The 57,671-nt window shown below is 58.2% G+C and carries 54 protein-coding genes, 2 tRNA genes and 1 pseudogene (1 of these 57 running past the window's edge); 17 read left to right on the top strand and 40 right to left on the bottom strand.

Going from position 1 to position 57,671, the window contains the following annotated elements:
* The 21 genes from lpxK to CLG94_RS06725 form a co-directional block, all read right to left on the bottom strand.
* Window positions 1-283: the start of a tetraacyldisaccharide 4'-kinase gene (gene lpxK / locus CLG94_RS06830; RefSeq protein WP_107562119.1), read on the bottom strand. The gene continues 842 nt to the left of window position 1, outside the view; only the first 283 of its 1,125 coding nucleotides appear in the window; it begins with the start codon at window positions 281-283; its stop codon lies off the left edge, out of view.
* Window positions 280-1,566 carry a 3-deoxy-D-manno-octulosonic acid transferase gene (locus tag CLG94_RS06825; RefSeq protein ID WP_107562118.1) on the bottom strand — a complete coding sequence of 429 codons (1,287 nt, stop codon included), beginning with the start codon at window positions 1,564-1,566 and terminating at the stop codon, window positions 280-282. The genes lpxK and CLG94_RS06825 overlap by 4 nt, the downstream gene beginning before the upstream one ends.
* A 16-nt stretch (window positions 1,567-1,582) precedes the next feature.
* Window positions 1,583-2,278, bottom strand: coding sequence for a lysophospholipid acyltransferase family protein (locus CLG94_RS06820; RefSeq protein ID WP_107562117.1), 696 nt, complete (start codon window positions 2,276-2,278; stop codon window positions 1,583-1,585).
* Window positions 2,278-3,450: a lipid-A-disaccharide synthase gene (lpxB, locus tag CLG94_RS06815; RefSeq protein WP_107562116.1), complete on the bottom strand. Its 1,173-nt coding sequence runs from the start codon at window positions 3,448-3,450 to the stop codon at window positions 2,278-2,280. The genes CLG94_RS06820 and lpxB overlap by 1 nt, the downstream gene beginning before the upstream one ends.
* A 5-nt stretch (window positions 3,451-3,455) precedes the next feature.
* Window positions 3,456-4,400 (bottom strand): Gfo/Idh/MocA family protein, encoded by a 945-nt coding sequence (locus tag CLG94_RS06810; RefSeq protein WP_107562115.1) that lies wholly within the window; start codon window positions 4,398-4,400, stop codon window positions 3,456-3,458.
* Between the two features lie 128 nt (window positions 4,401-4,528).
* A complete protein-coding gene (locus CLG94_RS06805) occupies window positions 4,529-5,413 on the bottom strand; it encodes an LpxI family protein (protein WP_107562114.1) in 885 nt (294 codons plus the stop codon).
* Between the two features lie 51 nt (window positions 5,414-5,464).
* Window positions 5,465-6,241, bottom strand: coding sequence for an acyl-ACP--UDP-N-acetylglucosamine O-acyltransferase (gene lpxA, locus CLG94_RS06800; protein WP_107562113.1), 777 nt, complete (start codon window positions 6,239-6,241; stop codon window positions 5,465-5,467).
* Complete coding sequence (gene fabZ, locus CLG94_RS06795) at window positions 6,238-6,720, bottom strand: 3-hydroxyacyl-ACP dehydratase FabZ (protein ID WP_107562112.1); 483 nt, start codon at window positions 6,718-6,720, stop codon at window positions 6,238-6,240. The genes lpxA and fabZ overlap by 4 nt, the downstream gene beginning before the upstream one ends.
* Window positions 6,717-7,796, bottom strand: coding sequence for a UDP-3-O-(3-hydroxymyristoyl)glucosamine N-acyltransferase (gene lpxD / locus CLG94_RS06790; protein ID WP_107562111.1), 1,080 nt, complete (start codon window positions 7,794-7,796; stop codon window positions 6,717-6,719). Before lpxD ends, fabZ begins: the two co-directional genes overlap by 4 nt.
* Window positions 7,797-7,804: 8 nt before the next feature.
* Entirely contained in the window at window positions 7,805-8,353 is a 549-nt protein-coding gene (locus CLG94_RS06785) for an OmpH/Skp family outer membrane protein (protein WP_161954067.1), read from the bottom strand.
* 21 nt (window positions 8,354-8,374) lie between these two features.
* Window positions 8,375-10,651, bottom strand: a complete 2,277-nt coding sequence (gene bamA, locus CLG94_RS06780; RefSeq protein ID WP_107562109.1) for an outer membrane protein assembly factor BamA — start codon at window positions 10,649-10,651, stop codon at window positions 8,375-8,377.
* Between the two features lie 145 nt (window positions 10,652-10,796).
* On the bottom strand, window positions 10,797-13,229 hold the full coding sequence (locus CLG94_RS06775; RefSeq protein WP_107562108.1) for an ATP-dependent Clp protease ATP-binding subunit: 2,433 nt from the start codon (window positions 13,227-13,229) through the stop codon (window positions 10,797-10,799).
* Window positions 13,230-13,335: 106 nt separating this feature from the next.
* Window positions 13,336-14,055 carry an ABC transporter ATP-binding protein gene (locus tag CLG94_RS06770; RefSeq protein ID WP_107562107.1) on the bottom strand — a complete coding sequence of 240 codons (720 nt, stop codon included), beginning with the start codon at window positions 14,053-14,055 and terminating at the stop codon, window positions 13,336-13,338.
* A complete protein-coding gene (locus CLG94_RS06765; protein ID WP_107562106.1) occupies window positions 14,048-15,298 on the bottom strand; it encodes a lipoprotein-releasing ABC transporter permease subunit in 1,251 nt (416 codons plus the stop codon). Before CLG94_RS06765 ends, CLG94_RS06770 begins: the two co-directional genes overlap by 8 nt.
* On the bottom strand, window positions 15,288-16,817 hold the full coding sequence (lysS, locus tag CLG94_RS06760) for a lysine--tRNA ligase (RefSeq protein WP_107562105.1): 1,530 nt from the start codon (window positions 16,815-16,817) through the stop codon (window positions 15,288-15,290). Before lysS ends, CLG94_RS06765 begins: the two co-directional genes overlap by 11 nt.
* Before the next feature lie 179 nt (window positions 16,818-16,996).
* Complete coding sequence (locus CLG94_RS06750) at window positions 16,997-17,653, bottom strand: SPOR domain-containing protein (RefSeq protein ID WP_107562104.1); 657 nt, start codon at window positions 17,651-17,653, stop codon at window positions 16,997-16,999.
* The gene (bioD, locus tag CLG94_RS06745; protein WP_107562103.1) at window positions 17,650-18,393 is read right to left on the bottom strand and encodes a dethiobiotin synthase; all 744 of its coding nucleotides are present in this window, start codon (window positions 18,391-18,393) and stop codon (window positions 17,650-17,652) included. Before bioD ends, CLG94_RS06750 begins: the two co-directional genes overlap by 4 nt.
* Before the next feature lie 113 nt (window positions 18,394-18,506).
* The gene (gene bioA, locus CLG94_RS06740) at window positions 18,507-19,850 is read right to left on the bottom strand and encodes an adenosylmethionine--8-amino-7-oxononanoate transaminase (protein ID WP_107562102.1); all 1,344 of its coding nucleotides are present in this window, start codon (window positions 19,848-19,850) and stop codon (window positions 18,507-18,509) included.
* A 136-nt stretch (window positions 19,851-19,986) separates the two neighbouring features.
* Window positions 19,987-21,033 (bottom strand): biotin synthase BioB, encoded by a 1,047-nt coding sequence (gene bioB, locus CLG94_RS06735; protein ID WP_161954066.1) that lies wholly within the window; start codon window positions 21,031-21,033, stop codon window positions 19,987-19,989.
* A gap of 17 nt (window positions 21,034-21,050) precedes the next feature.
* Complete coding sequence (locus CLG94_RS06730) at window positions 21,051-21,794, bottom strand: transposase (RefSeq protein ID WP_193450641.1); 744 nt, start codon at window positions 21,792-21,794, stop codon at window positions 21,051-21,053.
* 199 nt (window positions 21,795-21,993) lie between these two features.
* Window positions 21,994-22,070 (bottom strand) — tRNA-Val (locus tag CLG94_RS06725).
* A gap of 196 nt (window positions 22,071-22,266) precedes the next feature.
* Between CLG94_RS06725 and CLG94_RS06720 the strand changes: the two genes are divergently transcribed.
* The 4 genes from CLG94_RS06720 to CLG94_RS06705 are packed head-to-tail and all read left to right on the top strand — an operon-like array spanning window position 22,267 to window position 25,996.
* On the top strand, window positions 22,267-23,016 hold the full coding sequence (locus CLG94_RS06720) for an SDR family NAD(P)-dependent oxidoreductase (RefSeq protein ID WP_161954065.1): 750 nt from the start codon (window positions 22,267-22,269) through the stop codon (window positions 23,014-23,016).
* 20 nt (window positions 23,017-23,036) lie between these two features.
* On the top strand, window positions 23,037-24,383 hold the full coding sequence (locus CLG94_RS06715; RefSeq protein ID WP_107562099.1) for a DUF6513 domain-containing protein: 1,347 nt from the start codon (window positions 23,037-23,039) through the stop codon (window positions 24,381-24,383).
* A gap of 48 nt (window positions 24,384-24,431) precedes the next feature.
* The gene (locus CLG94_RS06710; RefSeq protein ID WP_107562098.1) at window positions 24,432-24,980 is read left to right on the top strand and encodes a DUF447 domain-containing protein; all 549 of its coding nucleotides are present in this window, start codon (window positions 24,432-24,434) and stop codon (window positions 24,978-24,980) included.
* Window positions 24,980-25,996, top strand: a complete 1,017-nt coding sequence (locus tag CLG94_RS06705; RefSeq protein ID WP_107562097.1) for a beta-ribofuranosylaminobenzene 5'-phosphate synthase family protein — start codon at window positions 24,980-24,982, stop codon at window positions 25,994-25,996. Before CLG94_RS06710 ends, CLG94_RS06705 begins: the two co-directional genes overlap by 1 nt.
* A gap of 181 nt (window positions 25,997-26,177) precedes the next feature.
* On the opposite strand, the gene CLG94_RS06700 is transcribed toward CLG94_RS06705, so the two are convergent.
* Window positions 26,178-26,876 carry a transaldolase gene (locus CLG94_RS06700; RefSeq protein WP_107562096.1) on the bottom strand — a complete coding sequence of 233 codons (699 nt, stop codon included), beginning with the start codon at window positions 26,874-26,876 and terminating at the stop codon, window positions 26,178-26,180.
* Window positions 26,877-27,107: 231 nt separating this feature from the next.
* Here CLG94_RS06700 and CLG94_RS06695 point away from each other — a divergent pair, with 231 nt between their 5' ends.
* Genes CLG94_RS06695 through CLG94_RS06685 form a run of 3 tightly spaced genes read left to right on the top strand, consistent with a single transcriptional unit; the run spans window position 27,108 to window position 30,117 of the window.
* Complete coding sequence (locus CLG94_RS06695) at window positions 27,108-27,779, top strand: MtnX-like HAD-IB family phosphatase (RefSeq protein WP_161954064.1); 672 nt, start codon at window positions 27,108-27,110, stop codon at window positions 27,777-27,779.
* Window positions 27,776-29,170, top strand: coding sequence for an aspartate aminotransferase family protein (locus CLG94_RS06690; RefSeq protein ID WP_107562094.1), 1,395 nt, complete (start codon window positions 27,776-27,778; stop codon window positions 29,168-29,170). Before CLG94_RS06695 ends, CLG94_RS06690 begins: the two co-directional genes overlap by 4 nt.
* On the top strand, window positions 29,167-30,117 hold the full coding sequence (locus tag CLG94_RS06685) for an alpha/beta hydrolase (RefSeq protein ID WP_107562093.1): 951 nt from the start codon (window positions 29,167-29,169) through the stop codon (window positions 30,115-30,117). Before CLG94_RS06690 ends, CLG94_RS06685 begins: the two co-directional genes overlap by 4 nt.
* 56 nt (window positions 30,118-30,173) lie before the next feature.
* Here CLG94_RS06685 and CLG94_RS06680 read toward each other — a convergent pair whose 3' ends face one another.
* From CLG94_RS06680 to CLG94_RS06625, 12 genes are all read right to left on the bottom strand, one after another.
* The gene (locus CLG94_RS06680) at window positions 30,174-31,052 is read right to left on the bottom strand and encodes a triphosphoribosyl-dephospho-CoA synthase (protein ID WP_161954063.1); all 879 of its coding nucleotides are present in this window, start codon (window positions 31,050-31,052) and stop codon (window positions 30,174-30,176) included.
* A gap of 59 nt (window positions 31,053-31,111) precedes the next feature.
* Window positions 31,112-31,981: an ATP-grasp domain-containing protein gene (locus CLG94_RS06675; protein WP_107562091.1), complete on the bottom strand. Its 870-nt coding sequence runs from the start codon at window positions 31,979-31,981 to the stop codon at window positions 31,112-31,114.
* A gap of 99 nt (window positions 31,982-32,080) precedes the next feature.
* Window positions 32,081-33,031, bottom strand: coding sequence for a methenyltetrahydromethanopterin cyclohydrolase (gene mch / locus CLG94_RS06670; RefSeq protein WP_107562090.1), 951 nt, complete (start codon window positions 33,029-33,031; stop codon window positions 32,081-32,083).
* A 13-nt stretch (window positions 33,032-33,044) separates the two neighbouring features.
* A complete protein-coding gene (locus CLG94_RS06665) occupies window positions 33,045-33,854 on the bottom strand; it encodes a formylmethanofuran dehydrogenase subunit C (protein WP_107562089.1) in 810 nt (269 codons plus the stop codon).
* A gap of 18 nt (window positions 33,855-33,872) precedes the next feature.
* Window positions 33,873-34,784 (bottom strand): formylmethanofuran--tetrahydromethanopterin N-formyltransferase, encoded by a 912-nt coding sequence (gene fhcD, locus CLG94_RS06660; protein ID WP_107562088.1) that lies wholly within the window; start codon window positions 34,782-34,784, stop codon window positions 33,873-33,875.
* A gap of 111 nt (window positions 34,785-34,895) precedes the next feature.
* Window positions 34,896-36,536, bottom strand: coding sequence for a formylmethanofuran dehydrogenase subunit A (locus CLG94_RS06655; RefSeq protein ID WP_107562087.1), 1,641 nt, complete (start codon window positions 36,534-36,536; stop codon window positions 34,896-34,898).
* A gap of 11 nt (window positions 36,537-36,547) precedes the next feature.
* On the bottom strand, window positions 36,548-37,888 hold the full coding sequence (locus CLG94_RS06650; protein ID WP_107562086.1) for a formylmethanofuran dehydrogenase subunit B: 1,341 nt from the start codon (window positions 37,886-37,888) through the stop codon (window positions 36,548-36,550).
* Window positions 37,881-38,219, bottom strand: coding sequence for a molybdopterin dinucleotide binding domain-containing protein (locus tag CLG94_RS06645; RefSeq protein WP_107562085.1), 339 nt, complete (start codon window positions 38,217-38,219; stop codon window positions 37,881-37,883). Before CLG94_RS06645 ends, CLG94_RS06650 begins: the two co-directional genes overlap by 8 nt.
* A 13-nt stretch (window positions 38,220-38,232) precedes the next feature.
* Window positions 38,233-39,117 (bottom strand): NAD(P)-dependent methylenetetrahydromethanopterin dehydrogenase, encoded by an 885-nt coding sequence (locus CLG94_RS06640; RefSeq protein ID WP_107562084.1) that lies wholly within the window; start codon window positions 39,115-39,117, stop codon window positions 38,233-38,235.
* A gap of 125 nt (window positions 39,118-39,242) precedes the next feature.
* Window positions 39,243-39,743 (bottom strand): formaldehyde-activating enzyme, encoded by a 501-nt coding sequence (gene fae, locus CLG94_RS06635; protein ID WP_107562083.1) that lies wholly within the window; start codon window positions 39,741-39,743, stop codon window positions 39,243-39,245.
* Window positions 39,744-40,259: 516 nt separating this feature from the next.
* Window positions 40,260-41,003 carry a lytic transglycosylase domain-containing protein gene (locus CLG94_RS06630; protein ID WP_239993153.1) on the bottom strand — a complete coding sequence of 248 codons (744 nt, stop codon included), beginning with the start codon at window positions 41,001-41,003 and terminating at the stop codon, window positions 40,260-40,262.
* A gap of 89 nt (window positions 41,004-41,092) precedes the next feature.
* Entirely contained in the window at window positions 41,093-41,830 is a 738-nt protein-coding gene (locus tag CLG94_RS06625) for a ZIP family metal transporter (RefSeq protein ID WP_107562081.1), read from the bottom strand.
* Between the two features lie 176 nt (window positions 41,831-42,006).
* On the opposite strand from CLG94_RS06625, the gene mazG reads away from it, so the two are divergent.
* The 8 genes and pseudogenes from mazG (at window position 42,007) to CLG94_RS06585 (ending at window position 47,526) form a co-directional block, all read left to right on the top strand.
* Complete coding sequence (mazG, locus tag CLG94_RS06620) at window positions 42,007-42,816, top strand: nucleoside triphosphate pyrophosphohydrolase (RefSeq protein WP_107562080.1); 810 nt, start codon at window positions 42,007-42,009, stop codon at window positions 42,814-42,816.
* Window positions 42,817-42,849: 33 nt separating this feature from the next.
* Complete coding sequence (locus tag CLG94_RS06615) at window positions 42,850-44,208, top strand: NfeD family protein (protein WP_107562079.1); 1,359 nt, start codon at window positions 42,850-42,852, stop codon at window positions 44,206-44,208.
* Entirely contained in the window at window positions 44,205-45,011 is an 807-nt protein-coding gene (locus CLG94_RS06610) for a slipin family protein (RefSeq protein WP_107562078.1), read from the top strand. Before CLG94_RS06615 ends, CLG94_RS06610 begins: the two co-directional genes overlap by 4 nt.
* A 116-nt stretch (window positions 45,012-45,127) precedes the next feature.
* Window positions 45,128-45,253: pseudogene (locus CLG94_RS06605) on the top strand (DUF427 domain-containing protein); the annotation flags it as partial.
* Between the two features lie 99 nt (window positions 45,254-45,352).
* On the top strand, window positions 45,353-45,823 hold the full coding sequence (gene msrA / locus CLG94_RS06600) for a peptide-methionine (S)-S-oxide reductase MsrA (protein ID WP_107562077.1): 471 nt from the start codon (window positions 45,353-45,355) through the stop codon (window positions 45,821-45,823).
* A gap of 90 nt (window positions 45,824-45,913) precedes the next feature.
* A complete protein-coding gene (pyrE, locus tag CLG94_RS06595; RefSeq protein WP_239993152.1) occupies window positions 45,914-46,471 on the top strand; it encodes an orotate phosphoribosyltransferase in 558 nt (185 codons plus the stop codon).
* Window positions 46,472-46,544: 73 nt separating this feature from the next.
* On the top strand, window positions 46,545-47,282 hold the full coding sequence (locus tag CLG94_RS06590; protein ID WP_107562075.1) for a complement resistance protein TraT: 738 nt from the start codon (window positions 46,545-46,547) through the stop codon (window positions 47,280-47,282).
* A 168-nt stretch (window positions 47,283-47,450) separates the two neighbouring features.
* Window positions 47,451-47,526: transfer RNA gene (locus tag CLG94_RS06585), tRNA-Ala, on the top strand.
* A gap of 211 nt (window positions 47,527-47,737) precedes the next feature.
* Here the strand turns inward: CLG94_RS06585 and CLG94_RS06580 are convergent.
* The 5 genes from CLG94_RS06580 to CLG94_RS06560 form a co-directional block, all read right to left on the bottom strand.
* Window positions 47,738-48,100, bottom strand: a complete 363-nt coding sequence (locus CLG94_RS06580) for a hypothetical protein (RefSeq protein ID WP_107562074.1) — start codon at window positions 48,098-48,100, stop codon at window positions 47,738-47,740.
* Window positions 48,101-48,221: 121 nt separating this feature from the next.
* Window positions 48,222-51,368 (bottom strand): efflux RND transporter permease subunit, encoded by a 3,147-nt coding sequence (locus tag CLG94_RS06575; protein WP_107562073.1) that lies wholly within the window; start codon window positions 51,366-51,368, stop codon window positions 48,222-48,224.
* Between the two features lie 378 nt (window positions 51,369-51,746).
* Window positions 51,747-53,012 carry an efflux RND transporter periplasmic adaptor subunit gene (locus tag CLG94_RS06570; protein WP_107562072.1) on the bottom strand — a complete coding sequence of 422 codons (1,266 nt, stop codon included), beginning with the start codon at window positions 53,010-53,012 and terminating at the stop codon, window positions 51,747-51,749.
* Window positions 53,002-54,303, bottom strand: coding sequence for a TolC family protein (locus tag CLG94_RS06565; RefSeq protein WP_107562071.1), 1,302 nt, complete (start codon window positions 54,301-54,303; stop codon window positions 53,002-53,004). Before CLG94_RS06565 ends, CLG94_RS06570 begins: the two co-directional genes overlap by 11 nt.
* Window positions 54,304-54,604: 301 nt before the next feature.
* Window positions 54,605-54,877: a hypothetical protein gene (locus CLG94_RS06560; RefSeq protein WP_107562070.1), complete on the bottom strand. Its 273-nt coding sequence runs from the start codon at window positions 54,875-54,877 to the stop codon at window positions 54,605-54,607.
* Between the two features lie 325 nt (window positions 54,878-55,202).
* On the opposite strand from CLG94_RS06560, the gene CLG94_RS06555 reads away from it, so the two are divergent.
* On the top strand, window positions 55,203-55,748 hold the full coding sequence (locus CLG94_RS06555; protein WP_107562069.1) for a flavin reductase family protein: 546 nt from the start codon (window positions 55,203-55,205) through the stop codon (window positions 55,746-55,748).
* 119 nt (window positions 55,749-55,867) lie between these two features.
* On the opposite strand, the gene CLG94_RS06550 is transcribed toward CLG94_RS06555, so the two are convergent.
* Complete coding sequence (locus CLG94_RS06550; RefSeq protein ID WP_161954062.1) at window positions 55,868-56,332, bottom strand: CBS domain-containing protein; 465 nt, start codon at window positions 56,330-56,332, stop codon at window positions 55,868-55,870.
* Window positions 56,333-57,090: 758 nt separating this feature from the next.
* Here CLG94_RS06550 and CLG94_RS13995 point away from each other — a divergent pair.
* On the top strand, window positions 57,091-57,671 hold a 581-nt coding region (locus CLG94_RS13995; protein WP_121592139.1), incomplete at its 3' end, for a Druantia anti-phage system protein DruA.

Below are 57,671 nucleotides of genomic sequence, written 5' to 3'. Positions count from 1 at the left end.
CCACCCGCTGGCCTTGCTCGCGCAGCCGAGCGGCCAACATCTCAACGAACGGGGTCTTCCCGCTTCCGCCAGCACTTACGTTTCCAACGCTCAGCACCGGGACTGGAAGTCGGCGAGTCCTGGCGAGACCAGACGCAAAGAGCGCAGCCCGAAGCGAGATTGCTGCCCCATACGCATACGAGACCGGACGCAAGCACGTCAGCCAGGCTTGAGCGGTCCATTGCTCCGAAGCCTCCGCCATGCAGTGTTGCGTCCAGGCCGAGAGCGCCTCTATGCCTTTCACAAAACGAACTTCTCCAGAAGGGCTACCGTCCGCTCACACGCGCCGTGATGGGCCGCCAAAGCTGCCATTGCAGCTTGCCCCATACTCTCCCTGGCGGCGGGATCACGCAGGAGTATGGCGAGCTGCCTGGTAAGGTCCGCCGCATCGCTTACCTGGATAGCCGCCCCCCATTCGATTAGGTATGCGCTCGCTTCAGCGAAGTTTTCCATATGGGGACCGAACAGAATCGGACGACCGTACAGGGCCGGCTCAAGCAGGTTGTGGCCACCTCTGGGTATGAGGCTCCCTCCAACAAAGCTGATACTCCCCACCGCATATAGTGTCGACAGCTCACCAACGGTGTCCACGAGGATCACTTCCTTTGCGTCGCCTCTTCCTTGAGCTAAGGCGCTCCGTCTCACTGCAGTCAGGCCATAGTCTGCAACCATCGTCTCTACCTGGGTGACGCGCTCGGGATGGCGTGGCGCCAGAATCAACAGAAGGTCCGGGAACTCACCGCGCAGGCGACCAAAGACCTGCAGCAATACCTCCTCCTCACCTGCATGAGTACTTCCTGCCACCAGGATCGGTATCTCGGCTTCGATGTGAAGTTCCCGACGCCACTGTTCGGCAAGCGATGAGGCGTCAGCGTGGGGGGCTGCATCGACCTTGAGATTGCCCACCACATGCACCCGCTCAGGACTGGCACCCAACGCAAGAATCCGCTTCGCGTCTGTGCCGGTTTGCATGCAAAAGAGATCAACGCGTTGAAGGACCCGGCGGATGAAGGGTCGGACGAGGCAGTAGCGTGAAAAAGAGCGCTCTGATATCCGACCATTGATGATGGCTACCGGAATCCTTGAGGCAGCACATTCGTAGAGAAAATTTGGCCAGATTTCTGTCTCTGTGAGGAGGATGAGGCGGGGTCTCACGGTAGCAATGGCCCGATGAACGATCATTGGGAGATCGATCGGGAAGTACACCACTGCCGCTGCCTGCGGAAACGTTCGTCTGGCAACCTCTCGTCCGGTTCCGGTTACTGTTGAGACCAGGAGCGGTAGCGTTGGCCGACGAGCGGTCCAGAGATTAGCCAGGACGGAGGCAGCGCCGACCTCCCCCACCGAGACGGCATGTATCCAGACAGGCTGAACGGCTTGAAGCCGTGAGAGCAGTGGTTTAGGGTAACAACCCAGACGCTCACGCCATCCCTCCCGGTAGTAGGGGCTTCGAAGGGCCCTCAAAATGATAGAGGGTGACCAGACAAGTAAAACGAGGGTCAGCAGGAGGGTGTAGACAGAATACATCCCGGCATACCGGTCGTCACAGATTCGCCCTGAAGTAATCGTCGGCCTTCATCGTGAGCAGGTCGAGGCGTTCTTCGAGGGCTTCCTGATACTTTGTCACCTCATCCTTAGTCGCCGTCGGAGGAACGTACATCGGTTCCCCCCAGATGTATACGGCACGGGAGAATGGGACCGGTACGAGGAAGGCGTCCCAGCTCTGGAGGATTCGGCGTCGCGACGCACTAAAGCTCACCGGCACAATAGGAGCCCCCGTCAGCTTCGCCACCTCGATGACGCCGGGCCTGACCTTTGCTCGCGGTCCCTTTGGGCCATCCGGGGTAACAACCAGGTTCAGCCTTCCTTTGATGGCGCGAATCATCTGCTTGAGAGCGCGCATGCCGCCACGTGTCGCTGAGCCTCGAATCACCTCGAACCCGAGAAGCGTTGCAATTCGGCTGAAATACTCCCCATCCCGATGCTGGCTGACAAGGAGCACTCCCGGCTTCCCGGGATAGACAAAGGGCATCATCAGGAGCCGGCCGTGCCAGAAGACCACGATGATTCGCTCCCCCTTTGCCCAGCAGCTTTCAGGATACGTACGGCCAACATGAACGATCCGCAGCAGCCGAAATAGGCATTGCATAACCCTCGCAGCAAGCCATGGAACGATACGCAGCACAAAACGACCTTCCCTGAGCACAGCGACCGCTCTGGAAAAGGGCGACTTCTCCATTACCCTCTCTGGACCGCCATCCCCTCCCCGGCGCCAGACTGCAAGCACTCAAGGATAACGTCTACCGTCCGACCTATAGCTCCCGGCGGCCCCAATCGATCACGTACCTGCTGGAAATCCTGCCGCATCTGGAGACGTTGCTCCGTCGACAGGAGCAACCGGCGCACTTCGTCAGCGATCCGCTCGGGCGTCGCGTGAAATTGAATCAGCTCAGGTACAACTCGTCTTCCCGCTACCAGATTTACCATGCCGATGTACGGAACCCTGATCAACGCGCGGCCCAGCAGCCACGAGAGAAATGCGAGGCGATACACGATCACCATGGGGGTACCGATAATGGCCGCCTCCAGGGTCGCAGTACCTGAAGCCACAAGGATCACGTCCGAGGCAGCCATGACCTCATAGGTTCGCCCCTGAACAACCCTCGCCGAGATAACCTCTTGATTCAAGTAGGATCTGATGAGGTCGAGGGGAAGACCGTCGGCCACGGCAATGATGACGCGAAGACCCGGCTGCTCTATCATCAGCTGCCTGATCGACCTGAGTAAGATAGGTAGATGTCGCATGATCTCACCCACGCGGCTGCCGGGCAAGAGCCCCAGCACTGGGGCCGTCCCCTCCAGTTCCAGGCGGCGCCTTGCCTCCTGCATTGATGGTGAAGACGTTAACTGATCCAGGAGCGGGTAACCGACATACACGGCTTCGATCCCCCTTTCGCGATAGAAACTCTCCTCAAAGGGAAAGATCACCAGGAGCCGTCGGACATACTTCGCGATCGACCGTATCCGGCCAGCACGCCAAGCCCACACCTGCGGACTGATGAAATAGACAACGGGGATGCCAAGTCGGAATGCCCGGCGGGCGAGCCTCAGGTTGAAGTCCGGAAAATCTACAAGGATCATCAGATCCGGGCGTCGCTCGCGTAAACACCGGATCATGCTCCGATATGCCCGCCAGATGGCGGGAAGCCTGGCAGCAACCTCGACGATGCCGACCACCGCCAGATCGCCAACATGTGCATGGAGGCGGACACCCGCTTGGCGCATCCGGTCTCCCCCGATTCCCTCTATAGTAAGGTGGGGGGCGCGCCGCAGGAGTTCTTGAACTACGCAAGCGGCATGCAAGTCTCCTGAGGGCTCCCCTGCGACGATCAGAATCCGGCCATCTCGCATCTGGCCTACAGTTTCTCCATAATCTGAGAGGCCACCTTCAGGGCGTCCCGGCCGTCCTCGCCTGAGACCAGCGGTCTCTTTCTAGTCCGGACGCACTCGATAAAGCTCTCGAGCTCGACGCGAAGCGGCTCTGCCTTATCGATAGGAATCTCTTCCTTGACGATCGTGGGAGGTGCTTCGGCATCTGAATCCGCCGCCGGGATGCGATGGTAGACAGCAATCTCTTGCTGAGAATAGTCAAGAGAGATGAAGGTGTCCCGCTGAAATATCCGCACCCGTCGGACTCGTTCGACGCTCACCCGGCTGGCGGTCAGGTTCGCGACACACCCCGACTCAAACTGGAGCCGTGCGTTGGCGATATCCACCTGATCGGAGATGACCGGGACACCGACGGCCGTTACTGCGACGACAGGCGACTTGATCAGGTTCAGCACGATGTCAATATCATGGATCATCAGGTCGAGAACAACATCAACATCCGTGTTGCGGTGGGCGAAAGGGCCAAGACGGTGGCATTCGATGAAACCAGGGCTCCTCACAATGCTCTCGAGCGCCTTGACCGCACCATTGAATCGCTCGATATGCCCAACCTGGAAGATTCGATCGTCAGCCTTGGCAATCCCAACCAGTTCGTCGGCCTGAGCGAGGGACTGCGCGATCGGTTTCTCCACCAGGACGTCTACCCCGCGCTCCAGGAACTCCTTGGTGATCGAGTAGTGCGCCAGGGTCGGCACCGCTACACTGACGGCATCCACCCTTCCCAGGAGCTCGCGGTAATCGCGACACAGTTGGATACGGTACCGCGTCCCCAACTCCTGCAGGCGGGTCTCGTCGATATCGACCACCCCGACCAGCTCAACGCCCGTCATCTCCGAATAGATTCTGGCGTGGTGCTGCCCCACGTAGCCAACACCCACCACACCGACTCGAATTGGATGCCCGTTCTTCATTCCGGATTCTTCCTTCCCATTGCATCGGCATGAGCGAACTCGCTCTTAGAGGCAGCGATCAGCCATCAGCAGTCAGCATTCAGCTCTGGGTCTTGGCGGATAGCTGACGGCTGATGGCCGTCCTGCTGCTAATCTGCCACCATCGCTAGCCCAAGTCGGTCGGCAGTCGCCACTACCTTTTCCCGATCTAGAATCAAGGTCTGATCGGCATCCAGGGCAAGCGCAGTCGCGCCCGCCTCTTCGAGCGCTACCACGGTCTCCGGTCCGATGACCGGAAGATCGAAGCGCATATCCTGGTCGGGACGCCCAACCTTGACGACCACCACTCCCCCATTCCCAAGTTTGCCGCCGCGGCGAATGGCGGCATCAGTTCCCTCGATCGCCTCCACTGCCAGGACAGTTCGGCGTTTGACCACGACAGTTTGGCCGATTCGCAACTGCGCGATGGCTCTGGCAAGCTCTCTTCCAAAGTCGATATCTTGCTGCTCTAAGGAACTTGGCGCCCGCGCCGTCAGCATCCCCTTCCGCAATACGATCGAAGAAAGGAACCGCCGACAATCATGCAGAGTGATCCCTTTCTGTTTCAACGCATCGCCTACACCCGCGAGGATCGTATCGCCGCGTCGGTCTTTGAGCTTCAGATAGAGCAGCAAGCCATCCAGATCGGTCTTTACGCGCGAGAAGAGGCGGTCGAGCGGGACTTTCCCAAGCATCACAGCATTCGTCACCTTCTCTTGCTTTAGCACCGCGATCAACCGGCCAAGCTGTCCGGCTCCCACCCAACAGATCGTATCTACTTCATTGGCCAGATCGGCAGAGGCAGCCTCTTCGATGGCCACCGCCACGACCTTGAACCCCTGCATGCGCGCTTCCCGCGCCGCTACGACCGGAAGCGGCCCTCCGCCGGCTATGATCCCGAGGCATTCCATCGACTTTACCGTTTCGAGTTGCGAGTTTCGGGTTTCGGGTTTGGCTCTCCAGTTCCAGGTGCTGAGTCGAAGGTTCCCTTGCACGTAAGATCTTCTTCAACACGAAACTCGGAACTCGAAACTCGACACATCGCGTTAGCGCGCGATCCCTCTCGTCGAGAGCTTGATGAAGTGAATCAGGTGATCGATCTCTGGACAGGAGCTCACCTCCGATGCAATCCTCTCCAGAGCCTGAGACGTATTAAGGTTGGAAAGGAAGAGTAACCGATAGGCTTGCTTGAGGTGAAGGATCGCCTCCTGACCAATACCATGGCGGCGAAGACCAACCGTATTCAAACCGAAGCACTTGGCCCGGTCCCCCTGCGCCTTGACGAAGGGTGGGATGTCCTGCGAAACTGCCGAGCAGGCGCCAACCATGGCGTATTGTCCGATACGGACGAACTGATGGATCCCTGCCTGCCCACCGATAACCGCTCGGTCTTCGATCTCGACGTGGCCGGCCAGTCCAGCTTGACTGGCGACTACCACGTCATCACGTAAGAGGCAATCGTGTGCAATATGCGCATAGGCCATGATGTAGTTCCTGCGCCCTAGTATCGTAGCGCCCCTGCCTTTCGAGGATCCGCGATGGACCGATGCGAACTCCCGGATGACTGTCTCGTCACCTATTATCAGCCGGGTCATCTCACTTCGATCCTGAAAGATTTGGGGCACGGCGCCAAGGACTACGTGAGAGAAAATCTGGCACCGTTCTCCGATCTCTGTAATCCCATCAATGAGGGTATGCGAACCGATGACGGTCCCGGACCCCACGGTGACATCAGGACCGATGACCGAAAAGGCGCCGACGCTACAGTCCGGTCCAAGCTTGGCCTCCGGTGCAACAACCGCTGACGGATGAATTTGTATCATTGTTCCCCCATCGCCACTGGAACGCCTGGAGGAAGGTTAGGGGATCCCCGGTCAACGACAATGCACGACAACTCAGCCTCCACAGCCAGCTTGCCATCCACCATGGCGCTAGCTCGCATTCGACAGGTGCGGCTCCTGAGTTGGATTAACTCGACCTCTAATCTCACCTGATCCCCGGGCAGCACAGGCCTGCGAAATCTGGCCCGGTCGATGCCGGCAAGATACAGGAGCTTCTTTTCGGCGCTCACGTTCAGCGTCCGCATCAACAGGATCCCTCCGACCTGCGCCATCGCCTCGATCACCAGTACTCCCGGCATAATCGGCTGCCCTGGAAAGTGACCCTGAAAGAATGCCTCGTTAATGGTCACATTCTTGAGCCCTACCACCCTCTTTCCCGGCTCGATCTCAAGAATCCTATCGACCAGGAGAAAGGGATACCGGTGGGGAAGCATATCCTGAATTTGTCGACTATCGATCACTGGGGTCCCCCATCAGACGCCGACTGAGAAGGCTGCGCCCCCTCCCTCCGTTCCGAAGCGGCGCCCTCTAACGATGCCAAGCGAGCCTCAATACGCTTAAGGGTACTCAGGATTTGGGGGAGCCGATTCACCGCGGCGACGCTGCGCTTGAATGCGAGATGCGGTACGGCGGGAGAACCCAGGAAGACACCCCCAGGCGGAAGGTTCTTACTAACTCCAGCCTGCGCTCCCACGGTCACATCGTCGCCGATCTCAACATGATCGACGACCCCGACCTGGCCGGCCAGCGTCACCCGATCTCCGATCTTCGTACTGCCGGAGATGCCGCTCAGGGCCACAATTACCGTATCCGCTCCTACGACAACATTGTGTGCGATCTGGACCAGATTGTCGATCTTGGTCCCACGCTTGATCCGCGTCGCCCCCATTGTCGCTCGGTCGATTGTAACGTTGGCACCGATCTCAACGTCATCCTCGAGAATCACCCGCCCCACCTGCGGGATCTTGATGCGGACCCCCTGTCCGTCCTTCAGATACCCGAAGCCATCGCTACCTATCACAGCCCCGCTATGAATGATCACACGATCGCCGATCTCGACGCCTTCCCGGACCATGACCTGCGGGTAAAACCAACAGTCGGCGCCAATGTGGCTGCCCCTGCCGATGTAGACCTGGGCGCCCACGATGCTTCTCGGGCCAATCGTCACATCTGTCTCGACGACCGAGAGCGGCCCGATCGCAACATCCTCTGCAAGACGCGCGCCCTCAGCCACGATGCTGGATGGATGGACGCCAGGCGTTGGACGGTCCGGGGTGTAGAAAAGACGGAGGGCTTGGACAAAAGCCAGATACGGATCGTTCGTCACCAACGCCGGCTTAGAGCAGGGCGGACTCCCCTCACGTACAATCACAGCAGAGGCCCTGGTCGCCTCCAGTGCCGGTAGGTCGCGTGCGTTCACCACAAGGACCAAGTCTCCCTCACCCGCCTCGTGCAGTGGAGCGAGACGCCGGACATCGACATCATCGTTGCCTACCAGCCGGCACCTCAGCTTTTCAGCCAGCTCCCTCAGTTGCATCGCCACAACTACTTTTTACTTCGGCGGGTGTTGTAGCGTTCCAGGATCTCTTTAGTGAGATCGGCCGTATCGTTACTATAGATCACACCGCTCTGCCCCTTCTCAACGATGAGGGTGAACCCTTTCTCTTTGCCATAGTCCCGGGTCACAACTGTGAGATCCTTGAGCAACTCGTTCACCATCTCGCTTTCCCGCTTGGCCAGGTCGCGATTGAAATCCTCTGTCACTCGCTTGAGATCACGAAGCTTGCGTCGAATCTCTTCCTCTCTGTCCTTCTTTGCAGCATCACTCAGGGCGGATGCCTGCTTCTGGAGATCCGCGTCCATCTGCTTGATCTCAGCCTCTTTAGCGCTGATATCTTTCTGTTTCTCGGTTGCCTCCGCCTTAACCGTAGTCATCGCCGCCTGCCCCTCTTTCGACTGCGAGATGACCATCTGAAAATCTACAAACCCGAGCTTCATCGGGGGATCCGCAGCCCAGCTCACGGATGCCATCAAGACCACCGCCGCAGCCCCCCAGAACTGCCACCATCGCTCACCACGATTCGATCGCGCCATACGTCTCATTTCCTCCTGGTGCTAAAACATCGATCCGACCGTCAAGTGCACGGCACTACTCGACTCCCCTTTCTGCTTGTCCAGGTTGATGCCCAACTCGACCCGCACCAGACCAAAGGGGGTGGCGACGCGAACTCCGCCCCCGGCAGTCGGTCGCAGATCTAACGAGATACTTTCCCCCTCGGTCCAGACATTACCCGCATCGAAAAAGAGCAAGCCCCTCAAACCCAATGGCTCATAGATGGGGAACATCACCTCGTTGTTGAAGTAGATGGCCTTGTTACCGCCGATCCGTTCTCCTGTTGCAGGATCGATAGGGCTCAGGTGGAAGGTCTTGAACCCCCGAACGGTGTTGGTGCCACCAAGGTAGATCAGTTCCTGGACCGGCAGGTTCTTCCCGCCGTATGGCTCCGCGACAATCAGGTTTCCGCGTACATGACCGACTATTTTCCAGATCAGTGGGTGGTAGTAGCCCATGTCGAGGTTTAAGCGATTGAACTTGTTTTCCCCACCCAGAAAGGACGCGGCAAGTTGATACGTTGCAGCCCCGTTGAAGCCTCTGGTCGGATCACGTGGGTTGTCCCTGAGATCCAACGAGAGACCAACAGAGACCCGTCCGGTCGTATTCGTCCCTTCCTGGTCCTTGATCTCTTCCGGGGCGTCATCGTTAACATCAAAGATCCGGTTCACCTCGTACCGGTACCCAAGGGTACCGAACAACTGCTTGTAGAGCCGCCGGCCAAAGGCCATCGAGCCGCCCTTGATATCCTGATTATAGCCGACCTGCTCGTTGAAGAGCAGGCGCTGGTTGAACACCGAGACGTCAAACGAGGTCTCAGTGTCTAGAATGTGGGGATCAAAGAAATTCAGGGCAAACCGACTGGCCCTGGAGCCAAGCTGTGCTGAGAGAGAGACCCGTTGTCCCAATCCGAGAAAGTTATCCTGGGTGATGGAGCCCGTACCCATCATCCCGTCAATCGAACTGAAGCCGCCTCCGAGACTGAAGGAGCCGGTCGGCTTCTCCTTCACCACGACATCGACGTCCACTCGATCCTCAGACGTGCCACGACGGGTCTCGACCTTGACATCCTCGAAGTAGCCAAGGTTGTTCAGATTCTGGCGACCGCGCGCCAGCAGGCGGCTATTGTACAAGTCGCCCTCGATCAGAGGGATCTGCCGTCGGATTACTTTGTCTCGGGTCTTTGTGTTGCCTGAGATCTCGATTCGCTCCAGGAAGGCCTGTTTCCCTTCACCGATTTCCAGGCCCACATCCACAATATGGTTCTCTCGATCGGTATTAATGGTCGGGGCGATATCCGCGAAGAGATAGCCACGCTCCGAATACCGGTCGGTGAGGGTCAACATGTCCCGCTGGAGCACCTCCCGGCTAAAAACGCCCTGCTTGGCGATCTGAAGCGGCTTCAATACCTCCTCGGTGGAAAAGACGGTGCTACCAGTCACCCGTACCTCTCCGACCCGGTACCGCGGGCCCTCTTCCACACGCATACTGATCTCGAGTGACTGCCTTGCCTCGACCACCCGGATCTCCGGCTCCCCCACTTTAATGTCAAGATAGCCATTATCCAGATAGAAGGCCTTGATCCGATCGAGATCGCGTTGCAACTCATCCCGTTTCAGCGTCCCAAAAAAGAAGAACAGGAACAGCTCCCTGGTGGCCATGCGCGCCTTGATCTCCTGCTCGCTTAACCCTTTGGCTCCATGGATTCGAATGGTAGAAATCTCAAACTTTCCCCCTTCATCGATCTGGAAGGTGACCGCGACATCACCCTCCGCAGTCTTGTCTACTTGCGGGAGAACCTTGGCCTGGTAATACCCATCCTCTTCATAAAACAACCGGACCTTGTCCGCATTCGCCGTCACGGCCTGCGGGCTGAATACCCCCCCCTCAGTCAGCGTGAGTTTCTCCTTGATCTTGTCAGTGGCAATCTGCTTGTTGCCTCGGATCTTCACTTCCCGGATGGTTGGCTTTTCAGTGAGAATGAAGGTGATCTTCAGGCCCCCTTCAAAGACTTCGGCATCCACAGCGACATCGTCGTAAAAGCCCAACCGATAGACCGTCTTAACATCCTCCCTGATCTTTTCCAGAGAGAACGCCTCTCCAACCCTGGTCTTGAGCTTGAACCGGATCGTGGCCTCGTCGATCTTTCGGCTTCCCTTGATATCGAGCTGTTTGACCTGTGCCTGTTCCTGGCCATAAGCTTCACCAAGCGTCAACGCCAAAAAGAAGACGAGAGAACTGGCGACAAGAACTTTTACGCTATTCGCGAAGGCGTACACCGATCGCTATCGCTCCTCGATTCTGGACGAGATACCTACACTCAAATGAAATCCAGTATTTATACTACCTTTGCCGCACAAGCACAAGGAGAAACTCACCAGGACGGACCGCAAGTGAAGAGATGTGGGGTGGAAAGAGGTGAGGCTATTTAGAGGCTTCGAGGAGGCTGACCTCTTCGAATGTCAAGGCGTCACCCTCGAGTTTAACCCTGAGGGTGCCTCCTTCTATAAATCGCCCCTTCAAGACCTCTTCGGCTAATGGATCCTCCACATAGCGCTGAATGGCACGGCGGAGGGGCCTGGCGCCAAGGGTTGGGTCAAAACCTCGGTTGATTAGAAAGTTTTTCGCGCTCTCGTCGACCACAAGCGAGATCTTGCGCTCCGCAAGCTGAAGCTGGAGACGAGCGAGCATCAGATCTATAATCTTACAGAGTTCGCTTTTGCTCAACTGGTGGAAGACAATCATCTCGTCGATCCGATTAAGCAGTTCCGGATTGAAGGCCCGTTTCAGCTCGCCCATGACGGTATCCTTCATCTTGTCGTATGTGACCGTCTCGTCACCGCCCTTGGCAAAGCCCATTGAAGCATGGAGACCGATCTGACGGGCGCCGATGTTGCTCGTCATGATCAATATGGTATTCTTGAAGTCAACAATGCGACCATAGCTGTCGGTAAGGCGACCATCCTCAAAGATCTGGAGGAGCAGATTAAATACATCCGGATGAGCTTTTTCTATCTCATCAAGGAGGACGACAGAGAATGGCCGACGCCGAACCTTCTCAGTGAGCTGGCCCGAATCGTCGTACCCGATATACCCCGGAGGGGCGCCGATAAGACGAGAGGTGGAGAAGCGCTCCATGTACTCCGACATATCGACGCGGATCAGCGCGTCCTCCGTTCCGAATAGGAATTCCGCCAGCGCTTTGGCTAGCTCGGTCTTCCCCACGCCGGTTGGTCCAAGGAAGATGAACGACCCGACGGGACGGCCCGGGTTCTTAATCCCGGCCCGCGAACGGCGAATCGCGCGACTCACGCTCTCGATGGCCTCGGTCTGCCCCACCACCCGCTTCTCAAGATCCTGCTCCATTCGGATCAGCTTGGAGGATTCCTCTTCCTCGATCTGGTACAGCGGAATGCCTGTCCACTTGGAGACGATATAGGCAACCTCCTCGGCCGTCACAACAGTCTCTTTCTTCGCCCTGGACTCCTTCCAGTGAGCCTTTTTCTCTTCTAGCTCGGTCCGGAGCTTGCGCTCCGAATCTCGGAGCCTGGCCGCAACCTCAAAGGCCTGGGTCCGGATAGCGTCTTCCTTCTGGGCTCGGAGGCGTTCGACTTCGTTCTCCATCTCGCGGAGATCCTGTGGCAGCATCAGGGTTTTCAGCCGCGCTCGTGAGCCGGCCTCGTCAATGACATCAATAGCCTTATCAGGCAAAAAGCGGTCGGCAATGTAGCGCTGGGACAGACGCGCAGCAGCCGTCACGGCCTCGTCAGTGATGACCGCGCAGTGATGCGCCTCATAGCGATCCTTAATCTCCCGGAGGATCAGAATCGTTTCCTCCACGCTCGGCGGCCCGACCTGGACTGCCTGAAACCGTCGCTCCAATGCTCGATCCTTCTCAATGTGGCGGCGAAACTCGTCGAGGGTGGTCGCACCGATGCACTGCAGCTCCCCGCGCGCAAGCGCCGGCTTCAACATACTGGCTGCGTCGATCGCGCCCTCTGCGGCGCCGGCGCCCACCAACGTGTGCAACTCATCGATGAACAGGATGATGCTCTGCGTCGTCTGAATCTCCCTGACGACGGCCTTCAGCCGCTCCTCGAATTGACCGCGATACTTCGTCCCGGCCACCATGCCGGCGAGGTCGAGTTGGACGACCCGCTTCCGAAGCAGGGTCTCCGGCACGTTACTGGCCACAATACGTTGCGCAAGCCCTTCCACGATGGCGGTCTTTCCCACGCCGGCCTCCCCGATCAGGACCGGATTGTTCTTTGTCCGGCGCGAGAGAATCTGGATGACCCGCTCGATCTCCGTCTCACGGCCGATGACGGGATCCAGCCGGTCTTGGCGCGCCATCGCGGTCAGGTCTACACCGAACTCATCCAGCGCAGGTGTCCTGGTCGACGACGTGGGCTTCGAGGCTTGCTCGCCCAGTAGCTCCTGGGCCTGCGCCTTCGCAGAGGCTACGCTGACGCCGAAGTCCCTCAGGACCAGGGAGGCGATCCCTTCGCCCTCGCGGATCAGTCCGAGCAGCAGATGCTCTGTCCCGATATAGTTGTGTCCAAGCGATCTCGCTTCAGAGATAGCATATTCCAGGACCTTCTTCGCCTGCGGGGTAAAGGGGATCTCGCCGGCGGGGCTGAATTCTGAGCCGGCTGAGACGATCTTCTCGATCTCTCCCTTCACCGCGGAGATATTCACGTTCAGCTTCTTGAGGATCGCGACCGCGAGTCCGTCGCCCTCGCGGATCAGTCCAAGCAACAGGTGCTCAGTACCGACGAAGTTGTGTCCGAGGCGGATCGCCTCCTCCCGGGCCAGGATAATCACCTTGCGGGCTCGCTCTGTAAATCGCTCGAACATCTCCTCGCTCCCCTCTCTTCAGTACCCTGGAACCACCAGCATTTTCAGTATAGCCGATCCTTTCAGAATTTCAAGCCCTCTCTGGGCCTGTCCCGCAAACTCTCGTTTACCCTGAGATCATCGAATGGTTGGCGGGGGCTTGACGGACGGGCTCCTCTACAATTCTACCATCCAATATTGTCACGATCCGATCCGATCGATGGGCTAACTTCTCATTGTGCGTCACCATGACAAAGGTGAGGCCACGTTCTCGATTCAGCCAATGGAGCAGCTCAAAGGTCGCATCTCCTGTCTTGGTATCCAGGTTTCCGGTCGGTTCGTCTGCGAGGATGATCTTGGGTCCGGCGCCAAGGGCCCTGGCGATAGCGACTCGTTGCTGCTCTCCGCCGGAAAGTTCAGAGGGACGATGCAAGAGTCTGGACTCGAGCCCCACATCCCTCAGCAGAGACGCGGCGATCTCCCGTGCCTGTGACCGCTTCCGGCGCGCCACTAAGAGCGGCATCATGACATTCTCCAGTGCGGTGAACTCTGGAAGTAGATGGTGGAACTGAAAGATAAAGCCGACAGTCCGGTTGCGAAAGTCGGCCAGTTGCCCATTGTCCATCTGCCCAAGACTGACATTCTCACAGAAAATCTCACCTTCGGTTGGGCGATCCAGGGCGCCTAGCAGATGCAGGAGCGTGCTCTTGCCGGCTCCTGAAGGTCCCACGATTGCAATGAATTCTCCCTTTTCAATACTGAGGTCAACACCCTTCAGAACCTCAACTGGTCCACCGTCGATCTGAAACGACTTGTAGACGCCATCTGCTCTGATAAACTCACTCATAGCGGATCGCGACGACTGGGTCAAGCTTGGCCGCCCGCCAGGAAGGATAGAGCGTCGCGAGAAAGCTCAGGACCAGCGTCGAGGAGGCGATCAAGACCATGTCGGTCCCTTTCATTAAGATCGGGAGGGAATCCAGCAGATAGACATCGCCCTGGAGACTGACGATTTTATAGGTCTCCTGCAGCTTACAGATAATGGCGCCCCCCGCAGTCCCCAACAGGGTACCGACAAGTCCAATCACCAATCCCTCCACCATGAAGATCGCCATGATGCTCCTGGAGGTAGCGCCAATCGACTTCAAGATGCCAATCTCCGCCCCCTTATCCATCACCTTCATGGTCAGGGTGCTCACGATGTTAAAGGCGGCCACCAGAACGATCATCGTCAGGATGATAAACATGGCGATCTTTTCCAGCTTCAGCGCAGCAAAGAGATTACGATGCAACTGCATCCAGTCCCGCGCGACGTACGGGAACCCAAGTCGTCGCTGAATCTCCGCCCCCACCTCCTTTGCCTTGTACAGATCGTCCACCTTTACCTCGATCCCTGTCACTGATTGTCCCATCTGGAAGAACTGCTGAGCCGTCGCAATAGTAATATAGGCGAGGGCGCTGTCGTATTCATACATTCCCATCTCGAAGATCCCGGCCACGGTAAAACCTCGCATGCGCGGCGCAAGCCCGAATGGGGTCAGTACATTTCCGAAGGGGGAAATAACATTCACCCGCCCGCCGAGACCCACTCCGAGATTCGTTGCCAGGGCGCGCCCGATGATGATCCCCTCGGGGTCAAGACGCCATCCGCTTCCCTCAGTTGGTCCTTTCAGGCGTACCGGATCGACCTCGGTAAAGCTCCTGGTCAGCGCCGTGACCTCCTGCGCGGAGTCGAGATCGATGCCACGAAGGACCGCCCCGCCCGCCCCTCGACCCGTGCTCAGCATCACCTGGTGGTAGGTGAAGGGAGAAACAGCCACCACGTGCGGAACATCGCGAACCCGCACAAGCGTCTGAGCCGGCTCCTCCACCCCTCGATCCCCATGACGTATGATCCAGAGGTGGGCATTGGTCCCGAGGATCTTACTTCGAAGGTCACGCTCAAACCCGCTCATCACCGCCAGAACGACAATGAGCGCCATAACGCCAAGGGCAACGCCACCGATAGAGATCAGCGTGATCAGGGAGATGAAAGCATGCCCTCGCCTCGCCTTCAGATACCGAAGCCCCACGAACAGTTCAAACGGCATCGGTACCGTCTTCCCTTCGACAGGACTCAGGACAGGGTTCGCCTTGGGCGGGTTTCAGAAGAGGAAAGAGGATGACATCACGAATGGAGGCGGAGTCGGTGAAGAGCATAGCCAGCCGATCGATACCGATCCCTTCACCAGCCGTCGGAGGCATCCCGTACTCCAATGCACGCAGATAATCCTCATCCAGGCCATGGGCCTCCAGATCGCCTTGATCCCGCTGCCGTAACTGGTCAAGAAAACGGGCGCGCTGCTCACGCGGATCATTCAGCTCAGAGTAGGCATTGGCGATCTCCATCCCGCCAACGAACAGCTCAAACCGCTGAACCGTCGTCGGATCCCCTTGTTTCGCTTTGGCCAAGGGGGAGAGTTCGGTGGGAAAATCGATGATGAACGTGGGCTGTAAGAGTTTCGGCTCCACCAGGGCGTCGAACAGCTCCGCCAGCACCTTCCCCCTGCCCCAACCCGGTGAGATGCCCACCCCATGGCGTCTGGCCGTCGCGCTCACGCCGTCTTCCGTTGCGAGGACCTCTGCATCAAGTCCAGCCAGCTCGACAAGGGCCTCCTCCAGCGTAAGCTTCGGCCATGGCGGAGCGAAGGATATCCGCTGCCCCTGATAGATCACCTCCTGGCCTCCCGTGATCTCCTTGGCCAGATGAGCAAACAGCTCTTCCGTCATCACCATCAAATCCCGGTAATCGGCATACGCCTGGTAGAACTCCAGCATTGTGAACTCAGGGTTATGCTGGGTGGAGATCCCCTCATTTCGAAAGCTCCTGTTGATCTCGAAGACCCGGTCGAACCCTCCCACTACGAGCCGCTTCAGATAGAGCTCGGGGGCAATTCTCAGATACAGCGTGAGGTCGAGGGCGTTGTGGTGTGTGACAAAGGGGCGCGCCATGGCGCCACCTGCCATCGCCTGCATCATGGGGGTCTCGACTTCCAGGAACCTCCTCGATTCAAGGAAGCGGCGGATCTCCGTGATCAAGCGGCTACGCGTCCTGAAGGCGTCCGCGACCTGGCGGTTCACGATGAGATCCAGATAGCGCTGACGGAAACGGGTCTCCACGTCAGTCAGTCCATGCCACTTTTCCGGCAGCGGTCGCAACGACTTCGACAGGAGCTGAACCGTCATGGCTCGCACCGTGAGCTCTCCTGTCCGCGTCCGGAAGAGCTGGCCTTCCACCCCCAGGTAGTCGCCAACATCCAGCTTCTTGCAGAGGTCGTATGCCTCGAGACCGACGGTATCCCGTACGATGTAGATCTGAATCCTCCCGGAACCGTCCTGGAGGTGAGCGAATGTCGCCTTCCCGTGACCCCGTACGGACATCAGGCGCCCGGCGATCGACACCTGAGGAGCCCCCGCGTCCCCCTCTTCAGAGAGACCCGCATACTCCCGGTGCAGATCGGCCGCGAGATGCGTGGCACTGAACCGGGCTGGATACGGGTCAACGCCGGCCGCTTCAAGCTCCGCCAGCTTCCGCATCCGCTCGCCTACTAACGAATGTTCTTCGCTCATCTAACCTCCTGTCGAATTGGTCCGATTATAGGAAGCGTGGGTGACAGGTGTCAAGGTACTTCAGGCCTTACTTCACTGCTTGCTGTTATGAGAATTGGCTGCCATCGTGATCTTGGAGGTGTTCAGCAAGCGAACGCCCCGGACTTCCGCGTCGGTGACCGAGACGTGCAGGCAGCGCCTCAGGGGCGGTCTTCAGAACCCATTATCAGGACCCGATGGCCCAGTGAAGCAAGCCGCTCCGCCGTCGTCTGGGCCTCGGCGCGGGAGGTGAAGTGCCCGACCCGGATTCGATAGTACGCCTCTCCACCTACCAGAGCTTTCACCATGCGAACACCTGAAATCTTCTGCTCTAGCTCCGCCTTCAGCGCGAGGGCGTTCGATTCTACTGTAAATGAGCTCACCTGCACCGAATACCTCCCAGGGCCCACGTCCCCCTGCGGCGTTTGGGTAAGTCGAACCCTGACCGGTACCACACCAGGACCCGTTACCTCCAGCAATGAGGCTGCAGCGTATGAGAGATCGATGATTCGCCCATCCACGAACGGCCCCCGATCGTTGATCCTCACGGTGAGGGACCGGTCATTGTTGAGATTGATTACCTCCACCCAACTGCCGAGCGGGATCTCGCGGTGAGCCGCCGATAGCTGATACATATCATAGACCTCGCCATTACTGGTACGCCGACCATGGTACGGACGACCGTACCAGGATGCCAGACCTCTCTCGCCCGACAGCTCTTCCCATGGCCGCGGTCCCTGCCTTGGGGTGGCGCAGGAGGTCAGCAACAAGGTCAGGAGCGACAGCATGAGTATCGCGGGTCTCAGCTTGATCATCATGTCTCACCCCGAGCGATGGTCTCCGGAAGAATCTGTCGAAGGGATCGCGCCAGAAGTCGCTGAAGGATGGGATGGCACCAGAGAGCCTGACCCTTCTTGCTGGAGAGATGCGGGATCTCTCCGAGAAGTGGTACGGGTAAGAGCCGGCGGAGAGCCGAAAGATTTGTCGTCCGAGCGGCTGAACGATCCACGTGAAAATGGTTCAGGAATACTCCTGCCACCGGGATGCGGACATGGAGCGCGGCCTCAACAGTAAGTCTGGCATGGTTTAGCGCGCCGAGCCTGGACCCGATCACGACGAGTAGGGGTAGCTGAAGTCTGACAGCGAGGTCGAGACACGATGTCTCTTCGGTGATGGGAGCCAGCAGGCCGCCGGCGCCTTCGACCAGGACCACCGAATGCCGATCGGCCAAACGAGTAAACCGCTCCTCCAGTCGCCCGACATCGATGTATCGCCCGGACCGCTCGGCCGCGACCATCGGAGCAAGGGGCTCATGAAAACGATATGGATTGATCAGATCGATGGCGTCCCGCGATCCTGCGGCCTCACGAAGTGTCAAGGCGTCCAGCGGTCGCAGCCTCCCAGCCTTGGTGGGGCAGCCGGTCTCGACCGGCTTCATCACCCCAACATCAATCCCCAGGATCCGCAGGGCATGGCTCAGCCCGGCCGTGATCAGCGTCTTCCCAACGCCGGTATCGGTCCCGGCGACAAACAGACCTGTGCGTCTCTCGGCTTTCATCGGCCAGAAAGTCCCCCCCACCTGTCCCCTCCCCCTCCGAGGGGGGAGGGTTGGGGAGGGGGTGCGGAAGGCAAGCTTTCATCCCCATGGGCGCGTCGCAGGCACATGGGATATTACTCCGTTGCAGCGGTGATAGAGTCGCCGACAATTCGAACCATCCTGACAATGTCCCTCTGAGAGATCGAGAGGGGCGGCATCAGGACGATGACATCGCCCAGCGGCCGGATGATCAGCCCCCGTCGTCGCGCCTCCAGGATCGTCCGAATCCCGGTCTTGGCCTCGTATGGGTATGGCTCCCCCCGGGCCGGGTCACGCATCATCTCAATCCCAACCATAAACCCCACCTGTCGGATGTCGCCCACGTGAGGCAGCGACCGGAGCGCCTCAAGTTCTCGACGGAGCAAGGCGATCTTGGGCTGCAGGCGCCTCAAGGTCTGCTCTCGCTGAAAACACTGGAGGTTCGCGAGGGCGGCGGCGCAGGCCAGCGGGTTGGCGGTGTAGCTATGCCCATGAAAGAAGGCCTTCTTCTCCTCATATGGGGCGCAGAAGCCGTCAAAGATCTGCTGTGTCGCCAGCGTCGCGGCCAGTGGCAAGTAGCCGCCGGTAAGCCCTTTCGCCAGGCAGAGTAGGTCGGGCGCCACCCCCTCCTGCTCACAGGCAAACATCGTCCCGGTTCGGCCAAAGCCGGTGGCGACCTCATCCAGGATCAGGAGAACGTCGTACTGCGAGCAGAGCGATCGCACGGCTTTGAGGAAGCCCGGCGGTGAGGGCAGCATCCCGGCCGCGGCCTGCATCAGCGGCTCTACGATCAGGCCGGCCACCTGATCGTGGTGTCGCTTCAGAAGAGACTCCAATCGTTTCAGCGGATCAAGCCGTCTGGAGCGATCCCACGGCGCCCGGTATGGCGACGGGACCCTCCAGATCGGAAAGAGGAGCGGCCGGTAGAGCTGGTGGAACAGATCGATGCCGCCGACGCTGACCGCGCCCAGTGTGTCCCCGTGATACGCCTCTTCCAAGGCGATGAACCTCCTCTTGCGGGCAAAAGCCCCGCCCCGCTGCTGCCAGTACTGAAACGCCATCTTAAGCGCGATCTCGACGGCGGTCGAGCCGTTGTCGGAGTAAAAGACCTTGGCGAGTCCCTGCGGGGTGATCCGGACGAGCGCCTTAGCCAGTTCAATGGCGAGCGGATGAGACAGGCCCAGGAAGGTGGTGTGGGCGATCTTGCCAAGTTGGGCGCGAATGGCTCGATCGATCGCCCCCTTACGGTGGCCGTGGACGGTCACCCAGAGCGAGGAGATCCCGTCCAGGTAACGGCGCCCGTCCACATCGATGAGGGTGCTTCCCTTGCCATGCTCGATGATCGGGTGGCACTCATGCAACCAGCTCTGCATCTGGGTGAACGGGTGCCACACGTATCGTTTGTCGTCCTGCCGGAGCCGATGACTGCGAGAGGCCATGGATTCGAAAACCCCCTCACCCGCACCCTCTCCCCCAAAGGGGCGAGGGGCAACAAGAAAAACTCCTCTCCCCTCACCGGGTGGAGAGGACAAAGGTGAGGGGGTCAGACGTTCATGCGCATGGGGATCGCGCGAGTTAGATGGCGGCAGTCGCGGCCTGGCGTTCCAGGGCGAGCAAGGATTCGCCGAACTCAAGCCCCAAACCATGAAGCATCTTGAGATCGTCGCTCACGCTTCGGTTCTTGGTCGTGAGGAAGTCGCCGACCATCATTCCGCTCGCGCCGGCGAAAAAGATCATCGATTGCAGTTCGCCCAGATGCGCTCTGCCGGCGCAGATAAAGATGTTCTTGGTCGGGAGGATCCAGCGGAAGAGTGCGATCACCTTCAGCATTTCGAGCGGTGAGAGCGGGGTGGCCTTCTCCAATCGGGTCCCTTCCACAGAGATCAGGAAGTTCAGGGGGACCTCGTCTACGTCCAGCTCCTTGAGGGCGAAGGCGAGCTCGGCGCGATGCACCGGCTTCTCCCCCATCCCGATGACCCCGCCGCTACAGACCCTGATCCCGGCAGCCTTGGCGGCCTTGACGGTGCTCACACGCTCGTCATAGGTGTGGGTCGTACAGACCTTCGGAAAGAAGGAGCGGCCGGTCTCCAAGTTGTGATTGAACGTGGTGAGACCTGCCACCTTGAGCTGTCGAAACTCCTCGTCACCCATGATTCCGAGGGAGGCGTGACCCTCTACCAGGCCGTCCTGCGCAATAGCCTGGATCCCCTCGACAAGCTGACGAAAATCCGCTGACGCGGCGGTGTAGCCGCGATCCGCGGTGACGACCCCAAGCGCGGAGGCGCCGTGCTCCCTGACCTTTCTGGCAGCTTGGACCATCTCGTCTGGGGATACTACACCATACCTCGGGATCTGGGTAGCGTGGTGAGCGGACTGGCTACAAAAGCTACAGTCCTCCAGACAGAGGCCGCTCTTGGCGTTGATAATGCCGCAGAGATGGATCCGGTTCCCGAACTGATTAAGCCGGAGACGATTGGCCACGTGGAACAGTTCATGAACGTCGTAATCGGAGCGCTCGAAGAGCTCGACGGCCTCCTCGAACGTCACCGTATCTCCGGCAAGCACCCGTTCGCCGATCTGCCGCACCCGCTCCGTCACACCGCCCGATTGCACGCCTTTCACATCTTCCCCCTCACGCCTCATTCATAAGAAAGATCAGCATCTTGAACAAAATCGAGCCTACTGAACCCATCTGTTATGTCAACCGGTACTTGACATCGTATAATGATGAAATCCAGGTCCTCGTTCGTGAAGTTGTAGTGCTTCGCCAGTACCCGGTTGACCTCTTTGTTGGGTACGCATACTGCTTGAGGATTTTCTCTGTCATATAACCAAAGCAGCGGATTGACCTGGATGTACCGACGAATACCGTTCAGCGATCGCTCATCCCGGATGATGTACTCGTGGTAGTTGCGTTGCCGGGCAAAGGCGGGAGCTCGACTTTTCCGAATCACATTGGTTGATGCAGCCTTGAATGTGCGAACAATATTGCCCAATGTAGGGGCGTGATTCATCATGCCCGCCGGGTTGCCCACGATCGTAGGGGCGTGATTCATCATGCCCTCTTGACCGGCCTTATCGTTGCGACCGACCGGGCAGGGCGCAATCAATTGCGCCCCTACGGTGATGATGCCATGGACATGATTGGGCATGATGACATACGCATCCAATCCAACGGATGGAAAGCGATTGGGTAGCCCATGCCATACCGATTCGACAATATTTCCAACATCATTTAAGACTATTTGCCCATCCTGTACGGACCCCAATAGACGTTCTCGGTTCCGTGTGCAGATGGTGATGAAGTACGCACCATGTTGGGCATAATCGTAGTCCTTCAATCGGATCGAACGGCGATGATGAACGTCCGGATTGAAGGCCATGCAATGCCCCTCTAAAACGATGGATTAAGGATCGTAGGGGCGTGATTCATCATGCCCTCTTACCCCGGAGGGCGCAATGAATTGCGCCCCTACAGGGGTAACCCGTATGATTGAATGGAGCCTACTGAACGAGTTCACTGATGTCAAGCTGAAATGGGTAGGGAAAATAAAAACCCCCTGCCCAGCGGCAGGGGGATCGTGGTGGACGGTACTGGGATCGAACCAGTGACCTCCGCCGTGTGAAGGCGGCGCTCTAACCATCTGAGCTAACCGTCCAACTTTGTGTAAACCGAATTCTACAGCCCGCCCAAAATAAGTCAAGTAATTCTGGTGCCGCAGTATGACGCCGCCCACATCGGCGAGGGTGGATTCGTCTTGAAGTTTCAGCGTGGCGAGCATAAGATGAGGAAAAGAAAGACTGAAGGCTGAAGACAAATAGCTGATGACTTTTAATGCGTGAGGCATTAAGCGAGTGGAATCACGACGGGTTGCGGTAATTACCGGCAGCACCAAAGGGATCGGCAAGGCGATCGCTCGGCGCCTCGCCCAGGATGGCTGTGACGTCGTCCTGAACTATCATGGCGACGAGGATGCGGTCCAAGTGGCCCTCCGGGAGTTCGAGGACCTCCCTGTAAAGGCGGTGGCTGTTAAAGCGGATGTATCCGTCTCCGCCGGCGCGTCCTATCTTATCGAGACGGCGATCAGCCAACTCGGATCCCTTGATGTCCTGGTCAACAACGTTGGTCCGTTTCTCACGCGGGCGTTGTATGACACCACCGACGACGAGTGGCGACGAACCCTGGACAGTAATCTGAGTAGCGCCTTTTATTGCAGCAGGGCAGCCCTGCGGGTCATGCGAGAGAAGCGAGCCGGCAGCATCACCAACATCGGGGCGCTCAATGTCGAGCATTCGCCGATCGGCGTCTTTGAGGCCCCGGCCTACTACATCGCCAAATCCGGCGTGATCATGCTGACCAGATCGCTCGCCAGATCCGAAGCGCCCTGGGGCATCAGGGTAAACGCCGTGAACCCCGGTTTCATCGAGACCGAGACCTACGGTGAGTATCTCGCTGAGGACAAAGCGGCCTGGGCCCGGATGGTCCCCCTTGGTCGATTGGGCACACCCGACGATGTCGCCGAGGCGGTGAGTTACCTGGCATCCGAGAGGGCGCGATACGTGACGGGGGCAATCCTCCACGTTCACGGCGGCCTCTGGGTGTGAGGACGGAATGCGGGGGGCGCATGAAGATTCTCTTCGTTACCGGCAAGCTGGCAGAGCGCGCCCTGAAAGAGACGCTGGCAGGCATGCAGGCCGATTTCGAATACGAGGTGGCCGTCCTCAAGATCAGCGTGGCCGCCCTGATGACTACGCCCCTCATCATCCATTCTCTTCGGTCGCCATGCTGTGATCTGCTGATGATCCCCGGACTCTGCCGCGTGGAACCTCAAGAGCTAGAACAGTCGCTGGGCGTGAAGGTCGAAAAGGGGCCGAAAGATCTGCGTGATATCCCCTACTACTTTGGCGTAGAGAAGAAACGGGAGGGGTATGGCGGCCACGACCTGACCATCCTGGCCGAAATCAACGACGCCCCCACGCTGCCGATAGGCGAGGTCCTCAGCAAGGCTCGCTACTACGTAGCCTGTGGCGCGGACGTCATCGACGTTGGCTGCATCCCGGCGCGACCGGCCGGCAATGTCGGCGAGATCGTCTCGGTGCTTCGGTCCGAGGGGTTTCGCGTCAGCATCGATACCTTCAATACGCAGGAGATCATCGCCGCCGACAAGGCCGGCGCGGAGTTTCTCCTGAGCTTGAACTCACAGAATCTGCATCTGGCCCCGGATCTGGCGTGTACCCCGGTGATCATCCCCGATTTCGGCAAGGGGCTGGATTCCCTTGCGGCGAATATCGAGGCCGTAGAGCGCCTGGGCTGCACACGATATCTCATCGACCCGATCCTCGCGCCGATCACCTTCGGTTTTGCCGAGTCGCTCGCCCGCTACGTTGAGGCGAGACACCGCTTCCCGCAGGCGGAGATCCTTATGGGGGTGGGAAACGTCACAGAGCTAACCGATGCCGACAGCACGGGGATCAATGCGCTCCTCACAGGGGTGATGTCGGAGCTACAGGTGCGATATGTACTTACCACCGAGGTGGCCTCGTGGGCCAGAGGGTCGGTACGCGAGCTGGACCTGGCCCGGCGGCTGATGTATTACGCCAGACGGCGGGGGGTGCTGCCAAAAGACATCGACGACGGTCTGCTCACAATCAAAGACCGGAGGGTCGATTGTCCATCCGAGGCGGAGCTGCGTCAGATGCAACGGATGGTGACAGACCCGAACTTCCGAATATTTGCCGATCGAGCGGCCATCTACGCGTTCAACCGCGATCTCTTCATCAAGGAGACCGACATCCACCGGATCTTCGACCAGGTTAAGGCGTACCTTGGCCCGGAACCGATTGGCCACGCCTTTTACCTGGGTCGTGAGTTGATGAAGGCGAGGCTCGCGATGCTGCTTGGGAAAAAATACATCCAGGAAGAAGATCTCAAATGGGGGTATCTTGAACACGGCCTCCCCTCGCGTCAATAGCGTGCGGCGTTTATAGCGTCTATAGCGTGGACGCGATGGACACAACGGATGATCATCGAAAGTATTGTAACAACGTTAGATGAGGCTGGAGGGGCGAATTTTGCGCCGATGGGGATCACTATCGGGGAAGGGGAACTCCTCATCCGACCCTATAAAGATTCAGCCACCTGCCAAAATATTATCGCAACCGGGGCCGCTGTCGTTAATCTGACCGACTCGATCCGTCTGTTCGCCGAAAGCGCCATCTCCAGACCTCATTTTCCTACCTTTCCGGCCGAGCTGGTCACCGGCATTGTCCTGACAGACGCCTGCTCGTATTACGAGTGTTCAGTCATGCACACCAACACAGCATCAGAGCGCGCGACCTTCCTTTGCAAGATCCTCAAAAAGGGGATCCTGCGCGAATTCATCGGGTTCAGCCGCGCGAAGAACGCAATTATTGAGGCAACAATCCTCGCCACCCGAGTCCGGTTCCTTGGCGTGGCGCACATCCTTCAGGAGTATCGCCGTCTGACTGAGATTGTGCAGAAGACCGGTGGAGAACAGGAAGCGCAGGCGATGCGATACCTTCAGGATTACGTCGAGCGGCAGCAGTAATGGGCGTCACGGTCAAGGCCCCTGCCAGACTTCACTTCGGCTTCATCGACCTGGACGGCTCATTGGGTCGGATGTTTGGGAGCATCGGGCTGGCGATCGGCGAGCCCTCGGTCGTTCTCGAGGCGTCACCGGCGGATCGCCTCTCGGCTGTAGGGCGAGAGCGGGGTCGAGTCCTCACGTTGGCACGCCGTTTTCTCCGCCACTACAATCTCCAGCAAGGGGTTCACATCTCCGTCAAGGCAATAATCCCTGCCCATGCAGGTTTGGGCTCCGGGACGCAGCTTGCGCTCAGCGTTGCTTCAGCGCTGGCTCGTCTCTTCTCCATCGACGCCAGTGTTCGGGAGTTGGCAGCCGTAATGGACAGAGGGGCTCGGTCGGGGATTGGGATCGCCGCCTTCGAGCAGGGCGGTTTCGTCGTGGATGCCGGACGGCGAATGAACACCGCAGGCGAAACAGTTTCGAGTTTCGAGTTTCGAGTTTCGAGTGGGTTAAGGCAAACCGAAACACGAACCCGGAATCTCGTTCCGCCCACGATCGTCCGCTACCCCTTTCCAGAGGAGTGGACCTTTGTCGTGGCAATTCCCCATGTCGACCGTGGGCTTGCCGGAGTTGCAGAGGTCGATGCGTTTGGCCGGCTTGCCCTACGTCCTGCCACCGCCGCGGGACGGCTCAGCCGCATCCTGCTCATGCAGATGCTCCCGGCGGTGCTCGAGCGCGACCCCGTTGTATTCGGTGAGGCGCTTACCAGGATTCAGCGCATTGTCGGAAACTGGTTCAGATCCGTCCAGGGCGGAACCTTTGCCACCACGCAGGGGGCGGAACTGGCCAGGGCGATGCGAAGGGCTGGGGCGTTAGGGGTAGGGCAGAGTTCCTGGGGACCGGCGGTCTATGGGCTGACTATGGATCAGGACCAAGCCGATCACCTGAAGCATCGTCTCATGCAGGCTATGCAAGGGAAAATTGAAGCGATCGTCTTCTTAGCAAAGGCCTCCAATAGAGGGGCCGAGATTAGCTAAATTGTCATGAGCCGCAGCTCGGTCAGGTAGGAGCCGTCTTGCCCGGTGATTCCCGTGATCAGCGCGATCGTCATGCAGGTTCTCCCTGTTAAACGTCCGATGGAGCCGCCCGCGGTAGATCCCTGAATCTTAATCAATGCAGGACTGGCCTCCTTCACCAGTAGGCAGGACCATCCGGCCTCTACAGCGTATAACCGGCCTTCATGGCATCATCGTGAAACATCTTGACAGTGTCGAGTGAGAACTCATGCAGGTCCTTACCAATCAGGTTCAATTTCTTTAAAATGTCATGTGTCACGGTAATGATATGGCAGCCAATGGCGTCGGCTTGAAAGATGTTGAGCAGTTCACGAGGGCTGGCCCAGATCAATTCAATATTCGGGTACGAACGCACACACTCCACGGCTGCCGCCATATGCGGCACCGGGTCTCTGCCTGTATCCGCGACACGCCCGGCGAAAACCGACACAATAGCCGGAGGTCCCTCTGCTAGAGCGGCACTCATCTCGCGTACCTGATCCAGTGCCGTCAGCGCTGTCACATTCAGCTTGACCCCTTCTCGGGCGAGATCATGGACCAGCTTTGCGGACGACTCGCCTTGGGTGTTTGTGACGGGGATCTTCACATAGACATTCTCGCCCCATCCTGCGATCTTGCGGGCCTGACGGGCCATCTCGGTGAAGTCGTCTGAGAAGACTTCGAAGGAGATGGGACGATCGGGAATGGCTCGGAGGATGTCAAGCGCAAATGCCTGATAGTCAGAGACTCCGGCTTTACGCATCAGCGTCGGATTGGTGGTAAACCCTTTTATCAGCGGGTTACAGTACATTTCCAGGATGCCAGTCTTGTCTGCGCCATCTGCGAATATTTTAACTCTCAATTTGTAGTTCCTCGCTGTTTCATGTGGGTAAGACAAACTTCAGCTTGCCGGCAATGAGATAGCCCATGGTGATCGGGTGTCGAGTCGTTCGATAGCCGGACAGTAGCGGCTTTACTTGTATCTTTCTTGCTGGTTATGTTATTCTACAATATGGGTATGGATCAAGCCTTTCCTTCAACGATCAGTCCTCCCAAGCTAGAAAAATCGGCAGCGAGTTCTCGATCTCTGCGCATGCCTAGCGGTCTGCCGGCTTTTCAAGTCCTCTGCGATTTTGACGGGACCATCACCAAAACAGATGCCACGCTCGCCATCCTCGAAGCCTTTGCCCTGCCGGAATTCCGTGAATGGGAGCGCCGATGGGAGCGGGGTGAGATCACCAGCCGAGAGTGTATGGCTAGACAGGTGGAGTTGATTCAGGCAGATCTGTCAACACTCATGCGGTTTGCGGCTGATCTCCCTATCGACGAGGGCATCGTGACGCTCTCGCAACGGTGCGCACAATACGGTATCCCGCTTATCATCGTCAGCGACGGCGTCGATCGGTTTATCGAGGCGGTACTGCGTCGGCACGGTCTGTCCTACATTCCCGTCATCTCTAATCGCCTGGCCTGCGATGGGAACGGGTCCCTCTCGCTCGGCTCCCCATATGCTTCACCCGACTGTCTGGTTGGGGCCGGGACGTGTAAATGTGCCGTCGCCAGCTTTTTCGGCCTCTCGCTTAAGGAGACAATGTATATCGGAGATGGACGATCCGACCGCTGCATCTCGACCATGGCACAAAAGGTCTACGCGAAGGCGGGGCTGCGAGAGTGGTGTGATCTCCAGGGAATCGCCTGTGAACCGTTCGAGACGCTCACCGAAGTCACTGAACGTCTCTTTCAAGGGGTGGGCTGTTTCGCATGAATCGCATAGATAAGATCCCACTCAGCGAAGCAGTACTCCGCGAAAAGGAAGCGCAGTACTGCTCGCATGGCGATACGGCGCACTACTCTCCCAAGCCGAAGTTCTTTCAAGGCTGTGAAGGAAGCTTTCTCTACGACCGCGAGGACAAGCCATACCTCGACCTCCAGATGTGGTACTCGACGGTCAACTTCGGCTATCGTAACCAGCGCATCGTAGAGGCGGTGATAGCGCAGCTCGAGCAATTGCCACAATTGGCCGGCCAGTATCTCCATGAAGAAAAGGTCCTGACAGCCGAGAAATTGGCGATCGAGTGCCTCCGAGCCTTCGGAATCAAAGGGCGCGTGCAGTTCAACGTGGGGGGCTCCCAGGCCATTGAAGACTCGATTAAACTCGTGCGTATTGCTACCGGCAAATCCCTCTTCATGGCCTTTACGGGGGGGTACCACGGCAGGACCCTCGGAGCTTCCGAGATCACCTCCAGCTACCGATACCGCCGACGCTTCGGCCATTTCTCGAACCGAGCACATTTTGTGCCCTTCCCGTACTGCTATCGATGCCCATACGACATGAAACTGGAGAGCTGCGACTATTACTGCGTCAAACAGTTCGAGCGGCTGTTCGAGACGGAGTACAACTCATTCTGGGATGCTAAGGCTGAGGAGCCTGAGTTTGTCGCGTTCTATGTGGAGCCGGTGCAGGGCGTTGGAGGATATATTGTGCCGCCCCCCGAGTATTTCCTGCGGCTCAAGAAGATTCTGGATGAGCGGAAGATTCTCCTGGTGGACGACGAGGTCCAGATGGGATTTTTCAGAACCGGGAAGTTTTGGGGGATCGAGCACTTCGGCGTCAAGCCGAACATCGTCGTCTTTGGAAAGACATTGACTAATGGCCTGAATCCCCTCTCTGGGCTATGGGCTGAGGAACCCCTCATCTCTCCCCAGGCCTTTCCGGCGGGGTCGTCACATTCCACATTCTCGTCCAATCCACTGGGCACGGCCGCAGCCTTGGCAACACTGCAGTGGATCGAGCAGCAGAATTATGAGCGGAAGGTGGCCGAATCGGGAGCCTATTTTCTGGGGCAGCTCGAAGACCTCAAGAAACGACATACCGCTATCGGGGACGTCGCCGGCTTGGGCTTAGCTCTTCGTATTGAAGTGACGCAGGCGGACCGGATCACCCCCAACAGGGCCCTCGCAGACCGGATCTTCGAGTTGGGTCTGGCCGGGGGAATTCCAACATCCCGTGGCCCCATGGGGCTAGTGTTAAACGTCGTGGGACACTACAAGAACGTCTTCGGCCTTGCACCTTGCCTGGATATCACCAAAGGCGAGATCGATCTGGCCATAGAACTACTGGACTGGCTGTTCACCCACTGCACAGAGAAGCCATGAGCCGACAACTGACCACGCGGCCTGGTCCTCTTGATGAGATGGTCGGCCGTCAGCCGACCGACCTTGCCTTCCACACCGACTCACGCACCTTGGTGTATCTGATTCACGGCGTCACAGGGACACCGACCGAGATGGGCTACCTTGGACGGCGGTTGGCGCGCCATGGATGGGACGTCTATGCCACGACTCTCCCGGGCCACTGCACGCGGCTCAGGGATCTTGTGAGAACGTCCGAGGAGGACTGGCTCACGCACGTGAAGATGCAACTGGCCTTCGCACGTGAACGGTACGACCACCTCTATGTGGCCGGCCTGAGCGCGGGAGGACTCCTGGCCTTGGACTCCTCACTGACCGTGAATGTTGATGGAATCGGAGTCTTCTCGCCCACCTTTTTCTATGATGGGTGGAAGACACCTTGGACCAGGGCACTCTTGCCCTTTGTTATGAAGGTGGCTCCTTTGGGCTATCTCCTCTTCCACCAGGATGGTCCACCCTTTGGAATTAAGGAGAGACGGCTTCAGGCCCACAAGCGGGCGTCGTATGGTTCCGTTTCGCTCCTGCGTCGATGGATCATGGGTTTGTGGACTCGCATGAACCATACTGCTGACCAAGCGATCAGTGCCCCTTTGGCAGCCACGATGGGGTATCCGATCTTTCCGTTGAAGACCTTGACCAATATAGACCGGCTCTCCACGCTCGTCCGTAGTCGCTTGGGTGAGGTGACGGCGCCCACCTTGATCCTCCAGGCCCGCGAAGACGACATCACCGGTCCTCGTAATGGCGAGCTGGTGTACAATGACATTGCTTCGATACAGAAGCTCCTGATCTTACTCGATGACTGCTACCACGTGATCACGGTGGATAAGCAGAAAAAAGCCGTTGCCGACCACCTGATTGAATTTTTTGCGCTCCAGTCCGTTAGCCAGGGCCGCCTCCAAGTCGCTTAGCGGGGTCCTCCCATAATGTTCGCCTTGGCCGCACGACACTGAAGAGCCTCTGTAGCTCACTTTCCCAGCACGAACTCGATCCCTCTCTCTAACATCACAACAAAAAGGGCTGAGGCGGTGAGATCCGCGGTAGTCCCCGGATTCAGCCGGTTCCCATTCTGCCGGAGAGTGTGGTCTAACCGAGCCAGCCTTCGCTTGCCTTGCTCCGAAAACGCCCCACCGATGGCCAGAATCTTTCCCGCTTCCCGTGAGATTCTGCCAGCCTCGCGCGCGCCACATTTGCGCTCAACAAGAGAATCCGGAACCCGAGAGAGAAGCGTCAGGTAGGTCTGAATGACCGAGCTTCCCGAATCGTTCGACTCCTGGAGAGACCGCTCGAGGGTCGGAGCACCGATCGTGAAGGTGATCTCGAAGTCGGTGGCATACTCACGCGCAATCGAGTCCCGATCCATCGCCAAGCGCATCGCACCGAGAAGCGGCACTCTGCCACGGGTCGCCCGGACATCGAACTGGTTAGCGTCCCCAAGCCCTCCGGGCTGGGCAAGCCGAATCGCCTCATAGACCCTTTGCCCATCGTAGGGCGTCAGGGAGGTCAGTACGCTACGAAGGCGTGACCGAAGCGGGCGGCGTCCTTTACGCAGGGCCGCCTTTGCCAGTGGAGCGAAGAGGAGCGCGATCCCAAGGTTGGTGTTCCGGCCGACCAGCCGCTTGGTTTCTCGAACCGCATCGAGGACCAGCGAACCGGTGGCGACCGTTGCAGTCTTCCGCAGGGCTCGCCCCAGGATGACGGAGCTGGCCAGAAAGTCGGTGTAGCAGGTATCGGCGAAGTCGGCGAACGGGGTGACGTTACCAGGCTTGTTAGCGCTCACCTCCAGGAGGCATGCGAGCTGTGCGGCGAGGGAGACAGTATCAGAGGATAGGGGATTCAGTCGCACTGTGCACCTCACATGAGAGGGCACCCACAAGGGGCGCCCCTACGCACCCCCTGTGCTGTTCAGTGTCCAAGCTGACTCAGCAGGTGGTCTGCGATCTCCTGAGCGATGTCGATCTCCGTGGTTCGCTGCAGGCCGGACCAGCCTGGGATGCTATTGACTTCTACTACTGTATAGCCGTGAGGAGTCCTCAGCAGATCGATCCCAGCATAATCGGTCTCAAGCAGTCGACTGGCCTCGAGGCAGAGACCGGTCGCTTCTTCGTCCATGGCGTGAGGCTCCGGCCGCGCGCCCTGAGAGACATTATGCCGCCAGCCCTCCGACCACCGGCGCATGGCTGCGACCACCCGACCCCCTATCACCAGACCCCTGAGATCGTAATCGCCGTGTGGAACAAATTCCTGGATGTAGAAGATGCTCCGAGTCATGGCGAGGACACGGAAGGTTCGGTAAGCGACATCGGCGTCGCTGATCCGCGCTATCCCCCTCCCACCGGCGCCAAAGAGCGGCTTCACCACCACATCACCGAATTCGCGGAACGCCTCCATCGCCTCGTCGAACCCCTCAGCTACTACGGTCCTCGGAGTCGGCAGGCCGCTCGATGCGAGAAGGCTAGACGTATAGTATTTGTCAACCGTCCGTTCAAGGGAAGCTGGCCGATTCATAACTCGAACCTCCGCCGCCTCCAGTCGGTGCAGGGCATCCATCCTGAAGATGATCTGCTCCAGCGATCCTTCCGGGATCGTCCGGATCAGTAGCGCATCGTAGGATTCGAGGGGTTGACCATTGATCGTGATAAGAGGATTACCTGGAGCACGGGCCACCAGCCGTGTAATCGGCATAAAGTCGGCCTGGCAGCCGCGTTGCGCCAGCGCTTTCGCGAGGGCCTCGACGTGCCATCCTCTTCTATCGGCCAGGATCCCGATCTTCATCGCGTCTATTGTGTTCGTTGCGTGCGGCGTTCGTTGTGTCCATTATAAACGCGGGACGCTGCACGCAATGAACGCGGAACGCATGACAGCGTTTTTTGATTATCCGAGGAGGGAGGCCCGGAGCAGCTCGGCATTGAAGCGCCCGGCCCTATAGGTTCTGCCACTGGCGGCGTTAGTGATGGAAGTCTTGGCCGGGCTGAAGAGGAATGGATCGATCTTATAGAAGTCCCCATCATACCGCTTGAAGAGCTCACCGAATAACTGTCCGTAGTCTCGCGACGAGGACGAGGGGATCTTATCGATCAGGGCCTCAATCTCACCATCGGTTGCTGAGACCGTCAGGAACACCTCGCTGCCATACAGGACACAGTCGTTGGTCCGTCCAATCGCGGTCAGGTCATCGGCGGCAGCAGTCGCGATGGGGCAGACCCCGAAGCCGCTCAGCACCTTAGTCACGTCAAATCCCAACTCCAGAAGTTTGTGCATCGCGGTCTCTACGGAACGCGCAGCGATCTGTACCGCCCCGGCCATGCTTCGCGTGGAAGCGACCGCCAAGGAGACCCGATCCGGCTTGATACCGCACTTCTCCGCTACATAGTCGGCCACCTCTTCGGTAGGTAGGCGACCACTCTCCAGAACGAGGACTGCCGAGTCGGCCTCATCCTGGATACGAATCGTCTCGAACAGCTTCTCGGTCCTTGCCATCGCCCTGGCCGGACCGGAACCCATCGCAAAGAACTTCCCACGCTGGATCTTCCAGCCGGCATACTGCGAGCCAAGGCAGGGTAACACCGGGCCGTCGATCGCCACGCTGACGCCGAGAAGCGAAAAGTCGCCATAGCTCAGTGGAAGAAACGCCACCTCCCCCAGTCCACCAAGGCAGATCTCAGACAGCCCCTTCCCTGCGAGCAGGCCACCGGGAACCTTCACCCCGAAATCGACAAGCCTGGCGCCATTCGTAAGCGTCGAAACCGAGATCCCTAGCGCCGCACTCTGCTCCGCTATCCGATCAAGTATCTCGCCGGCCCGGCGATTCAGACTAAGAGACAAGGTCGCATCCTCCTCAGGCGGCGATCAGGATTTCGCCCTTGCCAACATCGGCCAGGTCCCCGTGATAGCGTCGAACGAGGCCATTCGCCCCCGCGGGGCACTCCACCCCGAGATGCTTGAGCCCCTTGAACAGAATCCGGAGAAAGACCGGCGCGTAGGAGCAGTCGTAGACGAAGGTCGGCAGCATTTCGACAGGGTGCATGCAGAGGATCGTCCCTTTCTGCATTCCGCCTCCTGTTCTGATGCCTGCCTGGCCGAAGAGACAGATTGTCCCGGTCGCCATCATGGCCCCCAGGAAGTCCTCGGCATTCCCCTTGATGACAATGAGACCTCTTCGCATATAGGCGCCTACTTCGTGCCCGACGTTTCCATCGACCAGAATGATCCCGCCCTGCATGCCGTACTTGCTCCCCCTATAGGCGGCCCCGGCACGATGCCCTGCATTGCCATTGACCCGGATCAGCCCGCCTTTCATTTCGACACCGAGGAAGTCGTCCGCATTCCCTTCGACAAGGATCTCGCCACCTTGCATGTAAGATCCGGCATGCATCCCGACGTCGCCGTGGACTACAATCCGACCCCGCGTCATTCCCGAGCCGATCCACTTAACCCGGCCCGTGGAGCCCTCTATAACGATCTCATCCGATCGCTCTCCCTCAATGCTGAAGAAGTCACCAAGCTGGTGGGTCTCATTCCCCAACGCTACTGGCAGGGCCTCTATCTCCCCCTGACTCCGCTCTACGAACATGTCAGGTGAGATCGCCTCGGCCTCAAGCGGAATACTCGTCGGGGCATCTTTCATACGAAGCACGACTGGTGGCATGTTGCCCTCTGGTCTCTGTCAGCTCGAAAGGAGCTGATGAAGGTAAAAGTGATGCTTCCCCAACTTCCCACCGTAGTTACCAGCGGTGATCTGTACAACGCCGGGACCGCACGCGGCCAGGATGCCAACCCGCATTGCCTCCCCTACCGCCTCCGGCGTCAGGCCATCGACGACGACCTCGAAGACCGCCTCAACCCCCTCTGGCAGCTCGCTCTTGACCGTCCGCCTCAGCGATGGGCAGAAGGCCGTATTGCTTGAGGCATTAAGGAACTTGTAGCGCGAGCCAACCTTACTGCCAGACCTTACGATACCACCTGGGAACGGCATGATGACATCCGGTATCTTCCGCATCGCCTCGACCGCCCGCTCTGCAGCCTGCAGGGCCAGAGCCTGATCGCTCCCCAACAGCAAGAAGTTGCCGCCGGCTACCCCCTTCTGTACACCGAACCGGTCTTCGACTATGAACTCGCCGTCCATCACGGGAATTCGCCAGAAACGCCTAGGGTTGCTCCCATTTCCGGTCATCCGTGAGTCGAGCCGCTTACTGATCTGAAATCCGTCTCCAAAAAATTGGAGCTTACCCCCTACCGAAAGGCGATCTTCCGCCTCCAGGGCGTTGTAACAGGCCGAGGTGGGAGAGGTCATCACGCACTGGCCGATTCGATTGATGAGCTGCTCCTGAACCGCCTTTTTCGACGGGGCGAATAGTAAGACACTCACGCCAGGGCGATCATCGGGCGTCTCCGTCGGCTCGACGCCCTCAATCGCGACCTCACAGCCACAGCCAATGACCGATGTGCCGAAACCCGCCATGTTCTGTGCCGCCACCAGGGCCCACTGCTTATTGCAGGCAGTAATCAACACACGGCTGGCATACATGTTGAATGCCTCCGCATATGTCTCGTCGATACAAACGCCGTTAATCTCCATTGCCGCTCCACAAAAAGTTTCGGGTTTCGGGTTACGTGTTTCGGGTCAAATCCGAAGCCTCTCTACCAGCAACTCAAAACTCGAAACTCAGAACCCGAAACTCCCGCCTAGTTATCGAGGAGCTCCCGCAGGAATCGCCTCTCGATTGGGGATGTCCTCGATATCGATCGGGAAATTCTGATACCGAATCGTGTAGTAGTTTTCGAATTCGGTCTTAAAGGTTGGGTCCATCTCGCCGACGTCAGGCGGGACAACAAATATGGTCTTTCCATGGGGACTGTGAACGATCTCACCATCTCGAAGAACCGTCTCGCCGGCCTTAATGACATAGACTGGATGTTCGAACATTTGTTCCTTATCGCTATCCTTGGAATAGATAGTAATATCGGCATCCGCCCCGACTCCCAGGTGGCCTTTATGCTTCAGCCCCAATGCTCTTGCTGGTCCAGCCCTGGAGATGATGGCGATCTCGTAAAGGGTATACTCGCGGTCAAGAGTCGGCAGGATGGTCTCCGGCATCACACGCTTATGGACACGCTTCAACATCTCAGCCCGGAACGATTTGTCCATGAGCAGCTTGATAATCCAGGGATAGAAGTAGAAGGGGCCCCCGTTTGGATGATCGGTGGAGAGGAATACCCGCCACGGATCACGAATCAGGAGGAAGAGCTCCAGTCCAATGGCCCATTGAAGGGAGTTTACAAAGTTATTCTCTCGATATGTGTACGGGACGATCCCACACCCCGACTCTACCTCTATGTCCTGGTTGTACCATTTATTTTTGGTGAGCTTGTACAACCGGTACTGCCACGGGCCGTCCGCCGTGATCGTGGTGGCGTCGCCGAAGACAATCTGGCCGATGTCTGTCGTCACGTTAGGATGGGTGTTGATATACTCCGCGATCTCAGCCGCCTTTGAGCAAAAGCCACCCCAGTTCTTCCCGCCGTAACTATGAAACTGGGCGTGCGCCATATGGACCCTGGCGTTCCCGAGTGTCTGCATCGTCTCTAAGGTTGTCAGGTAGTTATTGGGTGTACCCAGCCGGTTGGCATGCACGTGGATCGAATGGGGCAATCCGAGGCTTTCATTCACTGAAGCGAGCGTCTTCAGGATTTGGCGCGGCGTGACATCGAAGTAGTGGACCTTGTCGTCCAGAGTTTCGACATCCTTCCCGTACTTCCACGCCTCCACGCCGCCGGGGTTCACCAGCTTGATGCCGTACGCCTTCAGTGAACGGAGGAGCCAGGCCACATATCGCTTGACCTTATCGATCTCGCCCGCCTTGATGAACTTCAGAATAAACTCGTTACTCCCCAATTCGATATACAGCCCCTTATCCACGATCGGGATATCAATCAACTCCTCATGGGTGTGCCGAACGCCGATGGGAGCGTTAGCGCCCTCCATCACTGTGGTATAGCCCATCTGAGCGTAGAGGTAGCCAGTCGCAAACGTGGAAGGGACAGTTGAACCAACGCCGGATCTCATACCGGGTTTCGCGCTGAAATGCATATGCCGGTGGTCCTCTGGCCTGAACCCGCGGGCCGCGTTGACCGCCGGACTGCCAACATGGGTATGAATATCGACACCACCAGGCATCACGACCAGGTTGGCGGCATCAATGACCTCAGCGGGCCCGGTGCAGGACCGCACGATCTTTCCATCCTCAACACAGATCTCCTTGATCTCCCCGTTGATCCCGTTGGCCGGATCATAGACTTCACCACCGGTGATTCTTAACGAACGTCCCATGTCGATTATCCTCAGCCTCTACCGGCCGGGGCGGGAGCGCCATTGCCGCGGCTCTTCATCGCCTTCACCTTCGCGATGATGCGGTCGATGATCTCCCGATCCGATGGGTAGGGTGACTCAACTACCTTTTTGAACATCAGGGGGATATGGTCCATCCTGTACGCCATCCCCCCGGCACCAATTGCACCCTGCGCTGACGGAATCACGATGTCGGCTACTTTGGTCGTATCGCTCTCTTTGGGATCAATGGCAATCAACGGAATCGATCGCAGATGCTCTGCCAGGCTCCCTGGAAAGTTCCCGATGGCGTCACCAGCAATAATCAGCGCGGCATCGACCTCTTTACGGGCCAACAGATCTACCACCGAGAATTCCCCAGGGTTGAATCGAGGATACCCACGGCTCATATTCACGTGAAAGGGATAGCCCGTTTGCCATGTCAACACCTGAGCCATGCCCACCACATTGCCATGGCCCCTCATCGCCGCACACGAAAACTTTGTAAACTCGTTGAGATCTTGAGCAAGCTTGAGCAGCGCAACGAGATTTAGATATTTTCCTCTGGTCTGGGTCAGGCCCATCCCCCAATAGACGATCCCGAACTTACAGCTCTTCATCTTTTCTACAAGAGCTTTCAGTTCATCGACCGCTATTCCTCCGATCTCGGCCTGTTCCAGTTCGTGGCCCTTCAGGAGAGCCCTGAGGGCAGAGATGACCTCATAATCAGAGTTCGGTTTCATTTGGATAAAGGCATCGGCTATTCGCGTGGTCGGCGTTGGCCTGACGTCGACTTGAATGACCATCCGGTCCTTCTTCCCCTTGGGGGTGAACATTCCCTTTGGGGTCACCGAATAACGAGTAGCGTGCCTGGGGTGGGCCTCAGCAGGATTACATCCCCAAAAGATCACCAGATCGGCTCGGTTCTTCGTCTCTCCCGACGTGCATGTCGGGATGCCGACCGTCATTACCGCCTGATAGCTCGGCGCGTGGCAGACAGAAGAGGTGTGATCGATATTCGCGCCGATCAGATCGGCCAGCTCGATCGATGCCCGCTGCGCGCCCAGCTCAGTCGAGTCTAGTCCATAGATAAGTGGATACTTGGCCTTCGCAAGAATCTCTGCCGCCGCATCGATACACTCATCAATCGTCGCCGGTTTGCCATACAGCCTCGGGGTCGACAATCCCTCCAGGTGATGGAGAAAGGTGTCCTTACCCAGGACGCAGGCGTTTTTAACCTCCGTGATCTTCCCATTCTCAACCCGAACCTCAAGATCGTCACACGTCACGCCGCAATAAGGACACACGACGCCCGTCATCACATACGGTTCTTTTACGGCAACGCTCTCAGTCATAGCGTTCAACCTCCACCTTGATCCCTTTTGAATCCGGCATTCCTGTTGCCTGGGTATCCGAACCGATCAGGGCATTGCTCACTTCCCCGTAGGGGATAAAGATTATCCCTTGCGGAATATCCCACTTTTTTACTTTTACCACCATCGAACCGTAGTTCGATGATACCTTCACCTGACCCCCATCCTGCACCCCTAAGGCTTCAATATCCTTGAGGTTAATCTGCAGGGTCGAGATCTCGTCCCGGTACTCTTGGGCTTGTTTGCCAAGATGGACCGCCCTTCCCTGCTTGGTCGATCGGCCAGTGATCAATATAAACTGTGTCTCGGACACCTGATTCTCACTCCTATACGGAAAGACGCCTCTGAGCAATCTCCAAGGCCTGATTCTCGTCAAGAACCACACACTTATCCGAGGTCCGGATCGTCTCGAGCATTTCTATCTCGACATCGTATTTCAGGACCCCAACGGCGAGAGCCCCAATTCCCTTGATCCCGGGGACGATCTCCTTCAGGTCATCATGCGGCGACAGATCGTAGATACCAGTCGGGGGAACGGCATTAACGTCGGCCACAAGCTTACCCGGCGGAAGCGCTTTCAGGACCGCTTCAGAAATCATCTGAATACCCGCCTTGCCCGTCGTGAGGATCACGTCAGCACCTCGCAGATGCGAGATCTTTTCCTCATCCGTTGCCATCGCAGCGCCCTTTACGGAGCCACCGGTCCGCGCCGACAATTGCTGCGCCAGACGCTCTACGCCGCTCAATTGTCTGGAGCCGATGATCACCTCGGCTCCCAGCTTCACGCAGAGGGTGGCGGCAACCGTACCTACGGGGCCCGTTCCACCCGGGATCGCCACCAGCTTGCCCTGCAACCCACCTAGCGCCTTCTCCGCCTTGGCGACGAGTGCCACGGCCGTCGTATAGGACCCCTTGGGATCGATCATCATCGACACCTGAAAGGGGGGGAACATGCTCTTCACAGCGGCGTGACGGACCCGCTCAGCGATCTCCATATCGTTACCCCCGATGAAGAGCGCGCTGAATTTGGCCCCTTTCGGCCCTCGAGAGAAGATAATATCCTGCACCAGGAGGACTGCTAACTCCTCGGTCACGTCACCATACGGGATGACGGCGTGGAAACCTGCGTCATACGCCATATTGATGTCGAAAGGACTAGGGTGGGAATCAGTCGTTAGAAAATAGAGAAGATGCTTTCGCTCTGTCGCCATAGGTCCTCACTCAGCAAAATCGAGGGAGCTGACGGGCAAGAGACCGATCAGGTTCTCAGCGCTCGCCCGGCAGCCCCTTCGTTACACGCGATCCCGTTCTTTACTCCTGCCGCTTATCGATCCGACTACGCAAACGGATGCTTGGCCTTATCCTTCTGCGCCAGTACGTCAGTCATCGAGGGCTGCTCTGCCAATGCCCGCTGGATTGATTCTTTGGTCGCCTGATAGTTGTAGTCGTAGATCTTCTTATTATCCGTCGCCTGCCAATGGATGAAGACGCCGACAATGACAACCAAGTCTTCAGCATCCTTCGCGGAGATCACGCCTTCAGCAACGCTATCCACCACGGCCTTCGCCACACCCGCCTGGGCTGGACCGAACATCTGAACCGCCTGGGTCGCCCCCTTAATCGTCACCTTGTTGAACATTACCGTCGAAGGCTTCGCTGGGACATTCGGCGCCAGGACCGCCAAGAGGGCGTTGTGGCCCGCAGACTGCCGAGCGAGGCACTGTGCAAAGGCGTGTCCGACTGGGCCGTTCTTGGGGCCGATCATCAGATCGACGTGTGCTACCTCGTTGCCATCACCTACCAATGACTCGCCAACCATGATCTCTCGCATAGACATTCCTCCTTCTCCCTTCCAACCTTACCGGTTTACGTTGCCGTTCAAAACGATCTATCGTTGCTCAACCGCGAAGCACATAATCTAATTTGAGCAGATCATCGTGTCAAGCTTTTTCCCTCTGTCGTTGAACATTTCGGTTGTAACTACTCAGGTGTTTAGGCTGAAGGCTGAAGACTGAAGGTTCTAAATTATCTCGCAAGGCACGAATCGAGCCAAATGAACCACCTCGCAGCAAGCTGCGGGGTATCGTCTTCTGTTCTGGCCCGTCATTCCGTGCTTGACAAGCCTGCCCCGTACTTGATACGGGGGAATCCAGTCGGGCCCTCTGGATACCGGCTTCCGCCGGTATGACGAACTCGCGGCAAGCCGCAGGGAATGAACCCCAGTAGATTCAAGACCTTTTCGAAATTTTGTGTGATTACGCATGACTCACCCTTAAAAGCCTCCAGCCTCCAGCCTATCTACCTTGTAGTTACTCTTGAACTACAACGGCACGTGACGGCGACGCGTCATCACCTAAGGGGAATGGACGATCGGCGGGATATTGGAGTACATAACGGTACCGGACGCCTCCGCCTTGTAGATGGGCTGTGGCGGCGCAGGAGCGGGCGGCGGCGTAGCGACTACCCGTGCGACCGCTCCCCGATAGGAGTCGGGGACAGGCTTGATCACCCCATTTGTGGAACGCTCCCGTTGCCCACGCTGGTACAGACTCAGAACCTTCGTCACGTAATCACGGGTCTCCTTGTAGGGAGGCACCCCCTTGTACCGAAGGACTGCGTTCTCTCCGGCATTATAGGCGGCGAGCACAAGCGTCAAGTCACCCTGGAACCGGTCCATGAGCTGACGAAGGTAGCGGACGCCGGCCCCGATATTTTCGTGAGGATCGTAGGCGTCCCCCACTGAGAGGCGCCAGATGGTGGCCGGCATGAGCTGCATCAACCCTTGCGCTCCCTTGGGTGAGACGGCCTTACGGTTAAAGTTCGACTCCACCTGAATTACGGCTCGAATCAGGCCAGGGTCAAGCTCGTACTCGGCGGCGAAAGCATCGATCAGCTCTGACATATTCGCGGCGGTGAGCCTGGCAGTGCGAGGTAACACCCCTGGTTGGAGCAGCCTGTACTGCGGTGTCGTGGGCGCATTGGTGAAACGGGCGATCCCGTTCTCGTCGGTCTGGTAATAGATCTCGCCCAGTGCCGGCCCTGCTGACAGCAGAACCAAGCCTGCAAGCACGCTCGCGATTGCCCCTCGTTTGCTCACACCGCCTCCTAGTCGTAACCGATCGCCGCAATCTCCACAGTATAACAGACTCGGCATCAGGATGCAGGCCCAATCCGCCCACCTTTGCCTCAGAAGCCGAAACTCGAGAGCAGCCGCTCGGTCAGGTAGTATAGCAGAACGCCGACGAATACCATGAGCGCCATAAGGAAACCTTTCTCGCGGTTTACCTCTGGCATCAGGTCGGACGCCGCCACATAGATCATGACTCCTGCCGATAAGGCCAGCCGATACCCCAGCAACCCCTGGAAGTAGGACGCAAATATGACGCCAACCATAGTCGATACACCCAGGGCAATCGACGAGGCCATCGCCATCCCGCGAGACCTGCCCGCAGCCAGCATGATCGAGCCGACCGTAAACCCCTCGGGGATCTTATGAAGGGCAACGGCGACAAAGACTAAGACCCCCAATCCCATGCTGACATGGAAACCTGACGCGATCGATACTCCATCGAAGAAGGTATGGATCAACAGGCCCACAAGGGCGAATAGGCTTGCCGAGGGCGCTAAGACAGCCTCCACATGGGTCTCCTCACCGAAGTGAAAATGTGAGGCCAGTATGTGTTCAGCAAAATGGATCAAGAGATAACCGGCCAGAATAAGCAGGGGGGCGCGGTCTGTGAGACTCATACTCTCGGGAACCATGCCAAGGAAGGCAGCCCCCAGCATGAAGCCGGCCCCGAGGGCAACGAAGTACTTCAGCAGCACCTCGTCCCATTGCTGTTTAATCGTGACCAGGAGCCCGCCCACCACATTCGCGGCCGCAGCGGCGCTGCCGAAGGCCAGGCTGATGTAGAAAGAGTCCATTGTTGTCGCCTCGTGGGATAGTCGGTGAAAGCGTAAGGTAGCTGTTCGTCTCCCCCCTTGTCAAAGCATTTGTCGTTGTGCCGGACCACCCGGGGGGATTCGCTTTGCCGGGAGGGCTGCTGGAGGTATAATCGAGCTGAAAAGACATGCAGATCTCACAGCGTCAAGGAGGCCTAATGGCGGAAGCAAGCGGAGAGCAGTTTGATGCGTTGGTGCACATCATGGAGCGACTCCGGGCGGATAACGGATGCCCATGGGATAGGGAGCAGACGCGGGAGACCCTGAAGCCGTTCCTGATCGAGGAGGCCTATGAAGTGGTGGAGGCAATCGACGAGGGGGATCCCAAGCACCTCATGGAGGAGCTCGGCGATCTCCTCTTCCAGGTGGTGTTCCACGCACAGGTCGCGGCTGAGCGGCGCGAGTTCACCATTGGGCAGGTCCTGGCGGCGACGGCCGACAAAATGGTGCGCCGCCACCCTCACGTCTTTGGCGACGGCACGGCCTCCACAACTCGTGAGGTCCTGGAGCAATGGGAGGAACTGAAGCGCGAGGAACGCAATACTGTGGCCGCAATCCCCGCGTCAGCCCTGGATGGCGTCCCGAGAGAGTTGCCTGGCCTCCTCCGTGCCCAGCGGCTACAGGACAAGGCCTCGCGAGTCGGATTTGACTGGCCTGAGATCTCGGGGGCGATGGCAAAGGTGGAAGAGGAGTTTGGCGAGCTTAAGGAGGCCATCGGATCTGCTGTGCCAGAGGCAGTTGAGGAAGAATTAGGAGACGTCCTGTTTAGCATGGTCAATCTCGCCAGGTTCCTGAACCTGAGCGCAGAGGACGCCCTTCGAAGGAGTATCGCACGGTTCACGACCAGGTTCCAGCATATGGAGGAGGGGCTACAGCAAGATGGTCGTCGTCTTAAAGAGATGAGCATCGAGGAGATGGACGGGCTGTGGGAGCAAGCCAAGAACCATACCCGCTCCTCTGGCGCATGACATTTTTGGGCCATCCATGAATTGAGTAGGCGAATGATTATACGGCTCGTCGTATGGCTTGCGCTGATAGGTGTCGCGCTCGCGTGGCCTGCCACCACCTACTCCCGGCCGGAGCGCGCTGCTCGTCCAGTGCTGGCGATCCAGGTGGAAGGGGTCATCGCCCCTAGCGCAGCCGACTATATCATCCGCGCCATCAAGCAGGCAGACCACGAGGTGGCCCAGGCCCTGATCATCGAACTGGACACCCCGGGTGGCCTTGATCTCTCGATGCGCTCCATCATCAAGGAGATGCTGGCGGCTGAGCGGCCGATCGTGGTGTACGTCTCGCCAGGCGGGGCCCGCGCTGCGTCCGCCGGCGCCTTCATCACATTGGCAGCCCATGTGGCCGCCATGGCACCGGGAACCAACATCGGCGCCGCCCACCCGGTCAATTTGGGGGGCCCGATGGACAAAGAGATGAGCACGAAGGTCACCAACGACGCGGCCGCCTATATCCGGACTATCGCCGAGCAGCGCGGCAGGAATGCCCAGTGGGCCGAGGATGCCGTGCGCAAGAGCGTCTCGGCGACCGAGAAGGAGGCGCTGCAACTCAAGGTCATCGACCTCGTGGCGGATAAGCTGGATGACCTGCTTGTGGCGCTGGATGGCCGGGAGGTCACGACGGCCCACGGCAAGGTCATGCTGCACACCAAGGGGATTGAGGTCACTCGGATCGAGATGGGCCTTCGGGATAAGATCCTGAAGGTGATCTCCGATCCGACCATTGCGTACATGCTGTTAATGCTGGGCCTGGCCGGGCTCTACTTCGAGCTCTCGACACCCGGCGCCATCCTGCCAGGGGTCCTCGGGGCGATCTGCCTGATTCTGGCCTTTTACGGCTTCCAGACCCTGCCCATCAATTACGCCGGACTGCTCCTCATCCTGCTGGCGATCATTCTGTTCATCGCCGAGGTGAAGGTTACCTCTTACGGAATGCTTACCGTGGGCGGAATTGTCGCCATGATCCTCGGTTCCTTAATGTTGATCAGGAGTCCCGAACCGTTCATGCGGATCTCACTGGGCGCCATCCTGTTGACCACCGCGGCAACGGCGGCCTTCTTCGGCTTCATCGTCACGATGGCCCTCAGGGCCCAGCGCCAAAAGACCACCACCGGCGCAGAGGGCCTCATCGGGCAGATCGGCACAGTCATGACGCCGCTCAAACCGGAGGGAAGCGTCCTGGTGGGGGGTGAGCTCTGGTCGGCTCAATGTGAGGAGGGATCTGAGCCTGGCGACAAGATCAGGGTCCTGTCGGTGAAGGGGCTCATGTTATTCGTCAGCAAAGATAATGGGGCAGCGGCCGTTGAAGCCGATGCAATGTCAACGCAACAGCGACAGGGAGGGCGGATATGAATCCCGTGGAGATTCTCTCAACTGTTTTCGGCTTGGTCCCGATACTCTTTCTCCTCATCCTGGCGCTTTTCATCCTTGCCAGCTCGGTCCGTATACTTCCTGAGTACGAACGGGCCGTGATCTTCCGTCTAGGCCGTCTCGCCAAGGCGATCGTGAATGTGGGCGGATCCGGCAACGGCCCGGGACTGATCCTCCTTATCCCAATGATTGATCGGATGACGAAGGTGAGTCTCCGGACCGTGGCCATAGAAGTTCCCTCCCAGGACGTCATCACCAAGGACAATGTGTCGGTCAAGGTGAATGCCGTGATCTACTTTCGGGTGGTCGACGCGGAGCGCGCCATCGTCCAGGTCGAGAATTACCTCTACGCTACCTCGCAGATCGCCCAAACCACCCTCAGGAGCGTCCTCGGACAGTCCGAGCTGGACGAGCTACTGGCCGAGCGCGAGCGGCTCAACCAGCGGCTCCAACAGATTATCGACCAACACACCGATCCATGGGGGATCAAGGTGACCGTAGTGGAGATCAAGCTCGTGGACCTCCCGCACGAGATGCAGCGGGCCATGGCCAAGCAGGCGGAGGCCGAGCGGGAGAAGCGGGCGAAGATCATCCACGCCGAGGGTGAGCTGATGGCCTCCGCAAAGCTGGCGGAGGCGGGCAGAATCCTGGCCGTAGAACCTGTCACCATCCAGCTTCGATATCTGCAGACGCTCACCGAGATCGCCACAGAGAAGAACTCCACGATCGTCTTCCCGATCCCGATCGACATCTTGAAGATCTTCTTGACCGACCAGAAAAAGTAGCCCACGATGCGGGAACCTGTCACTTCGACAGGCTCAGTGCGCAGCCTGAGCGATGTCGAAGAGGCGGCCAGGGAGTCAGAAGCATGAAGGCCATCTTGAAGGGCGAAGCCAGCTAATACGACCTCGTTATCGGCGATGCAGTGAATCCTGATGCGGCCTGGTACTACCCTTCGCCAGAGGATGCCGCGAAGCAAATTACCGGCCGTGTCGCGTTCTGGAAAGGCGTCCAGGTCGTTGAGTAGCAACTGGTATCGTGTAACAGGGGTCAGCTTACTCTTTCGCCGCACGTCCCCAAATCCCCCCTTTGCAAAGGGGGGGCGGGGGGGATTTCAGGTATTGCGATGAAAAAGGCCACGTTTGGAGCAGGCTGTTTCTGGGGTGTCGAGGCGGCGTTTCGTCAGGTGCCTGGTGTCGTCTCAACGGCAGTCGGGTACATGGGTAGCGCCTTCGAGAACCCGACCTACCGAGACGTCTGCTCCGGCACGACCGGCCATGCGGAGGTTGTCGAGATAGAATATGACCCTTCGCAGGTCTCCTACGACGAACTCCTCGCTCTCTTCTGGTCGATCCATGACCCAACCACCCTGAATCGTCAGGGGCCGGACCTCGGCGCGCAATACCGCTCGGCGATCTTTTTTCACGATGCCGACCAGCAGGATGCCGCACTCGCGTCCAAACGGATGCTGGAACTCAGCGGAAGACACCAGCAGCCGATCGTGACCGAGATGACACCAGCCTCGACCTTTTACCGGGCAGAGGAGTACCACCAGCAATACCTGAAGAAGCGGGCTCAATCTCGCTGTACAATCTAGACAACCTCGCCTTCCTCGTGTATTCTCACCCCCGTGGATACCCCAAGAGACCAATCCCCGCTTAAAGCATGCTGGGACAAGCTCCTGAGATTGCTGGTTCAGCACTCCTTCCAGCACAGCGCCGAGCCCGTCTTCACCTTGGCCTCCGGCCGAAAGAGCCGCTACTACATCAACTGCAAGAAGACGACATTCCTATCGGAGGCGATGCCGCTTCTCGGCCAGCTCTTCTTCGAGCAGATCAAGGCTATTGAACAAACAGGTGGGAAGCAGATCACCGCCGTCGGGGGACTCACGCTTGGCGCAGACCCGATTGCGTACGCCATCGCCTATCACAGCGCCCTCGCAGGTGAACCAATTCAGGCCTTCAGTGTCAGAAAGGAACCGAAAGGGCATGGAGCCCAGAAATGGGTGGAAGGATTCGAGCAGCCAGGTGCGAGGGTTGTGATCATTGAGGATGTCGTCACCACCGGCGCCTCGACCCTCAAAGCGATTGAAGGCGCGCTGCATGCAGGCTTTGCGATCGCCAAAGTACTGGCCCTTGTTGATCGCCAGGAGGGCGGCCGCGAAGAGTTGCAGAAAAGTGGGTATGGCCTAGAGTCGATTTACACCACCGAGGATCTGATGCGAGTTGCAGGCCAGGTGGGGTAAGCTTCGCGGGGTCATTGCGAGCGTTCGTAGTCGTTCCCATGCGTGCAGGTTCTTTACAGGAGGTGACGGCCCGATGAAGATGCTGAAGTGCGCCGGTTTGGTCCTGATTGCCGTTCTACTGGCCAGTTGCTCGGCGATGCAGGTTGCCCTGGAAAAGAAAGATCTCAAGGTAGAAACCAGGATGTCCGACACCATCTTCCTGGATATCGAGAATCAGGCGGAACGAACGGTCTTTATCGATATCAAGAACACCTCAGACAAGGAGTTTGACATCAAGCCCCTTGTCATCAGCAGGCTGCAGGCGAACGGCTACAAGGTCACCACGAATCCGAAGGAGGCCTTCTATATTCTGCAGGGCAATGTCCTCTATGTGGGACAGGCCGATCCCTCGGCGTTGAGAGCAGCGGTTGCTGCTGGGTACGGCGGCACATTAGCAGGCGCCATGGGCGGCGCCCTGATCGGCGGAGCCGCGGGTGGTGGCTCAGGCGCGCTATACGGCGCTGGCATCGGCGGCTTGGTGTTCGCCGGGGCCGAGATGATCGCGGGCTCTATGGTGAAAGATGTCACCTACACCATCGTCACCGACCTTATGATCTCAGAAAGGTCCAAGGAGGCGGTCGAGCAAACGGTACAGTCTAATCTCCAGCAGGGGAGCGGCTCTGCCATTAGACAGACCAGCCGGACTACTGCAGAAAGGAAACGATATCAGACACGGATCGCCTCAACGGCCAATCAGGTGAACCTGAAGCTGGAAGAGGCGTTGCCTTCCTTGACGGAAGGTCTGGCAAAATCGATCGCCGGGATCCTCTAGCGATCGGTCTCTGCGGGGAAGACATGGCCGCACGCAGATGGCGGCTGTCCCACCCTGGGAAATAACCCGCTGGACAATCGAGGCGCTTTTCGCTAATCTTAAGACCCTTCGCGCGTCAGGGCAGAAACGAGATTCCCCAGCGTCGATCCGCGAAAAATAGTCAGAGATGGGGGGTTAGCTCAGTTGGGAGAGCGCAGCGTTCGCAACGCTGAGGCCAGGGGTTCGAATCCCCTACCCTCCACCAACTTCCACTGTAACTACAAGGTGTTTAGGCTGAAGGCTCTGAATTATCTCGCAAAGCACGAATCAAGCCATTCAAGACCTTCTCGGTAACTCTTCTTTCGGAAACCCTGTGGTTACCCCTAAAAGCCCTCAGCCTTCAGCCTATCTACCTGCGTAGTTACGATTGCTTCACTTCGTTCGCAGTGACAACTTTCTATCGCTGTTCTGGGGGCTCACTTACTCTCGCCAGGGTGGTGTTCTTGAGGTTTGGATTCTGATCCTGGAGGTGCCATCCCCTGCTGGCGCTGCATCATCAGCTTATCCATCATCTCATCCATCATTCGCATATGTTTCTTCATCTCCTGCATGAGCTGTTGCTGGTCCTTCATTTCCTCCATCATCATACAGTTCTGCATCCCGCCCATCTCTTTACCCTGCTTCATCATGCCCATACCAGGCATCCCACCCTGCTGCATTCCACCCATTTGGTGATCCTTCATCATCATGCAGGGCTGAGACTGTTGCGCCAGCACGGACGCTGCCGTCATAAACACCATAGCTACCGCCAACGTACCCGCAAACTTCAAGGGATTCATGCGCGTTCCTCCTTCTTCCAAAAGGGTTACCATTAAAACCATACCAGGCAGTGAACCTGCCCAACACCCATCGTGTTCTACTCCATTCTACATCAAGATCGGTGTTTTGGGAGCATCAGTCTTAAAAAAGGGGAAGAGTCTGTGTCGCACCAGTTCGCGCGAGCTGCCGGCCCCTCCAGACCTCGAAGATGACGGGGTACACGATCAGCTCGAGGATGAACGACGTGATGACCCCGCCAATCATGGGAGCGGCGATCCGCTTCATCACGTCGGCCCCGGCTCCATGGCTCCACATGATCGGGAGCAACCCCATCAGGATCGCCATGACGGTCATCATCTTCGGCCGAATCCGCCTCACCGCCCCCTCGCTGATCGCCTCTTGGAGGTCTTCCATCGTGCGCATGCGCCCCGCGTTGCGCCGTTTCTCGTACGCATGGTCGAGATAGAGGAGCATGATGACCCCTGTTTCAGCATCGACGCCGGCCAGGGCGATGATTCCGACCCAGACCGCGACACTTAGGTTGTAGTCGAGCAGATAGATGAGCCAGAAGGCGCCGATGAGAGAGAAGGGCACGGCGAGCAGGACGATGAACACTTTCGTAACGCTCGCCGTATTGAAGTACAGGAGGACGAATACGATCAGCAAGGTGAGCGGGATGACGATCTTTAGCCGCTCCTTGGCCCGCTCCATGTACTCGAACTGCCCGCTCCAGACGAGATGATACCCCTGGGGGAGCGTCACCTTCTCGGCGACCACGCGTTGGGCATCGGCGACGTAGCTGCCGATGTCGCGGTCGGCAACATCGACATAGACATAACCTACGAGCTCGCCACCCTCGCTCCGGATCAGGGTGGTTCCGCTTGACATCCTGAGGTCAACGAGCTGCGTAATGGGAATCTGGGCGCCCATCGGGGTCGAAACCAACACGCGCCTCAGACCGTCCAGGCTGTCCCGCAGGCCACGGAAGTAGCGGACGTTGACCGGGAACCGCTCACGCCCCTCGATCGTTGTCGTGACGGTGCTGCCGCCGATGGCGGTCTCGATGACGTCTTCTACGTCGGTCACGGTGAGGCCATAGCGGGCGATCTCGTCCCGCTTGATCTCGAAATCGAGGTAGTAGCCTCCTGCCACACGCTCCGCAAAGACATTCCGGGTGCCCGAGACATGCTTGAGCGCCGCCTCGATCTCCAGGCCGATGCTCTGGATCGTCTCCAGTTTCGGCCCGAGCACCTTGATCCCTACAGGGGTCCGGATCCCGGTGCTGAGCATGTCGATCCTGGCCTTGATCGGCATCGTCCAGGCGTTGGTCACGCCAGGGATCTGCAGCGCCTTATCCATCTCGTCGATCAGCTTCTCGACCGTCATCCCCTTCCGCCACTGCTCCTCCGGTTTCAGGTTGATCACAGCCTCAATCATCTCCAGGGGCGCCGGGTCGGTGGCGCTGGTGGAGCGCCCCCCTTTGGCGAAAACCGACTCGACCTCCGGGAAGTGCTTGATGATCCGGTCCTGGATCTGCAGGAGCTGGGAGACCTGAGTGATCGAGGCGCCGGGTAGCGCCGTCGGCATGTAGAGAAGGGTCCCTTCGTAGAGGGGCGGCATGAACTCCGAGCCAAATTGAAGGAACACCGGCACAGTGGCCGCCATGGCAAGGAGGGCTATACCGAGGACGGTCTTTTTCCACCTGAGCGCGAGGTGGACCACCGGCTGGTAGACCCAGATCAGGAATCGGTTGATCGGGTTCTTCTCCGCAGGCTGGATCTTTCCCCGGACAAGGAGGACCATGAGCAGCGGCCCAAGCGTGACGGCGAGGAAGGCCGAAAAGAACATGGAGAATGTTTTCGTAAAAGCCAGTGGGCGGAAGAGCCGGCCCTCCTGTGCCTCCAGCGTGAAGACCGGAAGGAAGGAGACCGTAATGATCAGCAATGAGAAGAAGAGCGGACGCCCCACCTGTTGGGCCGCCTCGATCAGGAGGCGGGTCCGGTCGATCGGACGCCCCTCCTTCTCCCACTCCTCCAGCCGCGTGTGGGCGTTCTCTACCATGATGATGGCAGCGTCGATCATAGCGCCAATCGCAATGGCGATCCCCCCCAGCGACATGATGTTCGAGCCGACGCCGATGTAGTACATGGCGATGAACGACATCAGGATGGCGACCGGTAGGGTCAGGATCACCACCAGCGCGCTCCGAAAATGAAAGAGGAACACGATGATCACGAGACTGACGATCAGGCTCTCCTCGATCAGCTTCTCCTTGAGTGTGGCGATGGAGCGGTAGATCAGGTCGGATCGGTCGTAGGTGGTGACGATCTTGACGCCCTCCGGCAACGAAGGCGCGATCTGCTGAATCTTGGCCTTGACCCGCTGGATGACGTCCAGGCTGTTCTCGCCGTACCGGATCACGACGATCCCGCCGGCCACATCACCCTGGCCGTTCAGCTCGGCGACGCCACGGCGAATATCCGGACCGAGTCCGACCCGGCCGATGTCCCGGACGAGGATCGGGGTCCCGCGTTCGTCAGTCCCGACGGCAATCGCCTCGATGTCTTTGAGGGACTTGATGTAGCCGAGGCCACGAACCATGTACTCGCGTCCGTTAAACTCCACCACCCGGCCTCCGGTATCCTTGTTCCCCTTCCGGATCGCCTCGATCACCCGCTCCAGAGGCAGCTTAAAACCCAGAAGAGTGGCGGGATCGATCGAGACCTGATACTGCTTGACGAAGCCGCCCACGCGCGCCACCTCGGCCACCCCCGGCACCGCTAAGAGCCAGTGGTGAACGTACCAGTCGTTCAGTGTCCGGAGCTCGGCCAAGTCGTGCCGGCCGGTCTCGTCTACAAGCGCATACTCGAACCCCCAGCCCACGCCGGTCGCATCTGGCCCCAGAATCGGGGTCACACCCTGGGGCAACCTGCCTTGAACCCCTTGCATATACTCAAGCACGCGTGACCTCGCCCAGTAGAGGTTCGTGCCGTCCTCGAAGATGATGTACACAAAGGAGATGCCAAAGAAGGAGAAACCCCGGACCGCCTTGACCTTGGGGGCCGAGAGGAGCGAGGTCACGATGGGGTAGGTCACCTGATCTTCAACTAACGTCGGGCTCCGCTCTGCCCACTCCGTTTGAACGATAACCTGAACGTCTGACAGGTCAGGGATGGCATCCAAGGGCGTGTTCCGCAGAGCCCAGATCCCCCAGACGATAGCGAAGAGGGTGAAGAGGCCGATGATGAATCGGTTGGTGGCGCTCCACTCTATCAATCTCGATATCATCAGTTGCGTCCCTTGCGTCTATCGCGTTATTGCGTTTGTTGCGTTCATTCCCTTGAGGGTTGATACCCCGCGGCTTGCCGCGAGTTCGTCATACCGGCGGAAGCCGGTATCCAGAGGGCCCGACTGGATTCCCACGTATCCAGTACGGGGCAGGCTCGTCAAGCACGGAATGACGGGCCAGAACAGAATACGATACCCCGTAGCTTGCCGCGGGGTAGTTCATTTGTGTCGATTGCGTTTGTTGCGTTACGTTGCACGCAATGGACGCGGTACGCCGAACGCACCCCACACATCGTACCAAATCCCCCGTCCCCCCCTTTTGCAAAGGGGGGTTGAGGGGGGTTTTGCACCTTGCACCGGGCGCAGCAAGCAGCGCCCCTACTTCTTCGGGGCCATCTCCATGCCGGACATGCCGCCCATCCCACCGACGGCAGCCTTGAGCTGGCTCTCGGAGTCGATCAGGAAGTTCGCGGAGGTCACTACCCGCTCGCCGGCCGAAAGACCAGTCAGGATCTCGGCGTAGCCCTCCACACGCGCGCCCACCTTCACGTCCCTCGGCTCGAAGGTCCCCTGTCCCTTATCGATGAAGACGAGCTGTCTTGTCCCGCTGTCCATGAGCGCCTCATCGGGCACAACGAGACGCTTGCCAAACGGGATCTTCAGCTCAACGTTGGCATACATCTGAGGCTTGAGTTTCCAGTCTTTTGTGTTGGAGAACTCGAAGCGGACCTTCACCGTGCGGGTTTTCTCCGTCAGGACCGGGTAGATGTAGCTCACCTTGCCGCGAAAGAGCTCTCCGGGGTAAGAGGCTAGGGTCACGCTCGCCGCCTGGCCAAGCTTGACCGCGGGAACCTCGTATTCGTAAATCTCACCCTGGACCCAGACGTTGGAAAGGTCGGCAACCTTGTAAAGGCTCTCACCGGGCATCACCTTCTTGCCGCGAACAGCCATCTTTTCGATGACAACCCCATCGATTGGCGAGTAAATCGTCAAGCTCTTGCGTGGCGTCCCTGTTCGCTCAAGGGTGGCGATATCCTCGTCGCTGATGTCCCAGTACTGCAGACGCCGCCTCGAGGCATTCACCAGCGTCTCCGCCCCAGAGACGATATCCGCGAAGCGGCTCTTGGCCAGCGTCTCCCTCGCTCGCAACGCCTGCAGGTGCTCCTCCTGGGTCGAGACCAGATCCGGACTGTAAATGGTGAGGAGCGGCTGACCCTTTTTAACTGCCTCCCCGGTAAAGTTCACAAGCAGGCTCTCGATCCACCCCTCGATCTTGATGTTGACGTCGGCGAGACGTCGTTCGTCGAACTCCACCACCCCGACCGTCCGAATCGTCCGCTCAATCGACCGGTATTCGACCAGGCCGGTCTTCAGCCCGATCAACTGCTGTCGCTCCGAGCTGACCATCACCGCTCCGGGAGCCATCTGCATCTCGGATGCAGCCGGCGGCGGCAACGCCTCGCGTCCAACGTGCTCGCCCTTGGCCGGGGCCTGGGCCATCGGTTGGCGAGGGGGTGGTAGGCCGCCGCCGCGCTCCCTGAGTCGCGTGCCGCCGGCATACCACACAAAGAAGACCCCTGCGGAGGCAGCAACCAGGACAACCCAGGCGATAACCCACTTGCCCTGATGCGTGTTATTCCTCATTCGGTTCTCCTTCATGTAACCGGGCGCCGACGACCCACTCCAACCTTGCCAGGCTTATCTGGTGCTCTCCCAGCGTCCGGTAGTACTCTTTCTCGAAATTGAAGAGCGTCAGTCGGCTATCCAAAAGGGTGAGAAAATCGACCCTACCCACCTGATAGCCGGCAACGGCAGAGTCCAGTGAGAGTCGGGCCTGTGGAATCAGGCCGGTCTCGATCAGATCAATGAGCTTGTGTCCCTTCTCGATATCGGCCACCAATTCCTTCACCATCGAGAACACCTCGTTTCTGGTGGCCTGATACTGCTCCTTGGCCGAATTGATCAAAGCCGATGTCTCTGCGACCTGCCGGTCCTGTTTGGTCCTGAAGTAGAGGGGGATGTTGATTGAAAACCCCGCTGAGAAGAAGTCAGAATGCTTTGCGATGGTAGAGTCTTCGCGAAAAGCATAGCCCAGGCTCATCGTGAGATCCGGGAAGTATCTCTTCCTGGCAAGCGCATTGGCCGCCTTACTCCGCTCGATCTCCTCCTGAAGCCCCTTAAGCAAAGGCCGGTTCTCCAGGGCTCTGGTCTGGAGCTCCGTGAGGTCCATCGGCAACTCGGCCTTCGACACCTCCCCAGTCCGACCAAGTGGCGTTTGGGAGGGACGGTTCAGGATTGCATTCAACCTGGCGCCTGCAGCCTCACGGCTCTGTTCCAACCGGATCTGCTCGTCCAGCAATTTCGACAGTTCCACCTGCGCCTTCAGGACATCCTGCTGAATCCCCTTGCCGACACTGTATTTCGTCTCAGTGATTGTGACGAATTCTCTCAGTAGCTCACGATTTTTCTCCACGATCTCCAGTGAGTGGTCGATGGCGTACAGTCCGTAGAAGACCTCTTTGACCCGACGCACGATCTCGTTTCGCTTATCCCGATACGCCAGGCCGATCGCGTTGGCCTCCCGTTGGGCAACCTCGCTTCGCAGGCCCAGCTTCCCGAAGAAGGGAAGCGCCTGAGAGACGCTGAGCTTCTTCATCGTCATATCTTCCCGTGTGAAGCTGAAAGAGTGGGTGGGGAGGTTTTCGATCTCAAAGCCCAGCATCGGATCGTCAAGCGACCCTTCCTGCGGAGGCCGTTCTCTCGCCGCATCCCATCTCTGCCCCTCAGCCCTGATCTCCGGATTCGCAGCGAGGGCCTCCTGGATGAGTGGCTGAAGGCGGAGCATCTCCTCCTCTGCGACCGCCGCTCCTCCCAGCCCAACATTCGCAATGCCGGCAACAAGGATAAGAACACCGATTTTCAAGGCTCTGGTCATCTCCACCTCTCCATTCTTACGTACAAACCTGCCGCTCGGCCTACAATCCCGATTGATCCGAATTGGGAGTTACGGCTAGTGTAGTGTCTCACAAATCCCTTTACAATCCGTTCGTGGTGAGCTTGTCGAATCCATGAACGGAACCCATTGAAATACTTCACCCTTCGACACGCTCAGGGCGAACGGAATGTGTAAAGAAGCGTTGGATACACTACGCTAGAACCTTCTACAGCGATCTTTCGGGGCATGGAACTTCCTGCGCCGTCCTGATTGCTAAAGCGAGAGTCCAGCGAGCCGTCAGTTAGAAAAAGGCGAACCGAGGGGGTTTAAGGAGAGAAAAAGCGGGGGCCTGGGGAACAACGATCAACGCTGAAAGGGCAAAGAGAAGCACATTCATCACGATCACAAGCTGGAAGACCTTGGCGAGATCAACGGTGCAAAGCATGGAGGGGGCACTCGTCGATCCGTGGTGTGCGGCCATACCGCAGGGGGTCATGCATAAGCCCACGGCGAGAACAGCTATCAGGACGAACTTTGTGATGGTCTTGTGATGGCCCAGTGCTCTCACGGGCATGTTTCCCTTCCCTTACGATCTTGAGTTTCACCCAGAAGCAGAAGCAAGGGTTATGCCGACACGTGATGTAGAGCGACTGCGCTTAGGCTATCATGGACGCTGCGACTTGTAAAGTGCGACACGATGACCAGAATAGCGACTAACAGCGCAACCCGTTCATTGGCCTGTCATGACATCTTCGTAGGGGCGGGGTTGATCCCCGCCCGTTGATCGGGAGGGCATAAAGCCCCCCTACTGTGTGAGCCATTGTTGGGCTCAGGCTTGGCCCTTGACAGGGTGCGTGCTAGAGTTAGCTAGTTTCCTGCCTTCGAGCAAGGAGGTGCCCATGGACGAAAACAGTGTTGCGGCGGTACTCGGTAAGCTGGATTTTGAGATCTTTGTCCTTACCGCCGCCCATCAGGACCGATGTAGTGGCCAGATTGTGTGCTGGGTGGTACCGACGACGATCGTCACGAAGGTCCCCCGCATTCTGGTCGGGATTGGCAGGACGACCTTTACCCGTGAGATTATCGAGGTCAGCCGAAGGTTTGCGTTGAACCTCCTCGGGAAGGATCAATGGCCGTTGGTGGCCCACTTCGGTTTTCGGTCCGGCCGAGATATGGATAAGTTTGCGACCGTCCCCTTTGAGCGCGGGGTGACCGGCAGCCCACTCCTGCTAGGGACTGTCGGCTACCTGGAGTGCGAGGTCAGAACAGTCCTCGATACTGGGGCTCACCTCTTTTACCTGGCTGACGTCATTGAGGGCAAGGTCGTGGCCGACCGAAGCCCTCTCTGCCTCCACCACTTGCCCGAAGTGTTGCCCCCGCAGGATTTCGCTACCATGCGGCGGCTCCTGGAGCAGGACGCCCAGTGTAATCTTGGGCTCCTCTAAAAAAGCAGCTATCAGCAACAAGCTTAGCTGACAGCTTATAGCTGATAGCCGTCTTTCCCGACCCCTTGGGGCCAGTAACACCCCCCCACGATGGGTATCTCGGTTTTGCCTAAGATCTCCTAGCGGACCCACGAGGCGCCCTCCCATCCATCTAACCGGCCCTTTGCCACATGGCGCCATTCGACGAGCTCGTGGAAGATCCCGTCAAAGTACGCCTTAAAGTCGGGGGCCACATCGGCGACGGAGAGGATACCAAGCAGCTTCTGGCCATCCTCGACAACAGGGAAGCGCCTGACTTTGCGCTGGCCAAAGAGCCGCGCGGCCTCAGCCATCTCGAAATCGGGAGTGATCGTGAAGGGGTTGCGGGTCATGATCTCCTCAACCCGTGTAGTCTGCGGGTTCCGCGCTTCGGCGACACACCTGAGGGCGATCTCTCGGTCGGTAATGAGGCCGAGAAGCTTGCCCTCGTTGGAGACCAGAACGCACCCCACCTTGTAGTCGCGCATCTTGCGCGCCACCTCGGCAGCGGTCTCCCGCGGTGAAGCCGTCACCAACTTGGTCACCATGCCGTCTCGCACCTTCATCTTACATCCCTCCTTCCAGCTGCTCCTTTCGACCATCCCTTCTCAAAAATAGTACAGCCCCCTAGGCAGGCGGCAGGACCTAAAGGGCTGTACACTCACCTCGACCTCTTGCGAATTCGACCGCTCAGACATTTCTACTTCCACACCGCCCCCACGGACCCACCTCCTCTCCATGGGGCACGCTTACACATTGCCGCCTTCACGATAAACATAGTAACCAACCTCATTCCTGTCAAGGATGCAGGCCGTCCCAAGAACAGCGATAGACTTCGCAACTACTCGATTCCTCGCGTCATTGCGAGCACCCGAGAAATAGGTAAATAGGGACAGACACTCCTTTATTGACTTCCCTTCTTGGTCTTCCCCTCTGCAACACGTGTATTACTCGTCCAGTTTCCTTCGCACCTCCCAGATGATCCCGTCTCTTCGCAGTGGCCGCTCTATCATCGTGTGCCTTCGAATCGCTGTCGTTCCGAAAGACCGTCTGGCGATCATTCCCTCGTTGCCTCACATGATACGGGTGACTTGGTGCAACGGTTTGGGTAATCCGTAACAGGCACGATCATGACCGCACACACCACGAATCGTCACGATAATAGTGTCTGTCCCAATACTGTTCGGCACATAATTTGCCGCTACTGAGCATGGAGTAATAAAACAGGTGTGATTTCTTCCTGACGGAATACCCCTTAAAAAAGTTTCATGAACCCCTTCATTTTTGCTGGACTCACGCGTTTTTTTATGTGATATTCCACGGCATGGAACAATCCATGACCGTAAATGTCCAGCAAATCCGACAGCTGCTTACTGCCAACCCCGACTGGCACCGCACCCGCCTCTCTTTGGAGATTTGCAGGTTGTGGAACTGGCAAAGTCCCACAGGGCAATACAAAGACATGGCCTGCCGCAGCCTCCTGCTGAAACTGGAGCGAGCTGGCTCTATTGTGTTGCCTCCCCGCCAGGGGAAACTTACTTTTACGTCCCGTCCTTCTTATCCATCTGTTCCATATCGAAAGGAAGGGATCAGCGACAGTCTCAAGGCATTGATTCCCCTTCGGATCACGGTTGTAAGCCTCAAATCGGAGGATTATGCGCTGTTCAACTGCCTCTTGTCACAATATCATTACCTGGGTTACCGTGGCGCTGTAGGGGAAAACATCAAATACCTGATTCGCGATGCTTCGCACCGCCCCCTGTCCTGTCTCCTGTTTGGCCATCCTACAGAAAGGCAATCTCACTGCCGCAACCTGCACCGATTGCCATGGCGCTCACGAGATCCGACGAGCTGCCGATCCCGCCTCTGGCGTCTTCAAGCAGAACGTCGCCGTCACCTGCAAGC

Origin of the sequence: Candidatus Methylomirabilis limnetica, assembly GCF_003044035.1 — a bacterium.
Lineage (GTDB): Bacteria > Methylomirabilota > Methylomirabilia > Methylomirabilales > Methylomirabilaceae > Methylomirabilis > Methylomirabilis limnetica.
Note: the sequence above shows the minus strand (reverse complement) of the source record. Positions and strands in the feature narration are given on the sequence as shown.

Coding starts and splice junctions, on each gene's coding strand:
- lpxD (WP_107562111.1), bottom strand. CDS start 7,796: ATGCAACTGAGGGAGCTGGCTGAAAAGCTGAGGTGCCGGCTGGTAGGC.
- bioA (WP_107562102.1), bottom strand. CDS start 19,850: ATGGCCTCTCGCAGTCATCGGCTCCGGCAGGACGACAAACGATACGTG.
- CLG94_RS06810 (WP_107562115.1), bottom strand. CDS start 4,400: ATGAAGAACGGGCATCCAATTCGAGTCGGTGTGGTGGGTGTTGGCTAC.
- CLG94_RS06650 (WP_107562086.1), bottom strand. CDS start 37,888: ATGACTGAGAGCGTTGCCGTAAAAGAACCGTATGTGATGACGGGCGTC.
- lpxA (WP_107562113.1), bottom strand. CDS start 6,241: ATGATACAAATTCATCCGTCAGCGGTTGTTGCACCGGAGGCCAAGCTT.
- CLG94_RS06640 (WP_107562084.1), bottom strand. CDS start 39,117: ATGGCGACAGAGCGAAAGCATCTTCTCTATTTTCTAACGACTGATTCC.
- lysS (WP_107562105.1), bottom strand. CDS start 16,817: ATGAGCGAAGAACATTCGTTAGTAGGCGAGCGGATGCGGAAGCTGGCG.
- CLG94_RS06695 (WP_161954064.1), top strand. CDS start 27,108: ATGCCTAGCGGTCTGCCGGCTTTTCAAGTCCTCTGCGATTTTGACGGG.
- CLG94_RS06550 (WP_161954062.1), bottom strand. CDS start 56,332: ATGAAGGTGCGAGACGGCATGGTGACCAAGTTGGTGACGGCTTCACCG.
- CLG94_RS06770 (WP_107562107.1), bottom strand. CDS start 14,055: ATGAGTGAGTTTATCAGAGCAGATGGCGTCTACAAGTCGTTTCAGATC.
- CLG94_RS06580 (WP_107562074.1), bottom strand. CDS start 48,100: ATGAATCCCTTGAAGTTTGCGGGTACGTTGGCGGTAGCTATGGTGTTT.
- CLG94_RS06685 (WP_107562093.1), top strand. CDS start 29,167: ATGAGCCGACAACTGACCACGCGGCCTGGTCCTCTTGATGAGATGGTC.
- CLG94_RS06705 (WP_107562097.1), top strand. CDS start 24,980: ATGGGCGTCACGGTCAAGGCCCCTGCCAGACTTCACTTCGGCTTCATC.
- mazG (WP_107562080.1), top strand. CDS start 42,007: ATGGCGGAAGCAAGCGGAGAGCAGTTTGATGCGTTGGTGCACATCATG.
- CLG94_RS06560 (WP_107562070.1), bottom strand. CDS start 54,877: ATGCCCGTGAGAGCACTGGGCCATCACAAGACCATCACAAAGTTCGTC.
- msrA (WP_107562077.1), top strand. CDS start 45,353: ATGAAAAAGGCCACGTTTGGAGCAGGCTGTTTCTGGGGTGTCGAGGCG.
- CLG94_RS06690 (WP_107562094.1), top strand. CDS start 27,776: ATGAATCGCATAGATAAGATCCCACTCAGCGAAGCAGTACTCCGCGAA.
- CLG94_RS06775 (WP_107562108.1), bottom strand. CDS start 13,229: ATGTTCGAGCGATTTACAGAGCGAGCCCGCAAGGTGATTATCCTGGCC.
- CLG94_RS06590 (WP_107562075.1), top strand. CDS start 46,545: ATGAAGATGCTGAAGTGCGCCGGTTTGGTCCTGATTGCCGTTCTACTG.
- CLG94_RS06615 (WP_107562079.1), top strand. CDS start 42,850: ATGATTATACGGCTCGTCGTATGGCTTGCGCTGATAGGTGTCGCGCTC.
- CLG94_RS06820 (WP_107562117.1), bottom strand. CDS start 2,278: ATGGAGAAGTCGCCCTTTTCCAGAGCGGTCGCTGTGCTCAGGGAAGGT.
- bioD (WP_107562103.1), bottom strand. CDS start 18,393: ATGAAAGCCGAGAGACGCACAGGTCTGTTTGTCGCCGGGACCGATACC.
- CLG94_RS06655 (WP_107562087.1), bottom strand. CDS start 36,536: ATGGGACGTTCGTTAAGAATCACCGGTGGTGAAGTCTATGATCCGGCC.
- fhcD (WP_107562088.1), bottom strand. CDS start 34,784: ATGGAGATTAACGGCGTTTGTATCGACGAGACATATGCGGAGGCATTC.
- CLG94_RS06785 (WP_161954067.1), bottom strand. CDS start 8,353: ATGGCGCGATCGAATCGTGGTGAGCGATGGTGGCAGTTCTGGGGGGCT.
- CLG94_RS06730 (WP_193450641.1), bottom strand. CDS start 21,794: ATGGCCTTCAATCCGGACGTTCATCATCGCCGTTCGATCCGATTGAAG.
- CLG94_RS06575 (WP_107562073.1), bottom strand. CDS start 51,368: ATGATATCGAGATTGATAGAGTGGAGCGCCACCAACCGATTCATCATC.
- CLG94_RS06565 (WP_107562071.1), bottom strand. CDS start 54,303: ATGACCAGAGCCTTGAAAATCGGTGTTCTTATCCTTGTTGCCGGCATT.
- lpxB (WP_107562116.1), bottom strand. CDS start 3,450: ATGCGAGATGGCCGGATTCTGATCGTCGCAGGGGAGCCCTCAGGAGAC.
- CLG94_RS06765 (WP_107562106.1), bottom strand. CDS start 15,298: ATGCCGTTTGAACTGTTCGTGGGGCTTCGGTATCTGAAGGCGAGGCGA.
- CLG94_RS06555 (WP_107562069.1), top strand. CDS start 55,203: ATGGACGAAAACAGTGTTGCGGCGGTACTCGGTAAGCTGGATTTTGAG.
- CLG94_RS06750 (WP_107562104.1), bottom strand. CDS start 17,653: ATGATGATCAAGCTGAGACCCGCGATACTCATGCTGTCGCTCCTGACC.
- fae (WP_107562083.1), bottom strand. CDS start 39,743: ATGTCTATGCGAGAGATCATGGTTGGCGAGTCATTGGTAGGTGATGGC.
- CLG94_RS06625 (WP_107562081.1), bottom strand. CDS start 41,830: ATGGACTCTTTCTACATCAGCCTGGCCTTCGGCAGCGCCGCTGCGGCC.
- CLG94_RS06710 (WP_107562098.1), top strand. CDS start 24,432: ATGATCATCGAAAGTATTGTAACAACGTTAGATGAGGCTGGAGGGGCG.
- CLG94_RS06665 (WP_107562089.1), bottom strand. CDS start 33,854: ATGCCACCAGTCGTGCTTCGTATGAAAGATGCCCCGACGAGTATTCCG.
- CLG94_RS06825 (WP_107562118.1), bottom strand. CDS start 1,566: ATGTATTCTGTCTACACCCTCCTGCTGACCCTCGTTTTACTTGTCTGG.
- CLG94_RS06675 (WP_107562091.1), bottom strand. CDS start 31,981: ATGAAGATCGGGATCCTGGCCGATAGAAGAGGATGGCACGTCGAGGCC.
- CLG94_RS06715 (WP_107562099.1), top strand. CDS start 23,037: ATGAAGATTCTCTTCGTTACCGGCAAGCTGGCAGAGCGCGCCCTGAAA.
- CLG94_RS06610 (WP_107562078.1), top strand. CDS start 44,205: ATGAATCCCGTGGAGATTCTCTCAACTGTTTTCGGCTTGGTCCCGATA.
- CLG94_RS06570 (WP_107562072.1), bottom strand. CDS start 53,012: ATGAGGAATAACACGCATCAGGGCAAGTGGGTTATCGCCTGGGTTGTC.